The sequence below is a fragment of the Rhodococcus tibetensis genome (genome assembly GCF_024438035.1).
Taxonomy (GTDB): domain Bacteria; phylum Actinomycetota; class Actinomycetes; order Mycobacteriales; family Mycobacteriaceae; genus Rhodococcus_F; species Rhodococcus_F tibetensis.
Map to the genome: position 1 here is coordinate 1 of NZ_JANFQF010000004.1, position 57,671 is coordinate 57,671.

General features: G+C 65.9%; 49 protein-coding genes, 4 tRNA genes and 1 pseudogene (1 of these 54 running past the window's edge). 28 read left to right on the forward strand and 26 right to left on the reverse strand.

Annotated elements, in window-relative coordinates; translation table 11 throughout:
* The 3 genes and pseudogenes from NOF53_RS05640 to NOF53_RS05650 all read left to right on the forward strand — a co-directional run.
* Positions 1-129: pseudogene (locus NOF53_RS05640) on the forward strand (acetyl-CoA C-acyltransferase); the annotation flags it as partial.
* A gap of 64 nt (positions 130-193) precedes the next feature.
* On the forward strand, positions 194-565 hold the full coding sequence (locus NOF53_RS05645; protein WP_255966276.1) for a DUF3817 domain-containing protein: 372 nt from the start codon (positions 194-196) through the stop codon (positions 563-565).
* Between the two features lie 129 nt (positions 566-694).
* A complete protein-coding gene (locus NOF53_RS05650) occupies positions 695-1,603 on the forward strand; it encodes a tetratricopeptide repeat protein (protein ID WP_255966691.1) in 909 nt (302 codons plus the stop codon).
* 18 nt (positions 1,604-1,621) lie between these two features.
* Here the strand turns inward: NOF53_RS05650 and NOF53_RS05655 are convergent, their stop codons facing one another.
* From NOF53_RS05655 to NOF53_RS05665, 3 genes are read right to left on the reverse strand one after another with little or no spacing between them, the layout of a single operon-like run.
* Complete coding sequence (locus NOF53_RS05655; protein ID WP_255966278.1) at positions 1,622-3,037, reverse strand: neutral zinc metallopeptidase; 1,416 nt, start codon at positions 3,035-3,037, stop codon at positions 1,622-1,624.
* 46 nt (positions 3,038-3,083) lie between these two features.
* Positions 3,084-5,282 carry a 1,4-alpha-glucan branching protein GlgB gene (glgB, locus tag NOF53_RS05660; RefSeq protein WP_255966280.1) on the reverse strand — a complete coding sequence of 733 codons (2,199 nt, stop codon included), beginning with the start codon at positions 5,280-5,282 and terminating at the stop codon, positions 3,084-3,086.
* On the reverse strand, positions 5,282-7,300 hold the full coding sequence (locus NOF53_RS05665; RefSeq protein ID WP_255966282.1) for an alpha-1,4-glucan--maltose-1-phosphate maltosyltransferase: 2,019 nt from the start codon (positions 7,298-7,300) through the stop codon (positions 5,282-5,284). The genes glgB and NOF53_RS05665 overlap by 1 nt, the downstream gene beginning before the upstream one ends.
* A gap of 191 nt (positions 7,301-7,491) precedes the next feature.
* Here NOF53_RS05665 and glgP point away from each other — a divergent pair, with 191 nt between their 5' ends.
* The gene (gene glgP / locus NOF53_RS05670; protein ID WP_255966284.1) at positions 7,492-10,092 is read left to right on the forward strand and encodes an alpha-glucan family phosphorylase; all 2,601 of its coding nucleotides are present in this window, start codon (positions 7,492-7,494) and stop codon (positions 10,090-10,092) included.
* Between the two features lie 3 nt (positions 10,093-10,095).
* Here the strand turns inward: glgP and NOF53_RS05675 are convergent, their stop codons facing one another.
* Genes NOF53_RS05675 through NOF53_RS05690 form a run of 4 tightly spaced genes read right to left on the reverse strand, consistent with a single transcriptional unit; the run spans position 10,096 to position 14,729 of the window.
* Positions 10,096-10,662, reverse strand: a complete 567-nt coding sequence (locus tag NOF53_RS05675; protein WP_255966286.1) for an efflux permease Rv1217c-related protein — start codon at positions 10,660-10,662, stop codon at positions 10,096-10,098.
* A 54-nt stretch (positions 10,663-10,716) separates the two neighbouring features.
* Positions 10,717-12,765 carry an ATP-dependent DNA helicase gene (locus NOF53_RS05680; RefSeq protein WP_255966288.1) on the reverse strand — a complete coding sequence of 683 codons (2,049 nt, stop codon included), beginning with the start codon at positions 12,763-12,765 and terminating at the stop codon, positions 10,717-10,719.
* A gap of 9 nt (positions 12,766-12,774) precedes the next feature.
* The gene (locus NOF53_RS05685; RefSeq protein WP_255966290.1) at positions 12,775-13,407 is read right to left on the reverse strand and encodes an isochorismatase family protein; all 633 of its coding nucleotides are present in this window, start codon (positions 13,405-13,407) and stop codon (positions 12,775-12,777) included.
* Positions 13,404-14,729: a nicotinate phosphoribosyltransferase gene (locus NOF53_RS05690; protein ID WP_255966292.1), complete on the reverse strand. Its 1,326-nt coding sequence runs from the start codon at positions 14,727-14,729 to the stop codon at positions 13,404-13,406. The genes NOF53_RS05685 and NOF53_RS05690 overlap by 4 nt, the downstream gene beginning before the upstream one ends.
* 55 nt (positions 14,730-14,784) lie before the next feature.
* Between NOF53_RS05690 and clpS the strand changes: the two genes are divergently transcribed.
* The 10 genes from clpS (at position 14,785) to rdgB (ending at position 21,653) form a co-directional block, all read left to right on the forward strand.
* Entirely contained in the window at positions 14,785-15,123 is a 339-nt protein-coding gene (gene clpS / locus NOF53_RS05695; RefSeq protein ID WP_255966294.1) for an ATP-dependent Clp protease adapter ClpS, read from the forward strand.
* Positions 15,124-15,159: 36 nt separating this feature from the next.
* Positions 15,160-15,747, forward strand: a complete 588-nt coding sequence (aosR, locus tag NOF53_RS05700; protein ID WP_255966700.1) for an oxidative stress transcriptional regulator AosR — start codon at positions 15,160-15,162, stop codon at positions 15,745-15,747.
* On the forward strand, positions 15,744-16,814 hold the full coding sequence (locus NOF53_RS05705) for a P1 family peptidase (RefSeq protein ID WP_255966296.1): 1,071 nt from the start codon (positions 15,744-15,746) through the stop codon (positions 16,812-16,814). Before aosR ends, NOF53_RS05705 begins: the two co-directional genes overlap by 4 nt.
* Before the next feature lie 33 nt (positions 16,815-16,847).
* Positions 16,848-17,324: a M67 family metallopeptidase gene (locus tag NOF53_RS05710; RefSeq protein ID WP_255966297.1), complete on the forward strand. Its 477-nt coding sequence runs from the start codon at positions 16,848-16,850 to the stop codon at positions 17,322-17,324.
* Positions 17,325-17,386: 62 nt separating this feature from the next.
* A complete protein-coding gene (locus NOF53_RS05715; protein ID WP_255966299.1) occupies positions 17,387-17,659 on the forward strand; it encodes a MoaD family protein in 273 nt (90 codons plus the stop codon).
* A gap of 9 nt (positions 17,660-17,668) precedes the next feature.
* Positions 17,669-18,631, forward strand: coding sequence for a PLP-dependent cysteine synthase family protein (locus tag NOF53_RS05720; RefSeq protein WP_255966301.1), 963 nt, complete (start codon positions 17,669-17,671; stop codon positions 18,629-18,631).
* Positions 18,632-18,650: 19 nt separating this feature from the next.
* Positions 18,651-19,283, forward strand: a complete 633-nt coding sequence (locus NOF53_RS05725) for a rhomboid family intramembrane serine protease (RefSeq protein ID WP_255966303.1) — start codon at positions 18,651-18,653, stop codon at positions 19,281-19,283.
* A gap of 161 nt (positions 19,284-19,444) precedes the next feature.
* A complete protein-coding gene (locus NOF53_RS05730) occupies positions 19,445-20,203 on the forward strand; it encodes a cyclic nucleotide-degrading phosphodiesterase (protein WP_255966305.1) in 759 nt (252 codons plus the stop codon).
* A 45-nt stretch (positions 20,204-20,248) separates the two neighbouring features.
* The gene (gene rph, locus NOF53_RS05735; protein WP_255966307.1) at positions 20,249-21,034 is read left to right on the forward strand and encodes a ribonuclease PH; all 786 of its coding nucleotides are present in this window, start codon (positions 20,249-20,251) and stop codon (positions 21,032-21,034) included.
* A 4-nt stretch (positions 21,035-21,038) separates the two neighbouring features.
* The gene (gene rdgB / locus NOF53_RS05740) at positions 21,039-21,653 is read left to right on the forward strand and encodes an RdgB/HAM1 family non-canonical purine NTP pyrophosphatase (protein ID WP_255966309.1); all 615 of its coding nucleotides are present in this window, start codon (positions 21,039-21,041) and stop codon (positions 21,651-21,653) included.
* Between the two features lie 156 nt (positions 21,654-21,809).
* On the opposite strand, the gene NOF53_RS05745 is transcribed toward rdgB, so the two are convergent.
* From NOF53_RS05745 to NOF53_RS05765, 5 genes are all read right to left on the reverse strand, one after another.
* A complete protein-coding gene (locus NOF53_RS05745; RefSeq protein ID WP_255966311.1) occupies positions 21,810-22,175 on the reverse strand; it encodes a DUF3817 domain-containing protein in 366 nt (121 codons plus the stop codon).
* Entirely contained in the window at positions 22,172-22,573 is a 402-nt protein-coding gene (locus NOF53_RS05750; RefSeq protein WP_255966313.1) for a transcriptional regulator, read from the reverse strand. The genes NOF53_RS05745 and NOF53_RS05750 overlap by 4 nt, the downstream gene beginning before the upstream one ends.
* An 86-nt stretch (positions 22,574-22,659) precedes the next feature.
* Positions 22,660-22,747, reverse strand: a tRNA-Leu gene (locus NOF53_RS05755).
* Positions 22,748-22,793: 46 nt separating this feature from the next.
* The gene (locus tag NOF53_RS05760) at positions 22,794-23,276 is read right to left on the reverse strand and encodes an HNH endonuclease signature motif containing protein (RefSeq protein WP_255966315.1); all 483 of its coding nucleotides are present in this window, start codon (positions 23,274-23,276) and stop codon (positions 22,794-22,796) included.
* Entirely contained in the window at positions 23,273-23,932 is a 660-nt protein-coding gene (locus NOF53_RS05765; protein ID WP_255966317.1) for a DUF8548 family protein, read from the reverse strand. Before NOF53_RS05765 ends, NOF53_RS05760 begins: the two co-directional genes overlap by 4 nt.
* 453 nt (positions 23,933-24,385) lie before the next feature.
* Here NOF53_RS05765 and NOF53_RS05770 point away from each other — a divergent pair, with 453 nt between their 5' ends.
* Together NOF53_RS05770 and acpS are read left to right on the forward strand one after the other, a co-directional pair.
* Positions 24,386-33,709 carry a polyketide synthase gene (locus tag NOF53_RS05770; protein ID WP_308213784.1) on the forward strand — a complete coding sequence of 3,108 codons (9,324 nt, stop codon included), beginning with the start codon at positions 24,386-24,388 and terminating at the stop codon, positions 33,707-33,709.
* A gap of 11 nt (positions 33,710-33,720) precedes the next feature.
* On the forward strand, positions 33,721-34,113 hold the full coding sequence (gene acpS / locus NOF53_RS05775; RefSeq protein WP_255966318.1) for a holo-ACP synthase AcpS: 393 nt from the start codon (positions 33,721-33,723) through the stop codon (positions 34,111-34,113).
* Between the two features lie 66 nt (positions 34,114-34,179).
* Here acpS and NOF53_RS05780 read toward each other — a convergent pair whose 3' ends face one another.
* Complete coding sequence (locus NOF53_RS05780) at positions 34,180-34,881, reverse strand: TetR family transcriptional regulator (RefSeq protein WP_255966320.1); 702 nt, start codon at positions 34,879-34,881, stop codon at positions 34,180-34,182.
* Positions 34,882-35,175: 294 nt separating this feature from the next.
* A complete protein-coding gene (gene bcp, locus NOF53_RS05785; RefSeq protein ID WP_255966321.1) occupies positions 35,176-35,649 on the reverse strand; it encodes a thioredoxin-dependent thiol peroxidase in 474 nt (157 codons plus the stop codon).
* Between the two features lie 176 nt (positions 35,650-35,825).
* Between bcp and NOF53_RS05790 the strand changes: the two genes are divergently transcribed.
* Positions 35,826-36,047 carry a DUF3618 domain-containing protein gene (locus NOF53_RS05790; protein ID WP_255966322.1) on the forward strand — a complete coding sequence of 74 codons (222 nt, stop codon included), beginning with the start codon at positions 35,826-35,828 and terminating at the stop codon, positions 36,045-36,047.
* A gap of 136 nt (positions 36,048-36,183) precedes the next feature.
* Here the strand turns inward: NOF53_RS05790 and NOF53_RS05795 are convergent.
* A tRNA-Lys gene (locus tag NOF53_RS05795) sits at positions 36,184-36,256 on the reverse strand.
* Positions 36,257-36,545: 289 nt separating this feature from the next.
* On the opposite strand from NOF53_RS05795, the gene NOF53_RS05800 reads away from it, so the two are divergent.
* Positions 36,546-37,784: a L,D-transpeptidase gene (locus NOF53_RS05800; RefSeq protein WP_255966709.1), complete on the forward strand. Its 1,239-nt coding sequence runs from the start codon at positions 36,546-36,548 to the stop codon at positions 37,782-37,784.
* A gap of 60 nt (positions 37,785-37,844) precedes the next feature.
* Here NOF53_RS05800 and NOF53_RS05805 read toward each other — a convergent pair.
* Positions 37,845-37,917, reverse strand: a tRNA-His gene (locus NOF53_RS05805).
* 86 nt (positions 37,918-38,003) lie between these two features.
* Positions 38,004-38,603 (reverse strand): oligoribonuclease, encoded by a 600-nt coding sequence (gene orn / locus NOF53_RS05810; protein WP_255966711.1) that lies wholly within the window; start codon positions 38,601-38,603, stop codon positions 38,004-38,006.
* 85 nt (positions 38,604-38,688) lie between these two features.
* On the opposite strand from orn, the gene NOF53_RS05815 reads away from it, so the two are divergent.
* Complete coding sequence (locus tag NOF53_RS05815) at positions 38,689-40,353, forward strand: helicase HerA-like domain-containing protein (RefSeq protein ID WP_255966323.1); 1,665 nt, start codon at positions 38,689-38,691, stop codon at positions 40,351-40,353.
* Between the two features lie 9 nt (positions 40,354-40,362).
* Here NOF53_RS05815 and cmrA read toward each other — a convergent pair whose 3' ends face one another.
* Genes cmrA through NOF53_RS05830 form a run of 3 tightly spaced genes read right to left on the reverse strand, consistent with a single transcriptional unit; the run spans position 40,363 to position 43,755 of the window.
* On the reverse strand, positions 40,363-41,166 hold the full coding sequence (gene cmrA, locus NOF53_RS05820) for a mycolate reductase (protein ID WP_255966324.1): 804 nt from the start codon (positions 41,164-41,166) through the stop codon (positions 40,363-40,365).
* A gap of 19 nt (positions 41,167-41,185) precedes the next feature.
* On the reverse strand, positions 41,186-43,210 hold the full coding sequence (locus NOF53_RS05825) for an NADPH-dependent 2,4-dienoyl-CoA reductase (protein WP_255966325.1): 2,025 nt from the start codon (positions 43,208-43,210) through the stop codon (positions 41,186-41,188).
* A gap of 11 nt (positions 43,211-43,221) precedes the next feature.
* Entirely contained in the window at positions 43,222-43,755 is a 534-nt protein-coding gene (locus NOF53_RS05830; RefSeq protein WP_255966326.1) for a PadR family transcriptional regulator, read from the reverse strand.
* Between the two features lie 123 nt (positions 43,756-43,878).
* Here NOF53_RS05830 and NOF53_RS05835 point away from each other — a divergent pair, with 123 nt between their 5' ends.
* The gene (locus NOF53_RS05835; protein WP_255966327.1) at positions 43,879-45,204 is read left to right on the forward strand and encodes an MFS transporter; all 1,326 of its coding nucleotides are present in this window, start codon (positions 43,879-43,881) and stop codon (positions 45,202-45,204) included.
* A gap of 31 nt (positions 45,205-45,235) precedes the next feature.
* Here the strand turns inward: NOF53_RS05835 and NOF53_RS05840 are convergent, their stop codons facing one another.
* Together NOF53_RS05840 and NOF53_RS05845 are read right to left on the reverse strand one after the other, a co-directional pair.
* Positions 45,236-46,087 (reverse strand): alpha/beta fold hydrolase, encoded by an 852-nt coding sequence (locus NOF53_RS05840; RefSeq protein WP_255966328.1) that lies wholly within the window; start codon positions 46,085-46,087, stop codon positions 45,236-45,238.
* A gap of 23 nt (positions 46,088-46,110) precedes the next feature.
* Positions 46,111-46,791 carry a TetR family transcriptional regulator gene (locus NOF53_RS05845; protein ID WP_255966713.1) on the reverse strand — a complete coding sequence of 227 codons (681 nt, stop codon included), beginning with the start codon at positions 46,789-46,791 and terminating at the stop codon, positions 46,111-46,113.
* Between the two features lie 190 nt (positions 46,792-46,981).
* On the opposite strand from NOF53_RS05845, the gene NOF53_RS05850 reads away from it, so the two are divergent.
* The 3 genes from NOF53_RS05850 to NOF53_RS05860 are packed head-to-tail and all read left to right on the forward strand — an operon-like array spanning position 46,982 to position 49,519.
* Positions 46,982-48,091: a ferredoxin reductase gene (locus tag NOF53_RS05850; RefSeq protein ID WP_255966330.1), complete on the forward strand. Its 1,110-nt coding sequence runs from the start codon at positions 46,982-46,984 to the stop codon at positions 48,089-48,091.
* A gap of 31 nt (positions 48,092-48,122) precedes the next feature.
* Positions 48,123-49,295 carry a fatty acid desaturase family protein gene (locus NOF53_RS05855; RefSeq protein WP_255966332.1) on the forward strand — a complete coding sequence of 391 codons (1,173 nt, stop codon included), beginning with the start codon at positions 48,123-48,125 and terminating at the stop codon, positions 49,293-49,295.
* Between the two features lie 11 nt (positions 49,296-49,306).
* Positions 49,307-49,519, forward strand: coding sequence for a hypothetical protein (locus NOF53_RS05860; protein ID WP_255966334.1), 213 nt, complete (start codon positions 49,307-49,309; stop codon positions 49,517-49,519).
* Positions 49,520-49,585: 66 nt separating this feature from the next.
* On the opposite strand, the gene gdhA is transcribed toward NOF53_RS05860, so the two are convergent.
* Together gdhA and NOF53_RS05870 are read right to left on the reverse strand one after the other, a co-directional pair.
* A complete protein-coding gene (gene gdhA / locus NOF53_RS05865; protein ID WP_255966336.1) occupies positions 49,586-50,929 on the reverse strand; it encodes an NADP-specific glutamate dehydrogenase in 1,344 nt (447 codons plus the stop codon).
* A gap of 97 nt (positions 50,930-51,026) precedes the next feature.
* Positions 51,027-51,518: a winged helix-turn-helix transcriptional regulator gene (locus NOF53_RS05870; RefSeq protein ID WP_255966337.1), complete on the reverse strand. Its 492-nt coding sequence runs from the start codon at positions 51,516-51,518 to the stop codon at positions 51,027-51,029.
* A gap of 95 nt (positions 51,519-51,613) precedes the next feature.
* Here NOF53_RS05870 and NOF53_RS05875 point away from each other — a divergent pair, with 95 nt between their 5' ends.
* Positions 51,614-52,330 carry an SDR family oxidoreductase gene (locus NOF53_RS05875; protein ID WP_255966339.1) on the forward strand — a complete coding sequence of 239 codons (717 nt, stop codon included), beginning with the start codon at positions 51,614-51,616 and terminating at the stop codon, positions 52,328-52,330.
* Positions 52,331-52,742: 412 nt separating this feature from the next.
* Here the strand turns inward: NOF53_RS05875 and NOF53_RS05880 are convergent.
* Both NOF53_RS05880 and NOF53_RS05885 read right to left on the reverse strand, forming a co-directional pair.
* Positions 52,743-52,815, reverse strand: a tRNA-Arg gene (locus NOF53_RS05880).
* A 61-nt stretch (positions 52,816-52,876) separates the two neighbouring features.
* A complete protein-coding gene (locus tag NOF53_RS05885; protein WP_255966341.1) occupies positions 52,877-53,251 on the reverse strand; it encodes a DUF4345 family protein in 375 nt (124 codons plus the stop codon).
* Between the two features lie 101 nt (positions 53,252-53,352).
* Here NOF53_RS05885 and NOF53_RS05890 point away from each other — a divergent pair, with 101 nt between their 5' ends.
* From NOF53_RS05890 to NOF53_RS27895, 4 genes are all read left to right on the forward strand, one after another.
* Positions 53,353-55,383 (forward strand): bifunctional copper resistance protein CopD/cytochrome c oxidase assembly protein, encoded by a 2,031-nt coding sequence (locus tag NOF53_RS05890; protein WP_255966343.1) that lies wholly within the window; start codon positions 53,353-53,355, stop codon positions 55,381-55,383.
* Between the two features lie 165 nt (positions 55,384-55,548).
* On the forward strand, positions 55,549-55,998 hold the full coding sequence (locus NOF53_RS05895; RefSeq protein ID WP_255966345.1) for a single-stranded DNA-binding protein: 450 nt from the start codon (positions 55,549-55,551) through the stop codon (positions 55,996-55,998).
* Positions 55,999-56,312: 314 nt separating this feature from the next.
* Positions 56,313-57,392, forward strand: a complete 1,080-nt coding sequence (locus NOF53_RS05900) for a tyrosine-type recombinase/integrase (protein ID WP_255966347.1) — start codon at positions 56,313-56,315, stop codon at positions 57,390-57,392.
* 252 nt (positions 57,393-57,644) lie between these two features.
* Positions 57,645-57,671 carry the 5' end (the start) of a helix-turn-helix domain-containing protein gene (locus tag NOF53_RS27895; RefSeq protein WP_374212571.1) on the forward strand. The gene runs 162 nt beyond the window's last position, so 27 of the gene's 189 nt are visible here — the first part of the coding sequence; the start codon lies at positions 57,645-57,647; its stop codon lies beyond the right edge, outside the window.

Consider the following 57,671-nt stretch of genomic DNA (forward strand, 5'->3'; position numbering starts at 1 on the left):
TCGGGGGCGCGGATCACTTTGCATCTGGCGCTCGAGTTGGCGCGTCGCGGCGGCGGTGTGGGTGTGGCTGCGTTGTGTGGCGGTGGTGGTCAGGGTGATGCCCTGATCGTCCGCGTCCCCAAGAAGTAGGTGTACGACAGTTCGTGGTGGTGTATCTCACACCACTACGGACTGTCGTAGATGGTCGGGCACAATGGTCGCCATGGCGAACGTCTTCGATCTCAGCACCACGGCCAAGCGCTTCCGATTTGTCGCAATTCTGGAAGCGCTCACCTGGCTCGGCCTTCTCATCGGCATGGCCTTCAAATACCTGCCTGCCGACGGGAACGAGATCGGCGTGAAGATCTTCGGACCTCTCCACGGAGGGGTGTTCGTCCTGTACGTCCTGATAGCACTGTGGACAGCACGCAAGCTGAGCTGGAATCTGCTCACCACGTTCTGGGCCCTCGTTGCCAGCATTCCCCCCTTCGGCACCGTCGTGTTCGAGGTCTGGGCCGTCCGGTCCGGTCGCATGGCCGAGCTGTCCGACGAGAGCGCTGCGAAGAACACGCCTTCGCTCGTCTGAGGTCGGAGACGGCCGTCCTCCCTGGGTGGTGCGCCCACTTTCCGGTAGTCCTACAGATCGTGACAAACTGGTGGCGTGACTCGACCAGGTTCTCGTCCTCCCGCGCGTTCCTCTGCAGTGGCCGCTGCCATGACCGGCGCAGTCGATCTCTCCGCACTCAAGGAACGCGCCGCCGCCCCGCCCTCGACCCCCTCCGGCAACGGCGCCGCACCGCCAGCTGCCGGTGGTTCCGGACTTGCCCCGGTCGTCGAGGTCACCGAAGCTACCTTCGAAGCCGAGGTTCTCGTCCGGTCCCAGCAAGTCCCGGTCGTCGTCGACCTCTGGGCCACCTGGTGCGAGCCGTGTAAGCAGCTCTCGCCGCTGCTCGAGAAGTTGGCGATCGAGGCGGGCGGCGCCTGGGTGCTGGCCAAGGTCGACGTCGACGCCAACCCGCGCATCGCGCAGGCATTCGGGGTCCAGTCCGTCCCGACGGTGGTCGCCATCGCGGCCGGGCAGCCGCTGGCGGACTTCCAGGGTGCGCAGCCCGAACCGCAACTGCGTCAGTGGCTGGCCGCTATCGCGCAGGCGGTCGAAGGAAAGCTCAGCGGCCCCCCGGCGGATGGCACAGACCCCGACCAGCCCGAACCCGAGGACCCCCGTTTCGTCGCTGCCGAGGCAGCGCTGGACGAAGGCGACCTCGCCGGCGCAGAGGCCGCATTCCAGACGATTCTCGACGAGGAACCCGCCAACGCCGAGGCGCAGGGCGCACTCCGCCAGGTCCGTTTCCTCGCCCGCGTGCAATCCGTCGATTCCGCTGCCGTCGCGGCGGCAGATGCTGCGCCGGACGACATCGATGCTCAACTGCAGGCCGCCGACGTGGAGCTCTATTCGCAGGCGCCGGAAGCTGCGTTCGCCCGGCTGATCGGCGTGATCGCTCGGACCGCCGGCGAAGACAGGACCAAGGTCCGTACCCGCCTGGTCGAGCTCTTCGAATTGTTCGATCCTGCGGAACCGGTTGTTATGGCGGCCCGTAGGAAACTCGCAGCCGCGCTGTACTGAGCGGGCGGTTCGCGGCGTTCAGCGGTAGCGGCCCTCGCAAGCCTGCTCGCCGCCCAGTACGCCGGTGCGGAATGCGTCGACCCGGGAGAACCCGCTCGGGACGGTCTCGCCGTTGACGTCACTGGCGGCGAGCCCGTCGGTGAGCAGCCCCGACACCGCCTCGTCGAGGTCGCCGGGGGAGAGCCACACACTGCCCGCCTCCAGGGTGGCCGGGTTGTCGGGGCTCAGCGCCGTCGTGATGACGCCGGACAAGCAGGCGGCCCGCAGAGCCGTCTGCGGTGAGTGCAGGTCGTCTCCGCGATCCTTCTGCAGGGCCAGGGTGTACCGCGACGCCAACAGGACGTACGCGTTGTAGTCGCCGGTCAGGTCGGTCTGGAACAGCTCGCGACGGCCCAGCCGCCCCGGTGTACCACGGTCGGCAAGAGTATCGACACTGACGCCGATGGTGTTGCTCGCCGGACAGTACGACACCGGCTCGGTGACCTCGGCGTCCCTGCAGGCGAGATCCGCGCCGCCGAAATTCAGCTCCGGCGGATCGCTGAGGTCGAAGATCTGCTGGAACGACGTGAAGAACGCCTCCAGTGATTCCTCGGTGACGGGTAGTTCACCGTCGTCGGTTTCGTCTGCGAAACGCTGCGGGAGGTCGGCACGACGAGAATCGATTTCCTTTTCGTCGATACGGATACAGGGTGCGGGGCCGTCGGTGAAGCCGATCTGCGTGGCAGTGACCCTCTCGAAAGCCGATCCGTGGACGTTGCCGGGGTCGCTTGGATCGGTGTCACCGATCGCTACCGCCGAAGCCAGCACCTTGTTCAACCCGTCTGACGTGTTCAGCGTGAAATGGGGTGACTTGTCCTCCGCGATGTGTCGCATGAACGCGCCGCCGAAGCAGTCGGCCTGCTGCTCGCGAACGATGCCTCCACCCACCTCGACCTCCGCAATTCCCGCTTTGGTCTGAACGGCGTGCCCGTATTCGTGGGCGAGGACGAACACCGCGGCCACCACACCGAACTTCTCGACGACCTCGGGAAGGAGAAGCGCGCGGTCCCAGCCGATGGTGTGGTCGGTGCTGCAGTACCCGGCGTTGAGCAACTCCTCGGTGCTGTCCCCGCAGAACCGCGGACTGTCCGAATCCCGGGGATCCCACGAGATCAGTTCTTCGACGGGTTCGAAGGCGCGATGAAACAGCGCCGGGAACTGCGTGCGCCAGTAGGCCTCGATGTCGCTGACGGCATTGGCGACCATCGTGTCGATCTCGCCGCCGTCGGTGCCGGTGACTGGAAGGTCGGCGTCCGGCACGCCTTTCCGGGCGCCGCTCGGCCCCGACGTGGCGTCGAGGCCGGCGACCTTGAACGGGTCGTCGTAGATGGAGGCGGCGTCACCGTCGATCGATCGTGCGCAGCCGCACAGGACGACGAGGGCGAGAATGCCCATACCTACAGCCCACTGCCGACGTCTCGTCAACAACGCCGTGCTTTCATCAACGCTCCAGACTCATCCAGATCGCACCGTTGGCCGGCAACGCCACCTCGGCAGACGCAGGCCGCCCGTGCCACGGCTGCGAAGTTGCCGTCACTGCACCGAGATTTCCCCAACCCGACCCCCCATAGATCTCGGCGTCTGTATTGAGAATTTCACGCCATTTCCCCAATTCGGGCAAGCCCACCCTATAACTGCCGTGGGGCGTACCCGAGAAATTGAACAGACACGCCACGATCGATCCGTCGGTGCCGTACCGGAGGAAGCTCAGGACGTTGTTCGCGGTGTCGTTGGCATCGATCCAGGAATAGCCGCCCGGGGACGTGTCGAGCGTCCACAGCGCCGGATGCCCTCGATAGGTGGCGTTGAGATCGCCGATCAACTTCAGGAGACCGCCGTGCAGGCGCCCCGTGTAGGGATCGTCCATCTCGTACCAGTCGAGGCTGTGCTCTTCCGACCACTCTCGCGTCTGGCCGAATTCCTGCCCCATGAACAGCAACTGCTTGCCCGGGTGCGCCCACATGTACGCCAGCAGAGCGCGGACACCGGCAGCCTTCGCGTAGTCGTCACCGGGCATCCGGGTCCACAGCGTGCCCTTGCCGTGCACCACCTCGTCGTGACTGATGGGGAGCAGATAATTTTCACTCCACGCATAGACGAGCGAGAAAGTGATCTCATGGTGGTGATAGCTCCGATGGACGGGATCGTGACCGAGATACCCGAGGGTGTCGTGCATCCACCCCATGTTCCACTTCATGCTGAACCCGAGACCGCCGATGTTCGTCGGGCGCGTGACACCGGGCCACGCCGTCGACTCCTCGGCGATCGTGACGACCCCACGATGGTGTTTGTGGACGGTCGCGTTCATTTCCTGGAGAAAGTCGACCGCTTCGAGATTCTCCCGGCCGCCGTGGATGTTGGGCGTCCAGCCGCCCTCCGGTCGCGAGTAGTCGAGGTAGAGCATCGACGCGACCGCGTCGACGCGAAGCCCGTCCACATGGAACTCGTCGAGCCAGAACAGGGCGTTGGCGACCAGGAAGTTGCGGACCTCGCGCCTGCCGAAGTCGAAGACGTAGGTTCCCCAGTCGAGCTGCTCACCGCGTCGGGGATCGCCGTGTTCGTACAGCGGGGTGCCGTCGAAGCGGGCGAGAGCCCACTCGTCCTTCGGGAAATGGGCAGGCACCCAGTCGACGATCACGCCGATCCCGGACTTGTGCAGGCGATCTACGAACCACCGGAAGTCGTCGGGCGAGCCGAATCGCGACGTCGGCGCGTAGTACGACGTCACCTGGTAGCCCCAGGATCCGCCGAACGGGTGCTCGGCGACCGGCAGCAACTCCACGTGTGTGAAGCCGCACTCGGTGACATAGGTGGCCAATTCCTCGGCCATTTCGCGGTAATTCAGCCCAGGGCGCCACGAAGCGAGGTGCACTTCGTAGACACTCATCGGGGACTGCGTCGGGTCGGTGCTCGCCCGCTGCTCGAGCCACTCGGCGTCATCCCATTCGTGGGAACTGACCGCCACGCGCGACGCCGTCGCCGGCGGCACCTCGGTGGCGAACGCCATGGGGTCGGCCTTGTCGCGCACGCTTCCGTCCCGGCCGTGGACCCGGAACTTGTACAACTCCCCGACCTCGATACCGGGGATGAACAGCTCCCAGACACCGGTGGAGCCGAGCGCCCGCATGGGGAACGTCTCGCCGCCCCAGCCGTCGAAACTGCCGATCACACTGACCCCACGGGCAGCGGGCGCCCAAACGGCGAACGACGTGCCCGTCACCGTTCCGTCCGGGGTGTCGTACGAGCGCCGGTGCGCTCCCAGAATCTCCCACAGGCGCTCGTGCCTGCCTTCCCCGAACAGGTGCAAATCGAGCTCACCGAGGGTCGGCAAGAAGCGGTAGCCGTCCGCCGCGAGGTCGGTATGGCCGCCCGGCCACGTCGTCGACAACCGATAGTCGATCGGGTCGCGGTAGGGGACCAACGTTCCCCACAGGCCGCGTGCGATGTGCTCGAGCGGGAGGCATTTCCCGCCGATCACGGCTTCGACCGACTCGGCCCCAGGGCGCAGAGCACGGATGACGGTGCCGTCGGGGTGCGGGTGTGCCCCGAGGACCGAATGCGGGTTGTGGTGGACGCACCGCGCCAGCAGATCGAGATCTGCGTCGTCGGGTGCGATTGCAGTGGGCGGTTGGACGGCCACTATGTACCTCCGCGGTATGCCAGCTTCGTCCTGGCCTGATAAGGAATGGACGGCAGAGCCAGAATATGGGCCACCGACCGCCAGGGCTCGAGACGAACGAAGTTCGCCTGCCCCCAGTGGTATTGCTCCCCGGTGACCTCGTCGAGGACGGGTAAGTGATCGTGCCAGTCGCGTCCGAGTGCCGGCATGTCGAGCCAGACCGTGCCCTGCTCGGCGCCGAAAGGGTTGAGGTTGATCACCGTCAGCACCGCATCACCCGTAGTCGCGTCGAACTTCGAGTATGCGATGAGTGCATCGTTGTCGACGTGATGGAAATGCAGGTTGCGCAGCTGCTGCAAGGCGGGGTGCTGACGCCGGATGCGGTTGAGCGCCGTGAGCCACGGTTCGAGGGACTCACCGCGGGCGGCGGCACCTTCGAAATCGCGGGGGCGCAGCTGGTACTTCTCCGAGTCGAGATACTCCTCACTGCCCGGACGCACCGGAAGATGTTCGTACAGTTCGTATCCCGAGTAGACGCCCCAAGTCGGTGACAGAGTCGCGGCCAGTGCGGCGCGCACCGCGAACATGCCCGGACCTCCGGTCTGCAGGCTTTCGTGCAGGATGTCCGGAGTGTTGACGAAGAGGTTGGGCCGCGCCTCGTCGGCTTTCGCCGCTATCTCGCTACCGAATTCGGTCAATTCCCATTTGGCTGTTCGCCACGTGAAGTACGTGTAGGACTGGGTGAATCCGCGCCGGGCCAGTCCGTACAGGCGCGCCGGCCGGGTGAACGCCTCGGACAGAAACAGCACGTCCGGATCCGACTCCTTCACCTCCGCGATCAGCCACTCCCAGAAGTCCGGTGGCTTGGTGTGCGGGTTGTCGACCCGGAAGATCTTGACCCCCGCGGCGATCCAGTGCCTCACGACGCGCAGGACCTCCGCGTAGATGCCGTCCTTGTCGTTGTCGAAGTTGACCGGATAGATGTCCTGATACTTCTTCGGCGGATTCTCCGCATAGGCGATCGTGCCGTCCGGAAGGACGGTGAACCATTCCGGATGGACCCGTGCCCACGGATGGTCGGGCGCGCACTGCAACGCGAGGTCGATGGCGACCTCGAGGTCGAGTTTGCGCGCGGCAGCGACAAACGCTGTGAAATCCTTCATCGTTCCGAGCTGCGGATGTATCGCGTCGTGACCGCCCTCGGCCGATCCGATCGCCCACGGCGAGCCCACGTCGTCCGGCCCGGGAGTCAGCGTGTTGTTGGGGCCCTTGCGGTTGATCACACCGATCGGGTGGATGGGCGGCAGATACACCACGTCGAAGCCCATTGCCGCGATCCGGGGCAGCGCGGCCGCGGAAGTGGCAAAGGTGCCGTGCCGGGGCGTCCCGTCCTCGTGCCAGCCTCCCGTCGACCGGGGAAAGAACTCGTACCACGACCCGAAAAGCGCCCGGTTGCGGTCGACGAGGACACTGTGTGCTTCACTCCGCGTGACGAGGTCACGTAATGGATGCGCCCGCAGGAGTTCGGTGACGTCCGAGCCGAATGCGGATGCCACCCGCTCGCCGAGCGCGTGCTCGGACCGCAACGATGCCGCGACACCGATCAGACGCGACCGGTCGTTCCGCGGGACACCCTTGGCGGCACGCTCGAACAGGCGGGCACCGTATTCCAGATCGTTGGCCAGTTCGGCAGCGCCCTGCCCGACCGCGAGCTTGGCCTCCACGGCATGCTTCCACGTGGTGATCGGATCGCTCCACGCCTCGATCCGGAAGGTCCACATCCCCTCACCGGTGGGTGTGAAGGAACCGTCGACGGTGTCGGGAACCGGTCCTTCGTTCATGGGAATACGAAACGTCGCCGACCCACCGGAGGATGCTGTACGCGGCCCTCGCACCGCGAGAGTGGCGGCCACCGCATCGTGCCCCTCGCGCCACACGGTTGCCCGCACGGGAAACACCTCACCGACAACAGCCTTGGCAGGGTAACGCCCGCCCGAGATGTCGGGCGTCACGTCGTCGATGCCGAGTCGACCTGTCACACTGGGCTCCGTTCCATAGTCGGAAGTTGCCGACGACGCTTCACTCCGCCGCCAGTTTCAACCGTAATGGAGCAGACCGGTCCCTGTCCTTGTTGACGATACGAGGCCGCGTCCCGCGTCAGGGTCGGCGATACCGGCCCGCGTCCTGCGACACGACACGATAGCGCCGAAAGTGCATTATTGTTCGCGAAGTGAAAGCCTTGCGTCGGTTCACTGTCCGAGCCCACCTTCCCGAGCGTCTTGCCGCCCTCGGTCCGCTGTCGACGAATCTTCGCTGGTCGTGGCATACGGCCACACAGGAACTCTTTTCGTTGCTTGATGAGGACTTGTGGCGGCACGTGCAGTACGACCCCGTTCGAATGCTTGGTGAAGTCGAGCCGGCCCGCTTGGACGAGCTGGCCGAGGACGTTTCTTTCCTCGCGCGCCTCGACGCTGCCGCCGCCGATCTGGACCAGTACCTGTCGCGGCCACGCTGGTACCAGAACCAGCAGACGAAAGGTGTCTCCCTCGGAGGTGGGATCGCCTATTTCTCAATGGAGTTCGGCGTCAGCGAAGTACTCCCCAATTACTCGGGTGGACTGGGCATTCTTGCCGGTGACCACCTGAAGGCAGCATCGGATCTGGGGCTTCCCCTGATCGGTGTGGGCCTGCTGTACCGCTCGGGGTACTTCCGGCAGTCGCTGACCGCGGACGGCTGGCAGGCCGAGCACTACCCGGCGTACGACCCCCAGGGATTGCCGTTGCGTTTGCTGACGGAATCGGGTCCGGACGCCGGCTCTGCGGCTCCCATTCTCGTCCACGTCGCGGTGCCAGGCGGCCGAGTATTGCGTGCCCGCGTATGGATCGCTCAGGTGGGCCGTGTCCCGCTGTTGCTGCTCGACTCCGACATCGCCGAGAACGACGCCGAGATGCGGGGTGTCACGGACCGGCTGTACGGCGGCGACCAGGATCACCGGATCAAGCAGGAAATCCTCGCCGGCATCGGAGGTGTCCGCGCGGTGCGCGCATACACGCAGGCGCACGGCCTGCCCGATCCTGTGGTCTTCCACATGAACGAGGGACACGCCGGGTTCCTCGGACTCGAGCGGATCCGCGAGTTGGTCACCGGCGAGGGACTCGCTTTCGACGAAGCGCTGGCCACCGTGCGCGCGGGCACTGTCTTCACCACGCATACGCCCGTCCCGGCCGGAATCGACAGGTTTCCCGCCGATCTGGTCCGGCACTACTTCGGCGGGGACAACGCCGAGAACGAATCTTCTTTGCTTCCCGGGTTGACGATGGACCGGATTATCGGGCTCGGCAGTGAGCCGGATCCGTCGGTGTTCAACATGGCGCACATGGGTCTGCGCCTCGGCCAGCGCGCCAACGGCGTGTCCGCACTACACGGGATCGTGAGCCGCGACATGTTCCGGCCCCTGTGGCCGGGCTTCGACGCAGACGAGGTTCCGATCGGTTCGGTGACCAACGGTGTGCACGCGCCCACGTGGGCGGCGCCGGAATGGCTCGACCTCGCCACCCGCATCCTCGGACCGGAGCTGGTCGAAGAAGCCAAGGGCTGGGAGCGGTTGCAGGAACTGTCCGCCGACGAGCTGTGGTCCACCCGCAACGCGCTGCGCGCCAAACTGGTCGAGGAGGTGCGCCGACGCGTACGGGCGTCCTGGATCGAGCGCGGCGCCACGTCCGCCGAACTGGGATGGACCGACGAAGTGTTCGACCCGGGTGTGCTCACCGTCGGTTTTGCGCGCCGGGTCCCCACCTACAAGCGGCTGACTCTGATGCTGCGCGATCCCGACCGGCTGCGCGCACTGCTACTCGACGAGAACCGGCCGGTGCAGCTGGTCGTCGCAGGGAAGAGTCACCCCGCTGACGACGGCGGCAAGGCTCTCATCCAGCAGATCGTGCGGTTCGCCGACGCAGCGGACGTGCGACATCGGATCGTGTTCCTGCCGGACTACGACATGTCGATGGCCCGCTACCTGTACTGGGGGTGCGACGTGTGGCTCAACAATCCGCTGCGCCCATTGGAGGCCTGCGGGACGTCGGGGATGAAATCGGCGCTGAACGGCGGCCTGAACCTGTCGATCCGGGACGGTTGGTGGGACGAGATGTTCGACGGCGAGAACGGCTGGGCCATCCCGACGGCGGACGGGGTCGTCGAGGAGACGCGTCGAGACGACTTGGAGGCCAGCGCACTGTACGAACTGCTCGAGCGGGCAGTGCTGCCGAGGTTCTACGACCGCGGTCCGGACGGTTTGCCCGTGCGCTGGGTAGAGATGGTCCGCCACACCCTGCAGAACCTGGGACCTAAGGTGCTCGCCTCGCGGATGGTGCGTGACTACGCCGTCCAGTACTATGCGCCCGCCGCCGAATCGGCGCGTACGGTGGCGGCCGACAGTTACGCGGGGGCCCGCGAGCTGGCCGAGTTCCGGCACCGCGTCGAGGCAGCCTGGCCGTCGGTCGCGGTGTTGCAGGTGGACGGCGAGGGACTGCCCGACACCCCGGAGATCGGTGCCAACCTGGTGTTGCGCGCCCACATTCGACTCGGTGCGTTGTCCGTCGAGGATGTCACAGTGCAGGCTGTCATCGGAAAGACGGATCTGGACGAGGAACTCAGCGACATCGTCACGGTTCCGATGACGCACGACGGGTCGGACGGTGCTACGGAATTGTTCGTCGCAGACACCGCCCTCCCGCTGTCTGGTTCCGTCGGCTACACGGTGCGAGTACTCCCGAGGCACCGGCTGCTCGTCGACCCCTCCGAATTGGGTCTGGTGGCCGTTCCGGGCGTGTAGCGGTCAGCGGCCGATGTCGCGGCGGCGGAAACCGGCGGCGCCGCTGAAAACCAGGACGGTCGCGAGTACTGGAAGCATGAACTGTGGGGCGAAGGAGTCGGCCGGCAGGTTCGGGGTGTGGTGGAACGGTGACAGCACCCCGAACCTCTCCGGAAGCACGTCGGAGAACAGTGCGGCGACGAGAACGTAACCGAGATAACCCCACAACAGGGGCAACTCTCGCGGGACGAGCCCGTACACGGCGGCGCCCAGCCCGAGCATCAGAAAAAGTGCGGGAAGGACGTTGAGGGCCGCCCCGACTCCGTCGACGAGCAGTGCCGGTTCGAACAGCGGGAATGCCGCGGTGAGGCCCGATCCGATGCCCGCGGCCACTGTTATCGCGGCGGCCGCGCTCGCTATGACGAGCACCTGGCTCGCGAACCATGAGGTACGCGACCCCGACGCGGCCACGGCTGCGTCGGCCCTGCCAGAAATTTCCTCCGCGCGCACCGAGGTGAACGCAGCCCCGTCGAGGGCGAGGACATCGCCGAACTTCTTGGTCAGTGCTCGGACGGAGATCGCTGAGGCCATCGGACGAGCATAGGTGCGGACGTAACCGGTGTCCGCGCCAGTCCGGGCTGCCGATCAGGTACGAGAGTCCCGAATCCTGCCCAGCGCCTTGCGCACCACCTCGGGGTCGGATGTCTCCCAGAACGGCGGCAGCGACGCGCGGAGATACCCCGCATAGCGGGCGGTCGCGAGTCGTGGATCCAGCACGGCAACAACACCTTTGTCGTCGACGCTGCGCAGCAACCGCCCCACACCCTGAGCGAGGAGCAGTGCGGCGTGATTGGCCGCCACCGAGAGAAACCCATTTCCTCCGCGCGACTCCACAGCCTTCTGCCTGGCCACCAGGAGTGGGTCGTCCGGGCGCGGGAAGGGAATCCGGTCGAGGATGACCAGGCTGAGTGACGGGCCCGGAACGTCGACGCCCTGCCACAGTGACAGCGTGCCGAACAGGGACGTCGGTTCGTCGCCGGCGAAGGCCCGGACGAGGGCGCCGGTGGAGTCGTCGCCCTGGCAGAGGACCGGGGTGTCGAGACGCTCACGCATGGCCTCGGCGGCGGCCTTGGCGGCGCGCATCGACGAGAACAGACCGAGCGTGCGTCCGCCGGCGGCCGCGACGAGTTCGGCGATCTCGTCGAGGTAGGAAGGAGCCAGACCGTCGCGACCCGGTGGCGGAAGGTGCTTGGCGATGTAGAGGATCCCGGCGCGTGCGTGATCGAACGGCGAACCGACGTCCAGCGCGTTCCACTTGAGCGTGCCCGCGTCCGACGGCGCCTCCGTGCCGGTCGCCAATGCCGGATCGATCACCACGGAGGATTCGGCCGGAAGTCCCCAGTTGACGGCCAGACCGTCGAAGGAGCCGCCGACCGTCAGCGTGGCGGAAGTGAGGACCACCGTCGATTCGGCGAAAAGCCGCGACCGGAGCAAGCCGCCCACAGACAACGGAGCCATCCGCACCACCCGACGGATCGAACCCCGATTGTCGTCGGCGGCCAGCCACACGACATCCCGGCGCTGGGCCGGATCCGGCTCGTCGAAGGCGCTGAGCACTCGGACGGCGCTGTCGTGCACTTCCTCAACTGACGCGAGTGCGGTATTGCGCGCCGCGGCTGCCTCGGGGTCGCTCAGCGCCATGCCGGGACGCGAGGGGCCGATGGCCGTGCGCAGTGCCCAGGCCGCGTCACGGACAGCAGCGAGCGCAGGGGCCGCACCGGGTGGCAACGCCTCCCACCGCTCCGGTCGCAATTCCTCGAGCAGCGCCGCCCAGCCTTCGCCCGCTGCCTCGAGGCGATCCGCCTCCTGCTCCTCGACCAGCTTGGTGCAGCGGCGGGCTGCGGCGCTGATCGTCGACGCGGCCAGTTCGGCAGTGGCGACATTGGTGACGCGGTCCACCAACTCGTGGGCCTCGTCGATGACGACGACGTCGTGCTCGGGGAGTATGGCAATGCCGGTGATGGCGTCGATGGCGAGCAATGCGTGATTGGTGACGACGACGTCTACCTGGGACGCCTCCGAACGGGCACGCTCGGCGAAGCAGTCCTCACCGACCGGGCATCGGGACTTTCCGAGGCATTCTCGCGCGGTGACGCTGACCTGCCGCCACGCCTTGTCACTCACGCCGGGGGCAAGATCGTCCCGGTCGCCGGTCTCGGTCTCCGACGACCACTCGGTGAGACGCTGCACTTCCCGGCCGAGGCGCGACACCGCGAAGGGGTCGAACAGCTCGTCCGTCGGCGGTTCGTCGGCGGCTCCCGTATGAATTTTGTTCATGCACAGATAGTTGTTGCGGCCCTTGAGGATCGCGAAGTGCGGGCGCCTGCCGAGAGAGTCCTCGAGGGCGTCGGCGAGACGCGGCATGTCGCGATCGATCAGCTGGCGTTGCAGTGCGATCGTGGCCGTCGAGACGACGACTGTCTTCCCGCTCCGGACCGCGTGTCGCACGCTCGGCACCAGGTAGGCCAGCGACTTGCCGGTGCCGGTCCCGGCCTGCACGGCCAGGTGCTCCCCGGTGTCGATCGAATGAGCAACGGCCGAAGCCATCGTGAGCTGGTTCGACCGTTCGGCACCGCCCAGCGACCGCACCGCCGTGCGCAACAGCTCGGGGACATTGGGGAGGTTTTCCGGCACCCGAGCAGGTTACTCGGGCCCTACGTCAGAAATCGCTCCGCCGTCGGGGGCGTCGTCTCCGTCACGGCCCTGCAGGTGCACGCCGGCCGCCCGCATCTCGGTCAGCGCCGACTCGACGGTCGCCGCGGAGACACCCGCGGTGAGGGGAAGGAGGACCCGGGTGACGAACCCGGCCTGCACGGCGTCCAGTGCTGTGGCCCGCACGCAGTGATCGGTGGCGATACCGACGATGTCGACGTCGCTGATCCCGGCTGCACGCAGCCACTTCTCCAACTCCTGACCCTCGGGGTTCTTGCCCTCGAAGCCCGAATAGGCAGCGGAGAACTCTCCCTTGGAGAACACCGTGTCGATGCGGCTCGTATCCAGGTCGGGGTGGAAGTCGACTCCGGACGTGCCCACTTTGCAGTGCACCGGCCAGGTGTCCACGAAGTCCGGTTCGTCGGCGAAGTGTTGTCCCGGATCGATGTGGTGATCGATGGTCGCCGCGATCACCTCGTACTCTGCGTCTCCGAGGAAGCGGCTGATCTCAGCCGCGACCGCGGAACCGCCCTCGACAGCGAGGGCCCCGCCCTCGCAGAAGTCGTTCTGGACGTCGACGACGAGCAGTGCGCGTAGTGGTCGGTCGCTCTCGGTGTCGGTCACAACGTCCTCCCTGTGGCATGGCTGTCGGCGAACCGGGTCGGGACGGCCGGGTCTCCGTGGGACAACTTCAACCCCTCCCAGGGCAGACTCACCAGGCCTGCCGCGAGAAGCGCCCGACTCTCTTCCAGGGTATCGGCGTCCGCGACGGCCTCGCCACCGCGCACGAGTGGAACGAGCAGGTCACTTGCCTCCAGGCCGTCCTGCTCGGGCCGGGGCCCACGCGCCGGGTAGATCACTTCCTCCACGACGGTCCCGGTGTCGCGGGCGAAACGTACCGCCCGCTTCGCACCACCCCGGGACGCCTTCAGGCTGCTTCGCTTCTCGACGGGGATCCCGTTCACCTCGACGAGTTTGTAGACCATTCCGGCGGTGGGGGCACCGGAGCCCACGACAACGGCGGTGCCGACCCCGTACACGTCGACCGGTTCGGCGCGCAGCGCCGCGACGGCGTACTCGTCGAGATCTCCGGAGACGACGATCTTGGTCTTGGTGGCGCCGAGGTCGTCGAGTTGACTGCGAACCTGACGGGCCAGGACACCGAGGTCGCCGGAGTCGATGCGGACGCCGCCGAGTTCGGTTCCCGCGACCTCGACGGCGGTCTGCACGCCCTTCGTGATGTCGTAGGTGTCGACGAGGAGCGTGGTTCCCGCACCTAGTGCCGCCACCTGACCGCGGAATGCGGCTGCCTCGTCCGGTCCGTCCGGGGTGGTGTGTAGGAGGGTGAAGGCGTGTGCGCTGGTACCAGCCCCGGGTACACCGTGCCGGCGAACGGCCTCCAGGTTGGAGGTGGCGGTGAAGCCCGCGAGGTACGCCGCGCGTGCCGCCGCGACGGCAGACTCCTCGTGCGTGCGCCGCGAGCCCATCTCGATCATGGGCCGCCCGTCAGCAGCGCTGACCATCCGCGCGGCCGCCGAGGCTATCGCGCTGTCGTGGTTGAGGATCGACAGGATCAGCGTCTCGAGCACCACGCACTCGGCGAACGTTCCGGTCACCGACAGGATCGGCGAGCCGGGGAAGTAGAGCTCACCCTCGCGGTAGCCGTCGATCTCACCGGTGAAGCGGTACTTGCGCAGCCACTGCAAGGTCGCGTCATCCAGGAAACGTGAGACCACGTCGATCTCGGCGTCCCCGAAACGAAAGCTCGCCAGGGCAGCGATCAGTCGAGGGGTACCGGCGACCACCCCGTACCGTCGACCGTCGGGGAGGCGTCGCGCAAAGACCTCGAAACTGCACCGACGATGCGCAGAGCCGTCGGCGAGGGCCGCCGACAGCATCGTCAACTCGTACTGATCTGTGAACAATGCGCTGCTGTCGAGGGACACCCGGCCACTCTAAGCCGCAGTGTCGCGAGATGTGAGCTCGTCGTACCCTGGTGTCATGGCTTCTCGCTCGACGACAGCACCATTCGTGGATGCCGTGCCGGCATCGCCGCAGGTCACTCCTGCAGAATCGGAAGTCGTCGAGGTCGAGGACGTCAGCGATCGACCCTGGGTGACCGTAGTGTGGGACGATCCCGTGAACCTCATGCACTACGTCACCTACATATTTCAGAAGCTGTTCGGCTACAGCAAGGCCACGGCCACGGAACTGATGATGCAGGTGCACTCTGAAGGCAAGGCCGTGGTGTCGAGCGGTTCCCGGGACAAGGTCGAGAACGACGTACGCAAGCTGCATGCGGCGGGCCTCTGGGCCACCATGCAGCGAGATGGCAGTTGACTATCCATTCCGACAGTGAGGAATTCGGTACCCGACGTGCGGATGTGGACCAGGAAGAACTCGCTCGGTGGCGTGAAGCTGCGTTCGGAGATGGATGCCCACGAGGCCACGGTGCTGCGATCGCTGGTCGCGTCCGTCCTCGGGCTCCTCGAGGAACGCGCCCGCTCTGCTCCCCAGGACGAACTCGCCGCCCTGACCGGGATGCGCACGGGTAACACCGCGCCGCCGGACGAGGAGGTTCTCGCGCGGCTGTTGCCGGACTTCCATCGGCCGAGCGCCGACGCGCCGGACGACGCAGACGGGCGGGCGGAGGCGAAGGCGGATATCAACGGTGCGCTACGCGGACTCCACGAGCCGGAGATCATCGACGCGAAATTGACCGCCGGCTCGGTCATCCTCCACACCGTCCCCGAGAACGGCGGCAAGGTGCTGCTGACGCCGGAACAGGCCGACGCCTGGTTGAGTGGGCTCAACGACGTCCGATTGGCGCTCGGAACCAACCTCGGCATCGACGCCGACACGCCGGACGAATTGGATCCCGACGATCCGCGGGCGCCCCATCTGGACATCTATCACTGGTTGACGTGGATGCAGGATTCGCTGGTGCAGGTACTCGCTCCGTGACATCGACGACGCCGGGCCGGACCGACTCGCTCGTCGACGTAGCGGGCCTGCGTGTCGGGCACCATCACGAACTCGATCCCGACGCCACGCTCGGTAGCGGCGCAGCGACCGGATGCACGGTGGTGCTCGCACCGCACGGCGTCACCGCGGCCGTCGACGTGCGTGGAGCGGGGCCGGGCACCCGAGAAACAGACCTCCTCGATCCCAGCCACAGCGTGCAGAAAATCCATGCGCTACTCCTGTCCGGCGGCAGCGCCTTCGGTCTCGCCGCTGCGGACGGCGTCATGCGATGGCTCGAGGAACACGGGCACGGAATCGCCATGGGGCAGCCGGGTCAGGTGGTTCCGATAGTCCCGGGGGCGGTCATCTTCGACCTTCCGGTGGGGGACTGGAACAAGCGTCCCACTGCCGAATTCGGTTACCTCGCATCGGAGTCCGCTTCCTCGTCCGTAGTCTGTGGATCGGTGGGGGCCGGCGTCGGAGCGCGCGCAGGGGCTGTGAAAGGTGGCGTCGGCACCGCCGGTGTGGTCATCACCGACGGGCCGGCGCAAGGCGTCGCGGTGTCGGCATTGATGATCGCAAACCCCGTCGGATCGGTTTTCGACCCTCGGACCGGACTCCCGTGGGGTGTTGGCACCGCCGGCGCCGCCGCCTTCGGGCTGCGAGTACCGGCCGCCGCCGAACTGTCGGCGGCCAACGATCTCGTGGCCAAAGGGACGGTCCTCAACACCACCATCGGTGTCGTCGCTACCGACGCCGCCCTCGGTAAGGCTGCCTGTCGTCGCGTCGCCGTCGCCGGCCACGACGGGCTCGCCCGCGCGATTCGCCCCGCGCATTCGCCCCTCGACGGAGACACGATCTTCGCCGTGTCCACGGGGTACCACCGGCTAGAACCACGCCAGGGCGTGCCGGACGCGTTCCCGCCGGACCTGCCCGTCGTCGACGCGGTATGCTCCGCCGCCGCCGACGTAGTGGAAAGAGCCATCGTCGACGCCGTTCTCAGTGCCACTGCCGTGGCGGGAATTCCCACCTACCGCGAACTGTTTCCTTCAGCATTGCGTTCCTGAGGCCGGTGGCCGACCGGCCCGTCCGCACTTAGGATGGCGCTCACGGAGGTGGCTGACGTGTTGGTGATTCGAGCGGATCTCGTTGACGCAATGGTGGCGCATGCCCGCGCGGACCATCCGGACGAGGCCTGCGGTGTCATCGCGGGGCCCGAGGGCTCCGATCGCCCCGAACGACACATTCCGATGATCAACGCAGAGCGGTCCCCGACGTTCTACCGTTTCGATTCGGGGGAGCAACTGAGGGTATGGCGGGCGATGGACGACGCCGACGAGGTTCCCGTGGTGATCTATCACTCGCATACGGCCACCGAGGCGTACCCGAGCAGGACTGATATCTCCTTCGCGTCCGAACCGGATGCCCACTATGTGCTGATCTCCACCCGGAACCCGAACACCCACGAACTACGCAGTTACCGCATCCTCGACGGTGCGGTCACCGAGGAACCCGTCGACGTGGTGCAGAGCTACAAATTCGCCCACACGTCCGTGGCAGACGTTCCCGACAAGTGACCCCGCCGCCCCCCGCGGACGGGTCCGTGCCGGAAAACATCCCACACTTCGAGGAGCCGACCATGGCTGTCACAGTTTCGATTCCCACCATCCTCCGCGCCCACACCGGCGGTGAAAAGCGAGTGGAGGCAACAGGTCCCACACTTTCCGCCGTCATCGACCATCTCGACGTCAACTACGGCGGCATCAAAGAGCGCCTGATCAACGACGGACGTCTGCACCGATTCGTGAACGTCTACGTCAACGACGAGGACGTCCGCTTCTCGGGCGGACTCGACACCGAAGTCGCCGATGGAGACTCGGTGACCATCCTGCCTGCTGTCGCAGGAGGCTGATCCCTGCCGATGGCCCGGTTCGATTCGCTGATCGAGACGCTCGGGAACACACCCCTCGTCGGACTGCCCCGGTTGTCTCCGCGCTGGACCGGGGCTGCCCCCGTCCGCTTGTGGGCGAAGCTCGAAGACCGCAATCCCACGGGCTCGGTGAAGGATCGACCCGCCCTGCGCATGATCGAGCAGGCCGAACGGGACGGGGTGCTGACTCCAGGCGCCACGATCCTCGAACCCACCAGCGGCAACACCGGGATCTCCCTCGCCATGGCCGCGAAACTCAAGGGTTACCGGCTGACCTGCGTGATGCCCGAGAACACGTCCGTGGAGCGCCGTCAGCTTCTGACCATGTTCGGGGCGCAGATCATCGACTCACCCGCACGTGGCGGCTCCAACCAGGCCGTCGCGGTCGCCAAGGAGCTGGCCGCCGAGCATCCCGAGTGGGTGATGCTCTACCAGTACGGCAACCCCGCCAACGCACAGGCGCACTACGACACCACCGGCCCCGAGATCCTGCGTGACCTGCCCGAGATCACCCACTTCGTGGCCGGTCTCGGCACCACGGGCACGCTCATGGGTACGGGACGCTTCCTGCGCGAACACGTCGACGGCATCGAAATCGTGGCCGCGGAACCGCGGTACGGAGAACTGGTGTACGGGCTCCGCAACATCGACGAGGGCTTCGTTCCCGAACTGTACGACGAGTCGGTTCTCACCTCGCGATTCTCGGTGGGCCCCGCCGACGCGGTGCGCCGGACCCGTCAGCTGATCGAGGAGGAAGGGATCTTCGCCGGTATCTCGACGGGGGCCATCCTGCACGCAGCCCTCGGAGTCGCGCGCAAGGCTGTGCAGGCCGAACGAGCGGCGGACATCGCGATCATCGTGGCCGACGGCGGATGGAAATATCTCTCCACCGGCGCCTACGGCGGTACGGTCGAAGAAGCCGAGGAAGCACTGGAAGGGCAGCTGTGGGCATGACGAGAACGGTGCGTGGAGCATGACGTCGTCGATCGATCCGGTGCAGCCGCAGCGGAAGCGGCCGCTGTGGTTGCAGGCGGCCGTCGTGATCGGCGTCTTCACGATCTTGCTGTACGTGATCGAGGTCGCCGACGTCGTGTCGGGCGATGACCTCCAGAAGAACGGGGTAGCACCGCGATCTGTCGACGGACTGTGGGGGATTCTCTTCGCTCCCGTGCTCCACGACGACTGGAACCATCTGATCGGCAACACCATTCCCCTGGTCGTCCTCGGTTTCCTCGTGCTGCTGTCCGGAATAGCCAGGGGACTCGCGGCAACCGGGATCATCTGGGTGATCGGAGGCCTCGGCACCTGGCTGACAGGTGGTGCCGTCGACAACCACATCGGGTCCTCCATTCTGATCTTCGGATGGTTGGCGTACCTCCTGGTACGTGGCCTGTTCACCCGGCATTTCGGCCAGATTCTTCTCGGCGTGGTGGTGTTCGTCTTCTACGGCGGCATGTTGTGGGGTGTGCTGCCCAGCCAGCCGCACGTCTCCTGGCAGGGCCACCTCTTCGGCGCGATCGGTGGCGTCGTAGCCGCCTGGGCACTCTCCGCGGATGCACGTAGAGGGCGCGCCCAGAAGTCGGTCGGCCCGCGTTCGCTCACCTGACTGTTGCTCGCCGAGACGTCGAGCGCCTCTCGAGGCCCTTCGTGGACGTAGATATCCCGAATCCCGCGGCCAGATCACAGTCGGTCATCAGTTGTGAGGTCGACGCGCCAATTCCGCCGGAAGCTTTTTCGACGACGGGTCGTCATGGCAGCATGGCGGGTATGCGCATTACCGTCCTGGGGTGTTCAGGCAGCGTCTCCGGACCAGACTCACCTGCATCGGGCTACTTGTTGACGGCGCCGGACACTCCGCCGCTGGTACTGGACTTCGGGCCCGGTGTCCTCGGCGCCCTCCAAAAATTTGCTGACCCGGGTCAGGTATCCGTATGTCTCACCCACCTGCACGCCGATCACTGCCTGGACCTCCCCGGATTACTCGTATGGCGCCGCTACCATCCCCACCCGCCGGAAGGTCGGGCCCTCGTCTACGGACCCTCCGACACTGCTCGCCGGATCGGAGTGGCCTCCGCAGAATGCGGTGGCGACATCGACGACATTTCCGACACGATCGAACTGCGACAGTGGGCGGACGGGGTTCCCGTCACCTTCGGTGACCTCACCATCACCGCCCGCCGTGTGAACCATCCGCCGGAGGCGTACGGACTCCGAGTGACCGACGGCGCCGGCCGCACCCTGGTGTACAGCGGGGACACCGGCATGTGCGAAGAGGTCATCGAACTCGCCCGCGGGGCTGACGTCCTACTCGCCGAGGCGTCGTGGACCCACAGCCCGGACCGGCCGAAGGGCGTGCACCTCTCCGGCACCGAAGCCGGCCAGGTCGCCCGTCTCGCCGAGGTCGGCGAACTGCTTCTCACTCACATTCCACCGTGGACGTCGCGGGAAGATGTGATTGCCGAGGCGAAAGCGGAGTTCGCCGGTCCGGTTCACGCCGTGACGGCGAGCGGCGTCTACGACGTCTGAAGCCGTGTGCCCGGACTCCTGCACCAGACGACTAGGCTCTCGGCTGTGACAACACGAGATGACGGTAGGGCGGACGACGAACTCCGCGAGGTCAAGATCACCCGCGGTTTCACCACACACCCCGCGGGATCGGTGCTGGTGGAATTCGGCAACACCAGGGTGATGTGCACTGCTAGCGTCGAGGACGGCGTGCCCCGCTGGCGTCAAGGTTCGGGGCTGGGTTGGCTGACCGCCGAATACGCGATGCTTCCCGCTGCCACACACACCCGCAGTGGACGCGAATCCGTGAAGGGGAAGGTCGGTGGCCGGACCCAGGAGATCAGCCGCTTGATCGGCCGTTCACTGCGGGCGTGCATCGACCTCGCCGCCATCGGCGAGAACACCATCGCCCTCGACTGCGATGTCCTCCAGGCCGACGGCGGGACTCGCACCGCCGCCGTCACCGGCGCCTATGTCGCGCTGGTCGACGCAGTCACTTATCTGCGTGCGGCGGGGCGTCTCGCCGATCCGCAACCGATTTCCTGTGGAATCGCTGCAGTGAGCGTCGGCGTGGTCGACGGTCGTGTTCGCCTGGATCTGCCCTACGAGGAGGACTCCAGGGCCGAGGTCGACATGAACGTGGTGGCTACCGACACGGGCACTCTGGTCGAAATCCAGGGCACCGGTGAAGGCGCCACCTTCCCCCGCAGCACGCTCGACAGGCTCCTCGATTCGGCGCTGGCGGGTTGCGAGCAGCTGTTCGAAATCCAGAAGGCCGCACTCGAGTTGCCGTATCCCGGTGTTTTGCCCGAGCCGAAGGTCGTGGTCCCGAAGAAGAAGTTCGGGAGCTAGTCCGGTGCCGGGAACACGGGTGCTCGTGGCCAGTCGCAATGCGAAGAAGCTGCGCGAGCTACATCGAGTACTCGACGCCGCGGGGGTAAACGGCATCGAACTTGTCGGCCTCGATGCGGTGCCGCCTTATCCCGAAGCCCCGGAGACCGGGGCGACCTTCGAGGACAATGCGCTGGCGAAGGCACGCGACGGGGCCCGGGCGACTGGATTGGCATGTGTGGCAGACGATTCCGGCCTCGAAGTGGATGCGCTGAACGGGATGCCCGGCATCTTGTCGGCGCGGTGGTCCGGCAGGCACGGCAACGACGGCGCCAACACGGCACTGGTCCTGGCGCAGCTCGGCGACGTTCCCGACGATCGTAGGGGGGCGGCGTTCGTCTCGGCGTGCGCGCTGGTTGTGCCCGGCGGGGAAGAGGCGGTGGTCCGCGGCGAGTGGCGGGGGACTATTGCCCGCGAGCCGGTCGGTGACGGAGGATTCGGTTACGACCCGGTGTTCGTGCCAGAAGGAAGCAGCCGCTCGGCAGCACAGTTGTCTCCGGAAGAGAAGGACGCGGCCTCCCACCGGGGGCGTGCACTGACCCAGCTCGTTCCCGCGCTGGCCAAGCTCGCCGAGAGCTGACGTCGCCGGTCGCGACGGATGTCGCGAAGGGAGGTTCTCATGTCTCCGATGATGGTGCCGCAGACACCGCTCGGATGGTTGGTCTACGTGATCGCTCTGATCACCGGTCAACCGGTCATCATGTGACCGGTTGGCCAGGACCACAATCCGTACCGATCAGACCCCGAAGTCGCGGCGGACCTGCTTGGTGCGCTGGTGCTCCACGTAGAACGACAGAAACGGGATGGTGCCGGCGAGGAGGGTTCCGACGGTACGACCCGCAGGCCAGCGGACTTTGACTGCCAGGTCAAGCGTGACCAACAGGTACACGAAATAAACCCAACCGTGCACCACCGCAATCCACGTGGGCAAATTGTCGACCTTGAAGATGTACTTGGCGACCATTTCCGCGGTGAGGACGAGCAGCCACACACCTGTCGCGTAGGCGAGAACCCGGTAGCGCAGCAGCGCGGGAGCGACCTTCTTCCGTTTCTCGGTGTCGACAACCGCGCCGGATGTGGTCTCGTATTGACCCGTGCTCACGTAGTGCTCCTATCGGTCTCGCATGCTGCCAGCTCGGCGAGATATTCGTTGTACTGCTGAACTTGGAGGGTTTCGAGATCGTTCGAACCGTCTTCGGGGGTGACTACGTCGACCGTGGGACGAGGGGGAAGTACGTCGGCCGGAATCTCCTTCACCTCGTCGGCCGCCTTCTCCGCCTCCGCCGGATCGGCGTCCTCGAGCTGCACGAAACGCCGGTACGCGTAGATGAAGAACGCCGCGAACAATGGCCATTGGAACGCATACCCGAGGTTCTGGCCGTTGCCGCCGACCGCCTCGAAGCGCTCCCACTGCCACCAACCCAGCGCGAGGCACGTCGCAGCCCCGGCAACCACCAGCAGGACGAGTGCAGGTCGGCTTCGTTTACGGTTTCCGGACACGACAACGACGGTACCCGAAACGCTGATTGCGCTGCTAGGAGAGGTGCGCGGTATGGGCGCAGTCACACGCCCATACCGCTCTCGATTGGTGCGCGAGGGGGGATTCGAACCCCCACGCCCTTTCGGACATCAGGACCTAAACCTGACGCGGCTGCCTGATTACGCCACTCGCGCGCGTTGACAGACTACGCCATGAACAAGGCACTCCGGCACACACACGTCAACCGGCGCGCTCGCCCCTGTCGCGCCTCTTTCGCCCCGCCCACGACGCAGTCTGGCTGTGGCAGTTGGGGCACAGGAATCGCACTTCCCGCAAGCGGGAGTCCAGCGGGTCTCCCCGTATGTGGTCCACGTGCAGGATCAGCGGGAGTCCGCACCACTCACCTTGCACACCGCATATGACGCATTTGTACGCCACTCCTGCCTCGATCAGGGCCCGTCGCAGTAGGTGGGGTTGAACGCGTCCGCTGCCTGGTGGGCGACGGATCAGTATCTCCTGCCATGTCATTCGATTGCGGGCGGGCTTTCCCCTGGTATGCGCCCGCCCTGTGAAGTGCGACGTGTCTATTCGGAGCGCTTTAATCCGGCGACTCAGGTGAGCGTGTGTCCCGCCCGCGGGTTTCAATCCGAGGTAGCGCATAACGCCTGCGTAACTCCTCGATTCTGCGACCGCCCGCTCGAGAACCTCCCGCGTGTACTTCACCGTGCACCTGCGAGACGTCGTTGAGCGCGCTGGTACCGCCAGATCGCGTGGGTGAGGGTGGCCGGAGAGACGTCGAGACGGGTAGCGGCGGCAGCAAGAAGTTCGTCGGCCGTCGTGCTCGTCACCTCGACCTCCGGTGCGAGAGCGTCGATGACGAAATCCTTTAGGAGCTCCCGACTTTCGGGGATGCAGACCCCGAGTTGCATTGTGAAGCACTCCCAGGTGGCGTTCCCGAAACCGGCGATCTGGACGAGCGCATTGCGGCGCACTTCCTCGTCGCGCAGTTCGGAGGATTGCCGGCATCCGGCGGCGACCAGGGAGCGGGCGGCGAGCGCGACGGCCTCCGCCTTGGTGGTGTAGTTGCCCGGGACCCGTTGCCGGTTGTCGAGGACGGCGATCAGCGCCGCCGGTTCGTCGGCGTACTCGGCCAGCGCGGCGAGGTCGTCGAGTGGCTCGCCCCGGTGGGCACGCCAACGCGCTATGACGGCACGGACACCGGACGTGGGTGTGCCGTAGGTGGCGCGGGCGGAGAACGCCGCGTCGAGGAGACCTGCCTCTATCTCGCGTGGCCAGCCTTCCGTCCAGTGTGGCCACACCCCCTGCGGCAGTTCCGCCTCGATGTAGTCGATCAGGTGACGAACGTGCGCCGTGCTCATAATTTCCCCCCGGAAGAACGAATGGTCGTGCAGTCTGTTCGAACGTTAGTTCGAGGGTCCGACAGGTTTCGAGATCGAGTGGATGGACACGGCCACGTCACGGCCGACGGGCACGACCTCGGGAATTCGTCAAGTGGTAACGAATTGATAACGATTAATATGAGGCTTTCCTCAGGTTCTTGGACGTCCTTGCACCGCCACGTCCAGCGACGACGTGACCTACTGAAGAGTCACCTTCCGGGCGGGTTGTGATCGACATCACGCGTTCGAGACGTTCGTCCGGGCTGAGGGAGCCGCGCTCGTCGTGAACGTGAGGAATTCCTCATGATTCTGTGTCAACCTAGTACAGCCCGGAAGTGCTGATCAGAGCCGATGCAGCAGGCACACGATGCCGAGGGCGGCAGACCAGCAATCCCCACCTCCCCGTTGGGGTGACCAGGAGAGGACTTACGCGTGACGATTGACGACACGACACCCGCAGGAAATGGAAGAAACTCGAAGGGTTCGCGGCGCATCGGCGTAGACCGGGACGACACTCGGTCGTCGAGCAAGACCACACTCGTCGACCGTTTGGTCGGCGGCGAGACGTACGCCCTCGCGTTCGGTGGTCAGGGTGCACCCTGGCTGAGCTCGCTCGAGGAGCTGAGCCGGGACAACGGTCTCGAGCCGGCCCTGACCAAGCTCGTGAACGAGGCCGCCGAATACCTCACACCGGTGGCGCAGGAGCTGCTCGTCGTGCGTCCGGTCGGATTCGACCCCATCGCCTGGATTCTCGAACAGGAACTCGCCGATGAAGAAGACGATGCGGCCGCGGCCGGACCTTCTGCAGCTGCTCTCACGTCTGCGGCAGTGTCCCTTCCGGGTGTCTTCCTGACACAGATCGCTGCGCTGCGTGCGCTGGCTGCCCAGGGCCTCGATCCCACCGTGACTGCACCCGTGTCGGTGATCGGCCACTCCCAGGGACTTCTCGCTGCGGAGGCCGTCGCGACCTCCGGAAACAAGGACGGCGAACTCCTCGCCCTCGCTCAGCTGATCGGTGCTGCTGCCGGTCTGGTCGGCCGTCGTCGCGGAGTGATCTCCGCCGCCGACTCCACCCCGATGCTGGCTGTCTCCAACGTCGATCCCGAACGACTCCGTCGGATCGTCGACGAGCTCGCCGAGGGCCTCGAGCCCGAACGCGCCGCTGTTCTCGGTATCCGCAACGCCCGTCGCCGCGTCGTGCTGTCCGGCCCGCCCGCCCAGCTGGCGCGGGTGCAGCAGCGGTGCGAGCAGATCGAGGCCGACGAGGCCCGTGAGCGGGACACCAAGAAGCGTGGCGGCTCCATCTTCGCGCCCGTCTTCGAGCCCCTCGCGGTCGAGATCGGCTTCCACCACCCCGCACTCGCCGAGACGATCGACATCGTCGGCCAGTGGGCCGTCCGTTGCGGCCTCGATGAGGGGAAGGCCCGCGCCCTCACCAGCGCATGCCTCGTCGATCCCGTCGACTGGGTCGACGCCGTCGACCGCACCATCGACGCCGGTGCTTCCTGGATTCTCGACCTCGGACCGGGTGACCTCCTCACCCGCATGACGTCGGCCAGTGTTCGCGGGCAGGGCGTCGGCATCGTCGCTGCTGCTACCCGCGGTGGCCACCGCAATCTCCTTACTCCGGGTGCGGCACCCGAGGTTCCCGCTGCCTGGACCGAGTTCCTTCCGAAGCCGGTCGCGCTGCCCGGCGGCCGTATCGGAGTCGAGACCGCATTCACCAAGCTGACCGGCCGTTCGCCGATCCTGCTCGCCGGCATGACTCCGACCACGGTCGACCCGCAGATCGTCGCCGCAGCTGCCAACGCAGGCCACTGGGCCGAGCTCGCGGGCGGTGGCCAGGTCACCGAGCAGATCTTCGCCGACAACGTCGAGAAGCTCACCGGGCTGCTCGAGCCGGGCCGCGCCGTGCAGTTCAACTCGATGTTCCTCGACCCCTACCTGTGGAAGCTCCACGTCGGTGGCAAGCGCCTCGTGCCCAAGGCCCGCGCCGCTGGTGCCCCGTTCGACGGTGTCGTCGTCACCGCCGGTATCCCCGAGCTCGAGGACGCCGTCTCGATCATCGGAGATCTCACCGACGCCGGCTTCAGCTACGTCGCGTTCAAGCCGGGTACGGTCGCGCAGATCCGCTCGGTCATCCGCATCGCGAACGAGGTCCCCTCGTTCCCCGTCATCGCCCACATCGAAGGCGGCCGCGCCGGCGGTCACCACTCGTGGGAAGACCTGGACGACCTGCTTCTCGACACATATGCCGAGCTGCGCACCCGGCCGAATCTGGTCCTGTGCGTCGGTGGCGGCATCGGCACGCCCGAGCAGGCTGCCGACTACCTGACCGGCCGCTGGTCGGTGGCGCACGGCTTCCCGGCCATGCCGCTGGACGGCATCCTGGTCGGCACCGCCGCCATGGCCACCCTCGAGGCGACCACGTCTGCCGAGGTGAAGCAGCTCCTCGTCGACACCCCCGGTACTCCGGCCTGGGTCGGTGCGGGCACCGCCGAGGGCGGCATGGCCTCCGGACGTAGCCAGCTCGGCGCCGACATCCACGAGATCGACAACGCCGCGTCCCGCACCGGCCGCCTGCTCGACGAGGTCGCCGGTGACGCCGACGCCGTAGCCGAGCGTCGCGACGAGATCATCGAAGCACTGAACATCACCGCCAAGCCGTACTTCGGCGACGTCGAGACGATGACGTACGAGCAGTGGCTGCGCCGCTACCTCGAGCTGGCCGTAGGCATCGACGCCGCGAAGGCTTTCGACTGCGGCTCCGACCTCCAGGACGCCATCACCGAGGCCGCCTCGAGCCCGTGGCTCGACATCACCTGGCGTGCGCGCTTCGGTGAGATGCTGCAGCGCGCCGAGTCGCGTCTACACCCGGTCGACCGCGGACCGATCCCCACCCTGTTCGCCGACGAGGCGATCCTCGAGCGTCCCGAGGCGGCCATCTGCGCCCTGCAGGCGCAGTACCCCGACTACGCGACCACGGTTCTGCACCCCGCGGACGTCTCGTTCTTCGTCTCGCTGTGCAAGACCCCCGGCAAGCCGGTCAACTTCGTGCCCGTCGTCGACGGTGACGTCCGCCGCTGGTGGCGTTCCGACTCGCTGTGGCAGGCGCACGATCCTCGTTACACCGCCGACCAGGTCTGCGTCATCCCCGGCACCGTCGCCGTCGCCGGCATCACGCGCGTCGACGAGCCGGTCGGTGAGCTGCTCGACCGCTTCGAGAAGGCCACCTACGACGAGCTGGTCACCGCCGGTGCCGCGCCGCTGTCGCTGCTCGCACGCCGTCACGCGGACATCGCCCGCGGCCTCCTCGACACCGTCCTGTCGGCTCCGGACATCCAGTGGGCCTCGCGCCTGACCCTGAACCCGGTTCGCCGGCTCGGTGACCTCGACAAGTGGTCGGTGGAGTCCGACATCCTCGCGGTGCACGAGACCACGGGTGCCGAGCTCTCCGTGATCGACGACCAACAGGTGCTCCTCACCGTCCCGCTCGTGGCAGGTAAGTCCGTCCAGATCACCATCACCGTTCCCTCCTCCGTGGCGGACGGTGGCGCCCCCGTGGTCACCGAGGCCGACGCCGAGAAGTCGATGACCGCACTCCTCGCGGTCGCGGCCGGTCAGGAACTGCCCGCTGTCAAGAACGGTGTCGCTCGCCTCAACCTGGCTTGGACACCGGACCTGATCGCCGACCACGCCGGTGTCACCGGTTCGGGTCTGCCCAGCGCTCTGAGCGTCAGCGGCAAGGCGGTCCCGGACGTGGTCGTCGGCGCCTGCTGGCCGGCCGTGTTCGCCGTGCTCGGCGGCGCCAAGACCGAGGATTCGCTCTCGGTGATCGAGGGCATGCTCGACCTGGTCCACCTCGACCACAGCGTGGACTTCGTGGGTGAACTGCCCTCGGAGACCAGCATTCTCGTGGTGAAGGCCGAGGTCGCCTCGGTCCTCGACACAGACCTGGGCCGTGTCGTCGAGGTCAAGGTCGAGGTAGGCGCGATGCTCGGTGAGGGCCTCGACGCCCCTGCCGTCGTCACCCTGTCGGAGCGCTTCGCGATCCGCGGTCGCACCGGCAAGGGCGAACTGTCCGATCCGGCCCGCGCCGGAGGTTCGCTCAGTGACGAGGCCGTCGACACTCCGCGTCGTCGTCGCCGCGACACCACGATCGTCGCTCCCCGCAACATGGGCTCCTTCGCCCAGGTGTCGGGCGACCACAACCCGATCCACACTTCCGACAACGCTGCGCTCCTCGCCGGACTCGGTAGCCCGATCGTGCACGGCATGTGGCTCTCGGCCGCAGCCCAGCAGGTCGTTACCGCCGTGGACCCGGCCGAGACCAAGACGCCGCCGCGTCGCCTCACCGCCTGGACCGCACGTTTCCTGGGCATGGTTCGCCCCGGCGCCGAGATCGACGTCCGCGTCGACCGCGTCGCCGTGGACCGTGGCGCTGAGATCGTCGAGGTCGGGTGCCGCATCGACGGTGAACTGGTGATGGTCGCGACGGGTCGCACCGCCGCCCCGAAGACCGTCTACGCGTTCCCCGGACAGGGCATCCAGCGTCCCGGCATGGGTCTCGACGCCCGCGCCCGCTCTAAGGCCGCCCGCGAGATTTGGGACCGCGCCGACAAGCACACCCGCAAGGCTCTCGGCTTCTCCATCCTCGCCGTGGTCCGCGACAACCCGACGGTCGTCAAGGCCCGTGGTGTCGAGCACAAGCACCCGGACGGTGTCCTGCACCTGACTCAGTTCACCCAGGTCGCGATGGCGACTCTCGGTGTCGCGCAGGTTGCCGAACTCCGCGAGTCCGGTGCCTTCGTCGAGGGCGCCCTGCTCGCAGGCCACTCGGTCGGTGAGTACAACGCTCTCGCCGCCGTCGCCGGTGTGCTGCCGCTCGAAGCCGTTCTCGAGGTGGTCTTCCAGCGCGGTTCCGCCATGCACGCCCTGGTGCCGCGCGACGAGGCCGGCCGTTCCGACTACCGGATGGCCGCTATCCGTCCGTCGCAGATCGGTCTCGCGGACGAGGACGTCGAGTCGTTCATCGGTGATATCGCCTCGGCCACAGGTGAATTCCTGCAGGTCGTGAACCTGAACCTGCGGGGCTCGCAGTACGCCATCGCGGGCACGGTCGCCGGACTCGACGCGCTCGAGAAGGAAATCGACATTCGCCGTGAGGCTTTCGGTGGCAAGCGCGCCTACATCATGGTCCCGGGCATCGATGTTCCGTTCCACTCGACTGTTCTGCGCGGCGGTGTCGACGACTTCCGTGGTCGCCTCGAAGAACTGCTTCCGCAGGACATCGACCCGGCCATCCTCATCGGGCGTTACATCCCGAACCTGGTTCCCAAGCCGTTCTCGCTGAAGCGTGAGTTCGTGCAGGAGATCGCGGACCTCGTGCCGTCGAAGCCGCTGCAGAAGGTCTTGAAGGACTTCGACTCGTGGGTGGCGCAGCCGTCCCAGCTCACTCGCGTCGTGCTCACCGAGCTTCTGGCCTGGCAGTTCGCAAGCCCGGTCCGGTGGATCGAGACGCAGGACCTGCTGTTCGCCGACGAATCCGAGGGAGGACTGGGTGTAGAGCGGTTCGTGGAGATCGGTCTGGGCTCCGTCCCGACCGTCGCGAACCTCGCTGCGCAGACTCTCAAGTTGCCGGGACGCCTCGGTTACCCGGTCGAGGTCCTCAACATCGAGCGTGAAGCGTCCATCGTGTACTCCACCGACGTCGATCCGGCGCCGGTCGAGGACGACGAGCCTGCAGCACCGGCAGCCGAGGCGCCCGCCGCATCGGCAGCCCCCGCCGCCGCTCCGGCACCCGCGGCAGCCCCTTCGGGCGGCCCGCGTCCCGACGACATCGCGTTCAAGGCAGCCGACGCCACCAAGGTTCTGATCAGCCTGTGGACCAAGCTCCGTCCCGATCAGGTCGGCCCCGTCGACACGATCGAGGCGCTGTGCGACGGTGTGTCCTCGCGGCGTAACCAGCTGCTCGTAGACCTCGGCTCCGAGCTCTCGCTCGGCGCGATCGACGGTGCCGCGGACGCCGACATGGGCTCGCTGGCCACCACGGTCGACTCGCTGGCCCGCACGTACAAGCCGTTCGGCCCGGTGCTGTCCGACTCGATCAACGATCACCTCCGCAAGGTCTTCGGCCCCTCGGGTCGTCGTCCCGCGGCCATCGCGGACCGGGTGAAGAAGGTCTGGGAACTCGGCGACGGCTGGGCGTACCACGTCACCGCCGAGGTGGCGCTCGGAACCCGCGACGGTTCCAGCATCCGTGGCGGTGACCTCGGTGGTCTCGCCGGGGGCGGTCTCGCCGACGGCGCTGCAGTGGACGCCGTCATCGACAGCGCCGTGGCAGCAGTGGCCTCGCGCCGTGGGATCAGCGTCTCGCTCCCGTCCACGGGTGGCGGAGCCGGTGGCACCGTCGACGCCGCGGCACTGGGTGAATTCACCGAGCACATCACGGGCCGCGACGGCGTGCTGGCCTCGGCCGCCCGCCTCGTGCTCGAACAGCTCGGCTTCGCCGGTGACACGGCAACCGCAGCGGCGCCGTCCGACACCGAACTCGTCGACCTCGTGTCGGCGGAACTCGGTTCCGACTGGCCGCGACTGGTGGCTCCCGCGTTCGACGCCAAGCGGGCGGTCCTGCTCGACGACCGTTGGGCGAGCGCACGTGAGGATCTGGCCCGTCTGTGGATCGACGCGGCCGGCTCGGGATCCCTCGAGATCGAAGGCTTCGCCGGTGCAGGCAAGTCCGTTGCGGCGCAGGCCGCATGGTGGCAGGCCCGCGCAACCGACGAGGGTCGCACGGCTCTGGCCGAGAAGTACGGGCGCATCGCGGAGGCGGCAGCCGTCGTCACCGACGAGACCCCGGAATGGGCAGACCAGGTCGCCGTCGTCACCGGTGCCAGCAAGGGCTCCATCGCGGCCTCGGTCGCAGGCAAGCTCCTCGCCGGCGGCGCGACGGTCTTCGTCACCACCTCGCGTCTCGACGACAAGCGTCTCGGCTTCTACCGCGACCTCTACCGCCGCAATGCTCGCGCCGGTGCCGCTCTGTGGGTGGTCCCCGCGAACATGGCGTCGTACACCGACATCGACGCGCTCATCGAGTGGATCGGTGAAGCCCAGTACGAGACGGCCGGTGGATCGAAGAAGCTCGTCAAGGAAGCGGTTACCCCGACGCTGCTGTTCCCGTTCGCCGCGCCCCGCGTGGCAGGCGACCTGGCTGACGCCGGTGCCCGCGCCGAAATGGAGATGCGCGTTCTCCTGTGGTCGGTGGAGCGCCTGATCGGCGGACTGTCGAAGATCGGTTACGACCGTGACGTCGACACCCACCTGCACGTCGTTCTACCCGGGTCCCCGAACCGCGGTCTGTTCGGTGGCGACGGTGCGTACGGCGAGGCCAAGGCCGCGCTCGACGCAGTGGTCGGCCGCTGGAAGGCCGAGCGCAACTGGGCCGAGCGCGTCACCCTGGTGCACGCTCTCATCGGCTGGGTCCGCGGAACCGGTCTGATGGGCGGCAACGACCCGCTGGTCGAGGCTGTCGAAGGTGCCGGAGTCCGTACCTGGTCCACCCAGGAAATGGCCACCGAGCTGCTGCAGTGGTGCGAGCCCGAGGCGCGTCGCCTCGCCTCCACCGAGCCGCTCGCGGCCGATCTCACCGGTGGGCTCGCCCAGGCGAACCTGGACCTGCCCGCCCTGGCGAAGCAGGCTCAGGAAGCTGCGACCGCTGCGGCCGAGGCCGACGAGGACGCTGCCGAGCTCGACACCATCGCTGCCCTGCCCGCCCCGCCGCGGGTCTCCGCGTCGGTGGCACCGGCCTGGTCCGGCGTCACTGCCGCTCCGGAGGACCTCGTCGTCATCGTCGGCGCCGGTGAGCTCGGACCGTTCGGATCCTCGCGCACCCGCTTCGAGATGGAGGTCGACGAAAAGCTCTCGGCAGCAGGTGTCCTCGAACTCGCCTGGAACACCGGACTGATCGTCTGGGAGACCACACCGTCCGCAGGCTGGTACGACGCCGAGACCGGGGAACTGGTTCCGGAGGCCGAGATCGCGGAGAAGTACCACGACACGGTCGTCGAGCGCTGCGGCATCCGCCGCTACGCGGACGACGGCGCCATGGTCGAGAACACCGCACCGCTCCTCACGTCGGTCTTCCTGGACAAGGACCTGAGCTTCGTCGTCAGCACCGAGGCGGAGGCACGGGCCTTCGTCGAGGCCGACCCGGACAACACGGTTGCGGCCCCGGTCCCGGACAGCGCTGACTGGCAGGTCACCCGCCGCGCGGGAACCGAGATCCGCGTGCCGCGCAAGATGAAGCTCACGCGCAGCGTGGGTGGTCAGATCCCGACCGGATTCGACGTCACCAAGTGGGGCATCCCCGCCGACATGGCCGACTCCGTGGACCGCGTGGGCCTGTGGAACATCGTCGCCACGGTGGATGCGTTCCTCACCGGTGGGTTCACGCCCAGCGAACTGCTGCGGTGGGTGCACCCCTCGCTGGTCGCCAACACCCAGGGCACCGGCATGGGCGGCATGTCCTCCATGAGGTCGCTGTACATCGACACGCTGCTCGGCGAGAACCGGCCGAACGACATCCTGCAGGAAGCTCTGCCGAATGTGATTGCGGCGCACGTGGTCCAGTCCTACGTCGGCGGTTACGGCGCCATGGTCCACCCGGTTGCGGCATGCGCCACGGCCGCGGTGTCCGTCGAAGAGGGCGTCGACAAGATCAAGCTCGGCAAGGCTCAGCTGGTCGTTGCCGGTGGCTTCGACGACCTGAGCACGGAAGGCATCATCGGCTTCGGTGACATGTCGGCCACCGCGAAGACCGAGGACATGCATGCCAAGGGCATCGAGGATCGCCGCTTCTCGCGGGCCAACGATCGTCGACGCGGCGGATTCGTCGAATCGGCCGGCGGCGGCACGATCCTCCTCGCTCGCGGTGACCTGGCACTCGAGATGGGCCTGCCCGTCCTCGGTGTCGTCGCCTACGCCGGCTCGTTCGCGGACGGCGTCCACACCTCGATCCCCGCTCCCGGAATCGGTGCGCTCGGTGCGGGGCGTGGGGGAGCGAATTCGCAGCTCGCCCAGTCCCTCGGCAAGCTCGGTGTCAGTGCCGACGACATCTCGGTGATCTCCAAGCACGACACGTCCACCGCGGCCAACGATCCCAACGAGGCGGAGCTGCACGAGCGCCTCGCCGGGGCCCTCGGCCGGAGCGAAGGTGCGCCGCTGTTCGTGGTTTCGCAGAAGAGCCTCACCGGACACGCCAAGGGTGGTGCCGCAGCATTCCAGCTGATCGGTCTCTGCCAGGTGCTGGATCAGGGTGTCGTCCCGCCGAACCGCAGCCTCGACTGCGTCGACGAGAAGATGGCCGAGTTCGAACACCTCGTGTGGGCTCGGGAGCCGCTCCGATTCGGTGAGCAGTTCCCGCTGAAGGCCGGTCTGCTGACCAGCCTCGGCTTCGGGCACGTGTCGGGCATGGTCGCCGTGGTGCACCCGCAGGCATTCGTCGAGGCACTCCCGGCAGACAAGCGGGATGCGTACCTCGAGGAGGCACGAGGGCGCACCGTCGAGGGTCAGCGTCGTCTGGCGAAGGCCATGGTCGGTGGCGGCAGCCTGTACGAGCGTCCGGCGGATCGACGCTTCGGTGGCGACAGTGTCCCGGCCGCAGCATCTCGTCAGCTGGAGGCGGACGTCCTGCTCAGCGAGGGCGCGCGCCTGGGAGCCGACGACGTGTACAGCTCGGGTCTGCCCGGCTGCAAGTAGGAACAGAAGCGATGGGAGTTCTGGGAATCGGCTTCGACCTCGTCACGGTGTCGGAGTTCGCCGAGCAGCTGGACCGGCCCGGTACGGCGATGCTCGACAACTTCACACCGGGCGAACGTCGGGACGCCGTGACCCGGAGCTCCGATCCGGCTAGGCATTTCGCGGCCCGGTGGGCGGCGAAGGAGGCAGTGATCAAAGCATGGTCCACAGCCCTCTTCGCCAGCCCGCCGGTGCTGCCGGAAATGATCCACCACCTGATCGAGGTGGTGACCGATGCGTGGGGACGCCCGAGTATCCGCCTACGCGGAGACGTCGCCAAGCATCTGACGGACGTCAAGATCCATATCTCGCTCACGCACGACGGCGACACCGCCGGCGCATTCGCGGTGATCGAAGCGGCATAGGCGCTCCGCGCCCGTGCGTCATTCTGGTAGCAGGAACAACCAGAGGGGCGCACGAGCCCGGAGGGCCTAGCCGGCGGGCGTAGTGGTGCGCGATTCCTTCTCGGCGACGAGCAAATACGCCACCATCAGCCGTTTCAGTTCGGCGACGGCATCGGCGTGGCTCTGGTTGTCCTGCACCGAGAAGTTCAGCATCGAGTACACGACGTGAACGAGTACCTCGGCCATCATCGTGCGCCGCTCCCGCGTGGTTTGCGGGGTGAGCGGTGCGAGCATGCGCGAGACCTGCTCCGCGAACGCCTTCTCGTGGATGGCCCCCGTGGCGCGGGTCGACGGGGTCGACTGCATCGCGAGCCAGACCTCGCGCCTAGATGGGTCCGACGTCCACAAACCGGACATGTGGTCGACGAAAGCGTTGAGGAAGCGTAACCAGTCGAGAGACGGAACCTCACCGTTGAACTGCGCGAGCTCGTGTTGCACGCCGACGAGGTCCTGCCTGTTGAGCTCGCACACGATCACATACTTGTTCGCGAAGAACTGGTAGAGAGTGCCGATCGGCACGTCGGCCCGAGCGGCGACCTCCTCGCAGGTGAACGACTCGAATCCCACGTCCACCAGCAGTTCCCGCGACGCTGCGAGTAGCGCATCGAACTTGCGGCGACTACGTTCCTGGGTCGGACGTCGGCGTGGCAGGAGCTCCTGCGGGTCCGACTGCAGCTCCAACGCCGGGTCCACACGGCGCGGTGCTTGCTTGCTGGCTGAAGACTCCACCGCCCCAGGCTATCGGTCTTTGCTCCGGATTCCGAAGATCCGTCCCGGTGACTCGTCGGGTTTTGCCAGGACGCGGCCACCTATCAAGCGGTTTCATCAGCGAGCAATGTGATGGCCCACAAGTAGCCGACGGTAGCGACTCCGTCACACCACAAGGTCCTGCCGATCAGAAGTAGGTCTGTCCGAGGGTGCGAAGGCGCAGATGTGGCGACGGCGTCGAAGGTTTCACGAAAGAACTGACCCGGCCCTCGTCCAGCGTGCGCTGCGCCGAAGGCCGGGTGGATGGAAATCGGGTCACACGGATAGGTCCCGGCGCAGCTTGGCCACATGGCCTGTCGCGCGAACGTTGTACTGTGCGACCGCGATCTTGCCCTCCTCGTCGACCACGAACGTGGAGCGGATGACGCCCTGAACGGTCTTGCCGTACATCTTCTTCTCACCGAATGCGCCCCACGCCTCGAGTGTGGACTTGTCCGGGTCCGAGAGGAGGGGGAACGTCAGCTCCTCGGTGTCGCGGAACTTGGCCAGCTTGGCCGGCTTGTCGGGGGAGATGCCGATCACGTCGATGCCGGATTCGTTGAGTTCCGCCAGATTGTCGCGGAAGTCGCAAGCCTGCTTGGTGCACCCTGGGGTGCTGGCCGCCGGGTAGAAGTACACGACGACTTTGCGTCCGCGGTAATCGGCGAGCGACACCTCGTTGCCGTCGGCGTCGGGCAGGGCGAAGGCGGGTGGAGTGTCTCCGGGGGACAGTCTGCTGTTGTCGGTCACGACAGGTCACGCTACCGGGGCGCCCGGACAGCGGCGCGAGGTCCAACGGCGCTAGGTCCAATGGGGGAGACGGAGTCGCAGGTGGCGTGTTCTCGTCTACGGTTGACGCAAGTGTGGGATCTTCGCGGTAGCGTCGCTCTCGCTGATCGAACCAGTCGAACAAGTTGGAGGATACGTTGCCCAGGGACACCGACAGCATCGAGCGTGAGATCGAGAAGGCGCGCAATGAGCTCGCAAGCACACTCGACGAATTGACGGTCCGCACCAACCCGAAGCGTCTCGTGGAGCACACGAAGCAGACGCTGATCGCGAAGTTCAACGAGCCGGCGGTCAAGTACGGGCTGATCGCCGCGAGTGCTGTGGTGGGACTCCTGGTGCTGCGCAAAGCGTTGCGCTGACCGATCGTGGCGTAGCCGCCGGGACGTGACGCCACATCTCGGCGGCTCTTCGCGTTTCCGGGGGCCGGGTGTGTACGAACCGAGGTAAGAAGAAAGGCCCTCACCTTCCGAAGAAGGTGAGGGCCTTTCCTGCAAGTGCGCCCACAGGGACTCGAACCCCGGACCCAGTGATTAAGAGTCACTTGCTCTACCAACTGAGCTATAGGCGCTCGCTCTTGCGAGACAGAACAGTAGCGGACCGCTTCTCGGGAATGCAAATCGCCTGGTCGGAGGGTCGCTTCGCAACCCGGCGCGGGACACGACACGTAACAACGGCACCGCTGGTCACGATTGATATTCGAACGTTACTGGCGCGAGCGGCGCTTGGTTGGAACCGGTCTCCGGCGGCTGGCATCATTGGAGACCACACGGTCTCGACGTGCTGATTCGTCTCGCGATGGCGAGGGGCGTGCCGGCTTGAACGTGAAATCAGAGCGAGGACGTGAAGTGGGGTTAACCATGGGTGTGGGGCGCGGTAGGCGCGTGCGTGCGCAATCGGTGCGATCGGTCTCGAAGACCGCGACGGTTGTGGCGGCATCACTCGTATTCGCATTGTCGATCGCGGGATGCACGGTGTCCGGCACCGGCACCGTCACCTCGGAGGGGGAGGCGCCGATCGACTCCAATCCGGTGACCGAGTTGATCAAGCCGAAGGTGACCGCTTCGGCGATCGACGGCGCAGTCGGTTTCTCGCCGGGTCAGCCCGTCACCGTGTCGGTGGCGGACGGGACGTTGGCAGAAGTCACCATGTACAACCCCGAGGGCGTGCCGGTGGACGGCGCTATCGCGCCCGACGGTCTGTCGTGGATCAACACCGAACCGCTAGGTTACGACAAGGAATACCGGCTCGAAGCCAAGGCGAACGGACTCGGTGGCGCCACCACGTCGACGTCGGTATTCACGACCAGCGCACCCGGTAACGTGACCAAGCCCTACGTGATGCCGGGCGATGGTGACGTGGTGGGCATCGGCCAACCTCTCGCCGTGCAGTTCGACGAGAACATTCCCGACCGGCGTGCTGCCGAGGCTGCCATCACGGTCACGACGAATCCGCCCGTCGAGGGCGCGTTCTACTGGGTGAACAACAGTGAGGTTCGGTGGCGGCCACAGAATTACTGGGCGCCCGGCACGTCCGTCGATGTGAAGGTTGCCGTGTACGGACGCGATCTCGGTGACGGACTGTTCGGCCAGGAAGACGTCCACACAACGTTCACCATCGGTGACGCCCTGATCGCGACGGCCGACGACAACACGAAACAGGTCACGTTCGAACGCAACGGTGAGGTCATCATGACGATGCCCACATCGATGGGCAAGGACGACACTCCCACGGACAACGGCGTCTACATCATCGGTGACCGGTTCGCGAACCTCGTGATGGACTCGTCCACCTATGGTGTGCCCGTCAACTCTCCGCAGGGCTACAAGACGCCCGTTGATTGGGCTACGCGAATGTCGTACAGCGGCATCTTCTTCCACTCGGCACCGTGGTCGGTGGGGCAGCAGGGGTACTCCAACGTCAGTCACGGTTGCCTGAATCTCAGCCCTGCCAACGCGAAATGGGTGTACGACAACACCAAGCGTGGTGACATCGTCGTCGTGAAGAACACGCTGGGCGGCACGCTGTCGGGCACCGACGGCCTCGGCGACTGGAACATCCCCTGGAACGTCTGGAAGGCGGGCAACGCCACCGACTGAGTCCCTGGACAGTCCGCAGATACAAGAAAGCCCCCGGCCGAGGCCGGGGGCTTTCTGTCGGGTGAGTGACGGGACTCGAACCCGCGACACCCAGGATCACAACCTGGTGCTCTACCAGCTGAACTACACCCACCATTGCGCTTCTGTCATTGCCCGGGGGCAGTAACTTCGGCGAGGAAGATATTAGCGCGTTCGATGCGCAAAACGCCAATCGGTATCTCAGGCGGGTCCGAGTTCCTCGACAACTGCGGCGATGTCGCTGGTAGAGGGCCCGGGTTCGGCCACGAACGCGGTTTTCCGGTAGTACCGCAGTTCGCGGATCGACTCCTTGATGTCGGCCAGGGCCCGGTGGGCGAGGCCCTTCTCCGGCTGCCCGAAGTAGATCCGGGGATACCACCGCCGGCACAGCTCCTTGATGGAACTCACGTCGATCATGCGGTAGTGCAGGTAGTTGTCGAGGTCGGGCATGTCGCGGGCGATGAATCCGCGATCCGTTGCGATGGAGTTCCCGGCGAGCGGGGCGGTGCCCGCCACGGGGACATGCTCGCGGATATAGGCGAGCACCTGTTGCTCGGCATCGGCGAGCGTGACCGTCGACTTACGAACTTCCTCGGTCAGCCCCGAAGTCTGATGCATCTTGGTCACGACGTCCGGCATTGCGGCGAGCGCTGCGTCGTCGGCGTGGATGACGATGTCGACACCCTCACCGAGCACGTTCAGCTCGCTGTCCGTGACCAGAGCGGCGATCTCGATCAGCTTGTCGGTACCGAGCCGGAGGCCCGTCATTTCACAGTCGATCCACACAAGTTTGTCCTGCACCAGGAACACAGTAGTCACGTGGGTCACGGGATAATGTCTGCGGTGGACACTTTCTCCCGACGTTCGTGATCCGAGGAGGGCTTCGATGACCCAGCAATCGCAGGACGGCGGTGCAGCTCCGACTCCCGCGCAGAAGGCGGAGGCTGCGGAGAAGGTAGCGCAGGATGCTGCGGCGACGCAGAGCGCGACTTCCGCGCAGTCCCCGTCGCGGCCTGCCGCGGAGATCGCGCTGGGTTATTCTTTCGGCGGTGCAGCTCTGGAGCTCGGCACCGTCGTCGTCGACGGCGCGGTCGACCCCGCGGCCAGGGTCCGGATACCGCTCGCGACGATCAACCGACACGGCTTGGTAGCGGGTGCCACCGGGACCGGAAAGACCAAGACCCTACAGGGAATTGCCGAGCAGCTTTCGGCTGCAGGGGTTCCCGTGGTGATGGCTGACGTGAAGGGCGACCTGTCCGGTCTGTCGAGGCCGGGAGAGGCGAACGAGAAGATCACCGCTCGCGCCGCCGAAACCGGAGACGGGGACTGGGCGCCGGCGGGTGCGCCGGTGGAGTTTCTCTCGCTGGGCACGGAGGGAATCGGCATCCCCGTCCGGGCCACCATCACCGCGTTCGGCCCGATCCTGCTCAGTAAGGTGCTCGGGCTCAACGCCACTCAGGAGTCGACGCTCGGGCTGATCTTCCACTGGGCCGATACGCAGGGGTTGGCGCTACTCGATCTGAAAGACCTGAGGTCTGTCATCGCGCATCTCACCAGCGACGGGGGCAAGCCCGATCTGCTGGGCATCGGGGGAGTGTCGCCCGCCACGGCCGGTGTGATCCTCAGGGCGCTGGTCAATCTCGAGGCGGAAGGGGGCGACACCTTCTTCGGCGAACCCGAGTTCGAGACCGAAGATCTGCTCCGCGTCGACGGTGACGGGCGAGGGATCATCACGTTGTTCGAACTGGGCGCGCAGGCCGCGCGTCCGGCCCTCTTCTCCACCTTTGTGATGTGGCTGCTGGCAGATCTGTTCCAAACGTTGCCCGAGGAAGGCGATCTGGACAAGCCGAAGCTCGTCTTCATCTTCGACGAGGCGCATGTGCTGTTCACCGACGCGTCGAAGGCGTTTCTGCAGCAAGTGGAGCAGACGGTCAAATTGATCCGCTCCAAGGGCGTCGGTGTCTTCTTCTGCACCCAGCTACCGACGGACGTCCCCAATGCGGTGCTGTCACAGCTGGGTGCCCGCATCCAGCATGCGTTGCGCGCGTTCACGCCGGACGACGAGAAGGCGCTGAACAAAACGGTACGCACGTACCCGAAGACGGAGAACTACGACCTGGAGAAGGCGCTCACGTCCCTCGGGACCGGCGAAGCGATCGTGACGGTGCTCTCCGAGAAGGGTGCACCGACGCCGGTGGCGTGGACCAGAATTCGACCACCACGTTCGCTGATGGACACCATCGGCAACGATGCCGTCCGGGCTGCGGCAGCGTCGAGCCCGCTGTCGCAGAAATACGGCCGGACCGTCGACCGCGAATCGGCGTACGAAAAACTCACCGCGAAGGTCGCCGGGGCCCCTGAGACCGATCAGGACATCGATCTGCCACCGCTGCCGGACCTGGACGTGCCGGCGCAACCCGAGGGGCCGAACATGGCAGAGCAAATTCTCGGGAACTCGGCGGTCAAGAGCTTCCTGCGGTCGGCTGCCTCGGCCGCAGGACGAGAGATTTCGCGCAGCATCTTCGGAACGGGGCGCCGCCGGAGGCGCTGAAGTCGGCCGCTAGCTGCCCAACTTCTTGTAGAACGTTCCCACAATCGGTGCGACGACGGCGCGTGGACTGTACTGCCCGGCAACGGACATCGCCTTGCTGATGATGCCCGGCACCACGCGCATCTTGTTCTCGGCCAGGCCGTCGAGCGACACCTTCGCGGTGTATTCGCTGGAGATCCACAGGAAGTCGGGTACGAGCCTGTCGACGATAGACGCGTCCGCGGGGTCGGGCTCCTCGGTGCGTACCGGTCCCGGGGCGAGCAGAGTCACGCTGACCCCCGAACCCTTGAGCTCGCCGCGCAGTGACTCGGAGAAGGTGTTGACGAAAGCTTTCGTGGCCGCGTAGGTGGCGTTGTGCGGGATGGGCATGTTGCCCGCCGCCGAGCCGACCATGAGGATCGCGCCGGACTTGCGTTTCAGCATGCCGGGCAGCACCGCGAGGGTGAGGTCGTGCACGGCGACGGCGTTCAGTTCGACCTGTGCACGTTCGTAGGCGGCGTCGAGGTCGGCAACCGGGCCGAACGTGGCGATGCCGGCGTTGTTGCACAGGACGCTGATCTCCCGACCGGTGATCTCGGTGACGAGGGCTGCGCGTGCGTCGCGATCGGACAGGTCGCACGCTCGCACCTCCACCTCGACGCCGTGTTCGGCGCGAAGCGTCTCGGCAAGTGACTCCATGACCTCGCCGCGCCGGGCGACGAGGATCAGGGAATGACCACGAGAGGCGAGATCCATGGCCAGCGCCTCGCCGATTCCGGACGAGGCGCCGGTGACGACGGCGCGGGCACTGGGGGTGGGGTTCGGCAAACTCACGGTCAGTCAGCGTAGTGCGTCAGATGCGTGCCGCGAGCCGGGTGCCCTGTTCGATGGCGCGTTTGGCATCGAGTTCGGCCGCGACGTCGGCGCCGCCGATGACGTGGGTGCTGACGCCGGCGACTGTCAGCTCGTCGACGAGGTCGCGCACAGACTCTTGACCTGCGCAGATGACGACGTTGTCGACGGCGAGGGTGCGAGGCTTCTCGCGTTTGTCGCCGAAGGTGATGTGGAGTCCCTCGTCGTCGATGCGCTCGTAGTTGACGCCGGACAGCTCGTGCACGCCCTTGTTCTTCAACGCGGCGCGGTGCACCCACCCCGTCGTTTTCGCGAGCCCCGCCCCGATCCGCCCACTCTTGCGCTGGAGGAGATACACCTCACGCAGCGACGGTTCGGGGATGGGTGTGGTGAGGGCGCCGGCCGCAGCCTCGGGCTCGGTGACTCCCCACTCCTGCTTCCACTCCTTCAGGTCGAGGGTCGGTGAATGCTCATGGGTGAGGAATTCGCTGACGTCGACGCCGATTCCGCCGGCACCGATTACCGCGACCGACTTCCCGACGGGCTTACCGCCGCGCACCACCTCGGGATAGGTGAGCACCGTGGGATGATCGATGCCGGGGATCGAGGGAAGTCGCGGAGTGACACCGGTGGCGATCACCACCTCGTCGTAGTGGCCGACGAGATCGACAGCTGCAACGCGGGTGTCGAGCCGGACATCCACACCGGCTAGATCGAGCTGGCGGTTGTAGTAGCGAATGGTCTCCGCGAACTCCTCCTTGCCGGGGATCTTGCGGGCGATGCCGAACTGGCCACCGATCTCCGAGTCCGCCTCGAACAGCGTGACCGAGTGGCCACGCTGAGCCATGCCCAGCGCGGCAGAGAGTCCCGCCGGACCCGCACCCACGACAGCGACGGTCTTCGCAGTCCTGGTGGGTGAAAGCGTCAGTTCGGTTTCGCGTCCCGCGCGAGGGTTGAGCAGGCAGGACACGTGCTTACGGACGAAGGCGTGGTCGAGGCAGGCCTGGTTGCACGCGATGCACGTGTTGATCTCGTCCGAATTGCCTGCTTCGGCTTTGCGAACCCAGTCGGGGTCGGCGAGCATCGGCCGGGCCATCGAGATCAGTTGAGCATCACCACGCGTCAGGATTTCCTCGGCGACCTCGGGCATGTTGATTCGGTTGGACGCGGCGACCGGGATGTTCACGTGCTTCTCGAGCTTGCCGGTGATGTCGGCGAACGCAGCGCGCGGTACCGACGTGACGATCGTGGGGACGCGGGATTCGTGCCAGCCGATGTCGGTGTTGATGATGGTCGCGCCCGCGGCCTCCACTTCCTGTGCCAGCGCGACGATCTCGTCCCAGGTCTGACCGCCTTCGACGAGGTCGGCCATGGACAGGCGGAAGATGATGATGAAGTTCGGGCCCACCGCCTTGCGAGTGCGGCGGACGATCTCGACGGCCATCCGCCGGCGATTCTCGGGAGCGCCGCCCCACTTGTCGGTGCGCTTGTTGGTGCGCTCGCACAGGAACTGGTTGATGAAGTAGCCTTCGCCGCCCATGATCTCGACGCCATCGTAATTCGCCTGCTGCGCGAGCCGTGCGCAGCGCACGAAGTTGCGGATCTGCCAGCGAACGCCCCGTCCGGTGAGTTTGCGGGGCCGGAACGGGTTGATCGGGGCCTTGATGGACGAAGCGGAGACGCTGAACGGCTGATAACTGTAGCGGCCGGCGTGGAGGATCTGCAGGGCGATCTTGCCGCCCTCGTCGTGCACTGCCTTGGTAATCGCACGGTGCCGTCGGGCCTCCACGCGGTTGGTGAGCTTCGCCCCGAACGGCAGCAGCCAGCCGGTGCGGTTGGGTGCATATCCACCGGTGACGATCAGCGCGACACCACCGCGGGCGCGCTCGGCGAAGTACGCGGCCAGCCGGGGGACATCCTTGGCGCGGTCTTCCAGACCGGTGTGGATCGAACCCATGATCACCCGGTTCTTCAACGTGGTGAATCCGAGGTCCAGCGGGGCGAGGAGCTGGGGGAACTGTGTCATGTGGCGTGTCCTTACTGCGAGAGCGCGTCGAGTACTTCTTGGCACCAGTTGGCGAATCCCTCTTCGACGCGGATGCCGCCGCGCAGGACGAGGTACTGGTGAAGGGCGGTGCCGGACAGCTGGTTCGGCGCCGGGAAGTCACGTTTTTCGATCATGCGGTAGATCTCGAGCCGGGTCGCGTGGCCGTCACGGTGTCGGGCCACTTCGGCGGCGAGTGCGGGCATGTCCCCTTGCTGGGCGGCGCGGATTTTGACCGCAAGTTCGTTGCGTAGGTGATTCGGCTCGGTGGGCTCGGCGATCCAGCGCTGTAACTCGGCGCGACCCGCCGCGCTGACCCGATACACCCTCTTGTCCGGTCTGCTGTCCTGGGTCACGATTTCGGCATCGATCCACCCGGCCTCGTCCATGCGCTTGAGTACCCGATAAATCTGCTGATGGGTCGCGCTCTGGAAGAAGCCGATCGATTTGTCGAACCGGCGCGCCAGTTCGTACCCCGAACCGGAGTGTTCGGTGAGGGAGACGAGGAGCGCATGTTCGAGTGCCACGGAGAAAGTATGTATGCAACGAGGTGCTTATGCAACTGGGTGCACTTACGTTTCGGTGTGTGAACGGGACGCCCGTTGCGTCAGACAGTACGAACGGCACGTTCGCTCACATAGGCTCGCGGCATGAGCACCGAGGTTCGTCCGCCCGCCGGGATAGGCGAGGCCGCGACGCGCAGGCAGATCGTCGCGTGGGGGCTGTGGGACTGGGGATCAGCAGCCTTCAACGCGGTGATTCTCACGTTCGTCTTCTCCGTCTACCTCACCGACGCGGTGGGGGAGAACCTCGGAGGATCGATCTCGGCGAGTACCTGGCTCGGGTGGTCGCTGGGGATCGCCGGATTCCTCATCGCGGTGCTGGCGCCGGTGACGGGGCAGCGGTTCGATGCCGCCGGACGGCGCAAGCGCGCGCTCGGGGTCCTCACTTTCGCGACCGTGGCCGCTATGGCGGCCATGTTCTTCGTCCGCGACTCGGTGGAGTACCTCTGGCTCGGCCTGGTGTTGCTCGCTGTCGGTTCGGTGATCTTCGAACTCGCCGGCGTGCCGTACAACGCCATGTTGCGGCAGGTGTCGACGCCGTCGAATATCGGGCGGGTGTCCGGGTTCGGTTGGGCAATGGGATATTTCGGCGGAATCGTGCTCCTCCTGTTGTGTTACTTCGGCTTCATCGCCGGTGACGGTGACACCCGCGGTGCTCTGGGGTTCCCCACGGACGGTGGCCTGAACATCCGGATGGTGGCGCTGCTCGCGGCGATCTGGTTCGCCGCCTTCGCGATACCTGTGCTGCTCAAGGTTCCCGAATTGCCGAGGCCACAGGCGGATCCAGGCGCCGACAAGGCCGGTTTCGCCGAGTCGTACCGCATCCTGTGGCGGGATCTGCGCAGTCTCTGGTCCGCCGACCGACGTACCGTGTACTTCCTCGGCGCCAGTGCGCTCTTCCGGGACGGGCTGGCCGGGGTTTTCACGTTCGGCGCGGTCCTCGCCGTCAATGTCTACGGCATCAGTGCCGGCGATGTGCTGCTGTTCGGTGTTGCGGCCAATGTCCTTTCAGCCGTCGGCGCGCTCACGGCGGGTCGCTTCGACGACCGGATCGGTCCCAAGACTGTCATCGCGTCGTCGCTGGCCGCGATGATCGTCGTCGGCGTCGTCTTGATGGCTGTGTCCGGGCCGGGGATGTTCTGGATCTTCGGCCTACTGCTATGTCTCTTCGTGGGACCGGCGCAGTCCTCGTCGCGCACCTTCCTGGCCAGAATCACGCCGCCAGGCCGCGAAGGTCAGATGTTCGGCCTGTACGCGACGACCGGACGCGCGGTGTCGTTTCTGTCACCGACCCTGTTCGGACTCTTCGCGTGGTGGTTCGGCGCCGACCGGGCCGGAATCCTCGGTCTGCTGATCGTGCTGGCCCTCGGACTCGCGGCCCTGACCGTGGTGCGCGCTCCCGAGCGGAGCTGACGCTTCCGCGTCAGCTCCCTCGAGGCGAAGATCAGCGGGAGGCTACTTCGGTGCGCTGGAGTATCGCTTTCGCGAGGTCCTCGGGACACTGCTCGGGAATCCAGTGCGTCGCGTCCTCGAGGACGACGAACTCGTACGGTGCGTCCACGAACTCGACGCACTTTTCGGCTCCGGCGCGGCCCAGCGCCATGTCGCCGGTACTCCACATGTAGGTGGTGGGCACCGTGACGGCGGGGGTCTGGTCGAGATCGCTTGTCATTGCCCGGTACCAGTTGAGGGCGCCGGTCAGCGCCTTCGGCTCGGTGAGTAGTGCAACATGCCGGTCGACGAGTTCCGGGGGAACCACATCGCCGAACATTCCACGCAGCGACTGGGCGTTCTCACGCAGGAGCACGTGCTCGGCCTTGCCCTCCATCCGCAGCAGACGAATGTACGACGACCGTTCCTTCTGGTCGGCGTCCTCCCGCAACGCCCATCCGAACGCGCCGGGATGAGGCACCGAGACGGTGGTGAGTGAGGTGATCCGGTCGGGGTGTCGCGCCGCTACGACCCATGCCACGATGGCGCCCCAGTCATGGCCCACGAGATGCGTCGTCTCGAGGTGGAGTGCGTCCAGAAGCCCGATCACGTCCCCGACGAGGTGGTCGATGCGGTAGGAGTCGACCCCTTCGGGGCGCGCACCTGCCGAATATCCCCGCTGGTTCGGTGCGTAGGTCCGCATACCGGACTGCGCGAGAAGTGCGGTGACAGGCGCCCACGACGCGGCGCTTTCCGGAAACCCGTGCAGGAGAACCACAGCTTCGCCGTCGGATGGTCCGCTGACGGTGACGTCGAAGGTCAGGTCGCCGACGGGGATGGTCTCGTGTTCGGAGGTTGGCAGCATGCCCCCACCGTACGGTGGAGTGGTCAGCTCCTCCGAGGTTTCCACGCCGCCATTCCGAGCATGATCAACCGCAGCTGGCGTTCGGCGCGAGCAACCACCTCGGCTTCGGATCGGACACCGGGACGGTCGGCCTCGAGCAGATCGACGACGACGGCGAACATCGTCGAGACGATCAGATCGGCTGCCATCTCCAGGTCGTCGGCGTCCCATGACTCCAGGCCGCCGATTCGCGTGAGATCCACTGTCAGCTCGCTGACGAACAGTCGCATCTCGGTAGCGATGGCGCGGCGGATCTCCGGGACACCGCCGTACCGCTCACGGCTGAGGAACCGGAATTGGGCTTCGTGGGTGCGGACCTGCCGGACGAGGATGTCGAGAGACGCACCTGCGCTCTTGGTACTCGGGTTGCGGCGGGCGTCGCGCAGCATTTGTCGCAGCATTCGCATGCTCTCCTCGACGAGAACGACGCCGAGTTCCTCGATGGACGCGAAGTGCCGATAGAACGCGGTGGGCACGATTCCGGCATGGCGGGTGATTTCTCGCAGGCTCACACCCGCGAAACTCCGGTCCGCCATGAGGTCGAGCGTGCCCTCCAGAAGTGCCTTCCGGGTGCGTTCCTTGCGTGCTGCCCTGCTCTCGGGTTCCGCACCGGTCGACTGACTCACGTCACCGAGTCTATTCGCGGCGAGGGGGACCTCGACCACGAGGACGTCCGGGTCCGCCACCGCGACCGCGTAGTGGCCTTGCTGCTCGTCCGTCACGCGTCTTCCGATCTGCGCAAGATGACGGCACTCGGTGGTGTGCCTGCCGTCACATTTCGATTGACAACTACCTGTCTGTACCTGTCACACTATTGTCAGTGTACAACCGTGCACTCAAATGGAGGAGGCTGCCGTGTCAGTTGCTCATACCAGTCGTCCGGCGGAGGGACGCAGGTTCTCGCTGCTGTCGTTGTTCGAGGCGATGGCCACTCCGCACCAGCTCGACCGTTACCTCGAACTCGTCACGCCAATGGTCACCGTGCGCGATCTGCGCGCCGAGGTGCTCGCCGTCCATCGGTCCACCGCAGACACCGTCACGCTCACACTGCGCCCCACCCGCCAGTGGCGCGGATTCCGCGCTGGACAGTTTGTGCAGGTAGGTGTGGTGATCGACGGCGTTCGTCACACGCGCTGCTACTCGCCGGCCAACGCGCAGTCCTCCGCGGACGGCACCATCGAGCTGACGATCAAGGCGCATCCCGACGGCCTCGTGTCGCAGTATCTGCACGAGCACGCCCGACCCGGACTGATCCTCGACCTCTCTCAGGCCGCGGGAGAATTCATCCTGCCGCCTGCCCGGCCCCGTCGGGTCCTCCTGGTGAGTGGCGGCAGCGGCATCACCCCGGTGCTCTCGATGCTCCGCACGCTCGTCGACGAGAAGTACGCGGGAAGCGTGACTTTTCTGCATTACGCGTACACCGAAAACGATGTCGCCTATCTCGACGAGCTTCGCGACCTCGCCGGGGCCAACCCGAACGTCAACCTGGTGCTGGCGTACACCGACCAGGAAACGGGCGGGCATCTGCACGGCTTCTTCGGGCAGAAGCACCTCGATGCAGTCGCACCCTGGTATGCCGAGGCCGAGACCTTCCTGTGCGGTCCGCCCGGCCTGATGCGCGGAGTCCGGGAGGTATACCGGGAGCTCGGCATCGAGGACCGGCTCCACACCGAGGAGTTCGCGCCCCCCGCCACGCCGGTCGGGGGCGAGGCCGGTGGTGAGCTCTCCTTCACTGCGAGCGGAGTCACGGCGGACAACTCGGGTGCGACTCTGCTCGAACAGGCCGAGGCCGCTGGACTTCATCCCGAGTACGGCTGCCGGATGGGCATCTGCTTCTCCTGCACCGCGGTGAAGAAATCGGGATGCACCAAGAACGTACGTACGGGCGACACGGACACCGATCAGGACAAGGCCATTCAGCTGTGCGTCTCGGTCCCGGTCGGCGACGTCGCCCTCGACATCTGACTCACTCGACACCACAAGTTTGGAGACCGACATGTTTGGACTCTCACTCTCGTTCCTTCCGTTTGTCGACGGCTCGGACGACACACGCACCACGGCCCCGGTTGTGCTCACCCACGACCAGGTCGAGGAAATCGGCCGGGAACTCGACGCACTTCGTGACCGCACGGTTGCCGATCTGGGCGCCGAGGATCGCGAGTACATCTACAAGATCATCAAGGCCCAGAGGGGCTTCGAGGTAGCCGGCCGCGGTCTGATGTACCTCGGCTTCTTTCCACCCGCCTGGCTCGCGGGGGTCGGTGCCCTCGGGATCTCGAAGATCCTCGACAACATGGAGATCGGCCACAACGTCATGCACGGCCAGTACGACTGGATGCGTGAACCGGGACTGAACTCGCGGGTCTTCGAGTGGGACACGGTGTGCCCCGCCGACCAGTGGAAGCACTCCCACAACTACATGCACCACACGTATACGAACATCCTGGGTCGTGACCGGGATATCGGCTACGGCATCCTGCGGATCGACGAAGCCCAGAAGTGGAATCCGTACTACCTCGGCAACCCCGTCTACGCCTTCCTGCTGATGATGCTGTTCGAGTGGGGCGTGATGTTGCACGACCTCGAGGCCGAAAACGTCATCCAGGGCAAGCGGAAGTGGCATGACATCAAGCCCCTTCTCGGGGGGTGGTGGAACAAGGCGGGGCGTCAGGTGCTCAAGGACTATGCAATCTTCCCCGCACTGACCGGACCGCTGTTCATCCCCACCCTGCTCGGCAATGTCACCGCCAACCTGATCCGCAACGTGTGGGCGTACTCGATCATCTTCTGCGGCCATTTCCCGAGCGGCGTGCAGAGTTTTACCGAGGACGAAACTGCCGAGGAAACCCGCGGTGAGTGGTACGTGCGGCAGATGCTCGGCAGCGCCAACATCGAGGGCAGCCCACTGTTCCACATCATGTCGGGCAACCTCTCCCACCAGATCGAGCATCACCTGTTCCCGGACCTGCCGGCACACCGATACCCCGAGCTGGCTCCCCAGGTGAAGGCGCTGTGCGAGAAACACGGACTTCCCTACAACACCGGTGGCTTCTTCAAACAGATCGGTTCCGTGTGGGGGAAGATCTTCAAGCTGGCGCTTCCGCCCGGCCTCCTCTCGTCGGAAACCCCTCCCGGTGTTATCGTCGAGCGGCAGAAGACTGCTGCCTGAGAGGCGAAACAATGGTGGGGAAGTTCGAACGGCGCAAGGACACAGTGCAGGAACTGACGGAGTCCGCGGCCACACACGTGGGACACATCGCGACCATCATCGCCGGCGCCGTTCGCGACGTCACCCGGGAAATCGGTGACTGGGTGTCGGACGGAATCGAGATGCGCGAGGCCGCGAAAAAGGCCCGCGAGGATGAAGGCTTGGACGACCAGCCGATCGATTGACAAAAACAAATGAGGGCACGGCCAATTTCGGCCGTGCCCTCATTTGTTGTGTGCGGGTGGTCTCGGTCAGATGACGCCGAGTGAGATCATCGCGTCGGCCACCTTCACGAAGCCGGCGATGTTCGCGCCGTGAACGTAGTCGCCCGGCATTCCGTACTCGTCGGCGGTGGCCACGGTGCGGTCGTGGATGCCGCGCATGATCCCGGCCAGTCGCTCGTCGGTGTACTCGAAGCTCCACGAGTCGCGGGATGCGTTCTGCTGCATCTCGAGTGCCGAGGTAGCGACCCCGCCCGCGTTGGCGGCCTTTCCCGGTGCGAACGCCACGTCGGCGTCGCGAAAGACCTGAACCCCCTGCGGAGTGGTGGGCATGTTCGCGCCTTCGGCAACAGCTTGGACGCCGTTGGCCACCAGTGTCTTGGCGGCCGCTTCGTCGAGTTCGTTCTGGGTAGCGCAGGGGAGTGCGACGTCACATCGGACGTCCCAGATGGATCCGTTCGGGACGAATCTCGCATGCGGCACGGTATCGGCGTATTCGCCGATGCGCCCTCGCCGCACCTCCTTGATGTCCTTTACAAGACCGACGTCGATGCCTTTTTCGTCGACGACATATCCGGACGAATCCGAACACGCCACGGCAATGCCGCCGAGTTGGTGAACCTTCTCGATGGCATGGATTGCGACGTTGCCGGAGCCGGACACCACCACTGTCTTTCCGTCCAACGACGTGTGTGCTGCATGCAACATCTCGGCAACGAAGTAGGCCACACCGTAGCCGGTGGCTTCACGCCGCACCTGTGAACCGCCCCAGGTGAGGCCCTTGCCCGTGAGCACACCCGACTCGTAGGAATTGGTCAGGCGTTTGTATTGTCCGAACAGGTAACCGATTTCGCGCCCGCCGACACCGATGTCGCCGGCAGGGACGTCGATGTACTCGCCTATGTGGCGGTGCAGTTCGGTCATGAACGACTGACAGAAGCGCATGATTTCGGCGTCCGAACGGCCCTTCGGGTCGAAATCGGAGCCGCCTTTGCCGCCACCGATGGGGAGGCCGGTGAGTGCGTTCTTGAAGATCTGTTCGAAACCGAGGAACTTCACGATTCCGAGATTCACACTCGGATGGAAGCGCAGACCGCCCTTGTAGGGGCCCAGGACGCTGTTGTACTGCACCCGGAATCCGCGATTGACGTGGACACTCCCGGCGTCGTCCACCCAGGGCACCCGGAAGATGATCTGGCGTTCGGGCTCACACAGGCGCTCGATCAGCCCTGAATCCGCATAGTGGGGGTGATGGTCGAGAACGATCTGGAGCGACTCGAACACTTCCGCCGCGGCCTGGTGGAACTCCGGTTCGCCGGCATTCCGCAGGCGGACCTGTTCATAGATTTCGGCTACCCGGTCGCGCGTTGACACACCTACACCCACTCGCCTGTCACTGTGATGATTTGTTTACCTGACATTTACGCGAACTATAGTCGCCGACGAAATCGTGCGGGTACAGGCACCGTTTTCAGGAGTTCCGGCTCTGTGGGCGCGCGTGCATCGCGACGGTGGCATCGTCGACCTCTCGGCCGCAGTGTCGGCAACGGTGTTCGAGTTCGAGCGTGTGACCACAGTCGTGCACGAGCTCCGACGCCGGTTCGTTCACTGCCCACCTGCTGCCCCACTGGAACAGCGACCGCAGCAAAGGACGAAGTTCTTCCCCTGCCGCGGTGAGGTGGTACTCGAATCGGGGGGGGCGCTCGGAATACTGCCGGCGTTCGATCACGCCGACCTCCTCGAGCTTGCGAAGGCGCGCGGTGAGGATGTCGCGCGAGACGCCGACGTATCCCGCGATCCTGTCGAAGCGATGAACTCCGTAACTCAACTCGCGAATGACGAGCATGGACCAGCGGTCGCCGATGAGTTCCATGGTTGCGGCAATCGCGCAGGGGCGCGGCGCCAGCGGCATGCGGTCCATGACGATCTTCGGCGTCGTTGGCTCTGCTCGACCGTTGCTCATGACTACATCATAGAGGGTTGTGTTTTCCAACTCATCGTGGTTACGTTCACCGAACCTAGTTAGTTGGAAATCCAGACTTACTCGAAGGGGTTGTTATGACCACGATTCAGGATCGAACTGTCCTCGTTACCGGATCAAATCGCGGCCTCGGCCGCGCTTTGGTCACCGAGGCGCTCGCGCGCGGGGCGCGAACTGTCTACGCGGCGGCACGCGACGCGTCGACGATCGCCGACCATCCGCGGGTGGTGCCGGTGACCATGGATGTGACCGATCCTGAATCCATCTATGCCGCAGCGGAGTATGTCGGCGATCTCGGTGTGCTGATCAACAATGCCGGTGTCTTCCTCGGCGAGTCTCCGCTCACCGGTGACCTCGGAAAGATGCGCCGCGAACTCGAAACCAACCTCTTCGGCCCCCTGAATGTGACCAGGACGTTCGCCCCCATCATCGCCGCCAACGGTGGGGGTGCGGTGCTCAACGTCCACTCGGTGCTGTCGTGGCTGGCGGTGGGTGGGTCGTACAGCGTCTCCAAGGCGGCGGTGTGGAGTGCGACCAACGCGATGCGCCTGGAGCTTGCGGAGCAGAACATTCAGGTGGTCGGGCTGCATCTGGGGTACATGGACACCGACATGACCGCGGGCCTCGACGTCCCCAAGATCTCGGCACTCGAGGTTGCCCGGTTGGCGTTCGACGGCATGGAGTCGGGCGCCAGGGAGGTGCTGGCCGACGATGTCAGCCGTACTGTGAAGGCGGCACTCGCCGGGGACCTCGAGGCCCTATATCCGCAGCTGACGGCTCAGGTCGTTGCGTAGGACGCGAAATCAGGGAAACCCGCCACTCGCGGAGGCAGGTGACGGGTTCCCGAGCATCCGTCCTGTCGGGTGGGACGGTGCAGACAACAGACTATACGGTCTGTTTGTTACGCGCGAGTACCGGGCGCCTGGTTCGGAAGCGGGACGGAATACCTACCAGGCGACTGCGCTGTACTGGCTCGGCCCGCCGCGCGGGGGATTGACGGCTGCGGTGCGCTGACGTCGTCGCATGAGCTGCGGGTTCTCGATCCGCACCTGTTCCGACGGCGTCGCGCCCCAGCTACATGGTGCGGCGCGCACGCAAACGCCGCGGATTGCGATACCGGCCCCTATCGCCCGCATGTGCGAACACCCGGTTTCCTGCTGGTGCAGGTAACCGGGTGCTTTGCCATGCGAGGCCACATGGGTGTCGTGCCCCCGGCAGGATTCGAACCTGCGACCAAGAGATTAGAAGGCTCTTGCTCTATCCCCTGAGCTACGGAGGCGCGGACGAAATATTACCTGCTGCCGCGAAGCCGACCGAGCACGGCTGCGTAGTCCGTGTCATCAGCTGATCGCAGCGGCCCAAGCGAGCAGCCCGGCGAGAACGAGCTCCACGACGAAGTAGAACCACACCGGGTAGAACCGCTGTGGTCGATCGACCATCCCCGAGACGACGCGACCCGCGGCCATGCCGACGAGTGCCACCCCGACCGCGACCGCGACTACGGATCTGACGCCCTGGGCGTCGAAGGCGGCGAATCCGAGCAACGCAGCCACCGCGACGCCGAATCCGCCATATACCGCGCGAACCTCGGCGCGGGCGGTCGGCGACGCGGCGGTCAACCCGAACGGTTCCACCAAGCGGGCAGGCATCACCAGGCCGTACAGACCCATTCCTGCAAAGAACAACGCCGCCACGATGATCAGGAATGCGGCCATGTGGGCTCCTCGTCTCCTCGTAACAGGTCCTAGCCGACGGTAGCGGAGCGTCCGCCGACCCTCGGTCTCCGACACGGCGTCGTAGGTCCTACCCTGGAGGTATGGCTACACCCCAGCTCACGGCGTCCGACTCGACGTCCCAGCGTCCGGCTCGAGCCGAATCCGCCGCCCTGTTCGTCGTGGCGGGGCTCGTCGCCGGGCTGGTCGCTGCACTCGTCGTCGCTTTGTCCGCCGCTCAGGCCCTCGTGCTCCTCGGGATTCCTGATCCCGGGCCGGTCACCACCTATGGGCTGCCGGCGCTGCGGGCGGTGTCGGAACTCGCGGCGGTGGTCACGATCGGATCGCTTCTTCTCGCCGCGTTCTTCGTGCCGCCGCAGAAGTCGGGGGTGCTGGACGTGGACGGATACCGTGCGGTCCGGACAGCGTCCTATGCGGCCATCGTGTGGGCGGCGTCCGCGCTGGTCCTCGTCCCGCTGACACTGTCGGACACCTCCGGGCAACCGTTCACGGAAGCGGTGAAACCGACAAACCTGTTCGCCGCCGTCGAGCAGGTGGAATTGGCCGGCGCCTGGCGCTGGACGGCGATCATCGCGATCGTCGTTGCGATCGTGTCCCGGCTGGTGCTGCGATGGTGGTGGGCACCGATCCTGCTCGTGGCCGGCATTCTGGGGCTGATGCCGCTGGCACTGACAGGTCACTCCTCCTCCGGCGGCTCCCACGACCTGGCGACCAACAGCCTGATCCTCCACCTGGTTGCGGCGTCGCTGTGGGCGGGCGGACTGTTCGCTCTGCTCGCGCACGCACGTCGGCGAGGTGCATTCACCGAAGTCGCGGCACGACGATTCTCCGCGGTGGCCACTGTATGTTTCGCCGTGATGGCAGCAAGTGGCGTGATCAACGCCCTGGTGCGCGTGCCGATCGGCGACCTCGTCGATACCACCTACGGACGTCTCGTAGTGGCAAAGACGGTCGCGCTCGTCATCCTCGGCGCGTTCGGCTGGGCGCAACGACGCCGGGCACTGCCCGCCCTGCAGAAGGACCCCTCGAACCGACGCAACCTGATCAAGTTCGCGGGTGCCGAAGCCATGGTCTTCGCGGCCACGATCGGTCTCGCCGTCGGACTGGGTCGGACGCCCCCGCCCGCACCGACAGCAGCACCGACACTCAGCGAGGTCGAACTCGGCTACAACCTCGCCGGACCGCCGACGTTCGCCCGGCTGATGTTGGACTGGCGATTCGACCTGCTCTACGGCACCGCCGCAATCGTGCTCGCCCTCGTCTACGTGCTCGGGTTGCGCAAGCTCCGCCGTCGCGGCGACAGCTGGCCGGTCGGACGGACCCTCGCCTGGATGTGCGGATGCGTGGTGCTGCTCCTGGCCACATCGTCCGGGGTGGGTCGCTACGCACCCGCGGTATTCAGCGTGCACATGGGCGCGCACATGGCGCTGTCCATGCTCGCCCCGGTACTCCTGGTTCTCGGCGCGCCGATCACCCTCGCGCTGCGAGCACTCGACCCGGCAGGCAAGGACGGCGTGCCGGGTCTGCGGGAATGGATCCTGGCCGCGCTGCACAGCCGGTTCTCTCACTTCATCACCCATCCGCTGGTCGCGGCAGCCCTGTTCGTCGGCGGTTTCTATGCGCTGTACCTGGGCGGCATCTTCGGTGCCACCGTCGACTCGCACTCGGCCCACCTCTTGATGAACCTCCACTTCCTGCTCAGCGGGTACCTCTTCTACTGGGTGGCGATCGGCGTCGACCCCTCTCCGCGCCAGCTGCAGCCCGTGACGAAACTCGCGATGGTGTTCGGGTCGCTGCCGTTCCACGCATTCTTCGGTGTCGCCTTGATGAGCATGGGCGCCGTCATGGGCGAGTGGTACTACCGCTCGCTGGGCCTCGGCTGGAACTCGGACCTGGTGGGTGACCAGAAACTCGGGGGCAGCATTGCGTGGGCAACAGGTGAGATTCCGCTCGTGCTCGTCATGATGGCGCTCCTCATCCAGTGGTCGCGCAGCGACGACCGCACCGCGCGACGGGTGGACCGCGCGGCCGACCGGGACGACGATGCCGACCTAGCCGCCCACAACGCCATGTTCGCCGAGCTCGCGAAACGCGACCGCGAAGCGGGACGCTGACCGCTAGCACTCATCCCTGACACGAACGGCCGCTCATTCCCCGTTCTAGACCGGTTGTCCACAGCGTGCCCGTTTCTCCACAGATTCTCCGAGGGCGAGGACTGTGCGCTTCACGGCGGGCACGCTGTGAACCAATGGCAACCACGAACGACACAGGGGAGTGCGATGTACGAAACACACGGCACGGTGGTCGGCACGGTCATCACTACACCGGTCACGCGATCCGGATCGGCCGGCGAGGAGTTTCTCGCCTTCCGGATGGCGAGCACGGTACGCCGCCGCGACTACACGACGGGGGAATGGCGCGACGGCAGCACGTTGTACCTCACGGTGACCTGCCGGCGCAGGCTGATGTCCGGTGTCGTGCGGTCGCTGGCGAAAGGGGATCCGGTGATCGTCACCGGTGAACTGCGCACCAACGAATACACGACGCGAGACGGCGTCGCTCGGACCGATCTCGAGTTGAGTGCCACCGCGATCGGACCCGATCTCGCCCGGTGCACTGTGGTCCTCGACCGGGAGCCACGAACGGTGGCACCCACCGAACCCACCGAATCTGCCTCCACCGAACCCGACCCCGCAGAACCCACCGCTGCCGAGACGCTCGTCGCCTGATCGGTGCCCGGCACCCGCACAGGCCGGGTGCCTGGCCCTCCCTGAAAAGCCTCCGTTCACGTTCCCCACGATCCGCAAATGTGGGTTCGACGCCCTACACCATTAGGCTGGCCACATGGCTGAGTTCATTTACACGATGTTGTAGTGGACCCTATACACAGCTGGTTTGCGTTGTCAACGGTCAATGCCCTTTTTACTGCATAGCAAGGGTTTCGTGTCGTCGTATCAAGCGGTATTTCCGGCACAAAGGGCAGGTGTGTTCGGCTTCGCACGGGGGATATGCGGGAGTCCCCCGCACCTATAGACTCACGAGAATGGGTTCCATCCAGCGTCGCACCTACACAGAGGGGAAAGCTCCCCGCTATGTGGCACGCGTGCGCGTTGGCGGCAAGGAAATGTCGAAGAGCTTCGCGAAACAGGGCGATGCACGCGAGTGGATACGTCAGCGTGAAGGGCTCAGCCCGACAGGCACCCGCATGGACAACCGCATGCTGTCCGTGGTGCTGAAGTCGCATATTGAGCAATCCGCTACGGCATCCACCCGCGGTGTCCGCACTCACTTGGCAGCGAACCTCGGGAACCTGGAATACAAGAAGCTGGCGGACGTGACCGCTGATGACGTGCGGGAGTGGCGCGCAACGCTAGCCGAGGGCAGACCGTGGGCGGACGGCAAGCCGCTATCCAACAGCAGCATCAGGACACTGCTAGGAACGCTGTCAGCGCTCTTCAACGATGCGGTGGCGCAGGGGCAGCTGGTCCGCAATCCGGTGTCGCACGTGAAGCGTAGGAACCCTCCAAACCAGGCGGTTGAGCCGCACCAGGTGTTAAGGGTTGAGCAAGTGCGAGCCTTGATTGACGCTTCTGAAGAGCCCTTCGCGACGATGATTGAATTCGGTGCTACGAGTGGTCTCCGCGCCGGCGAACTTGCGGGCTTGCGTGTTCGATCGATCGACTCTGATCGACGGGTTGTGGATGTCACGGAACAGGCGGATGGGCATCACACGGCATTCGGTTGGCGGGCGTTGAAGTCTGAGAAGTCGCGGCGCACGGTCCCGCTACCGGATTCCACGTTGGACGCTGTGAGGACGCATCTAGACCGGCATGACTACGAGGCCCATACGCCTCTGTTTAGGGCGGCGCAGGGCGGGCAATGGTCGAGCGCGCATGTCGCGAAGGTGTGGCGTGGGGTTGCAAGTGCTGCGGGTGTTGAGAATCACTCCTGGCATAGCTTGAGGCACTTCTACGCGTCGGCGCTAATCCAGTCGGGTGCATCAGTAACCACTGTTCAGCAACGGTTGGGGCATGCTTCACCGATGGTGACGTTGGCCGTGTATTCGCATCTGTGGCCCGGGGAGGATGCGAAGACGAGGGCGGTGTTCGACAACCTTCTGTAGCTATGTGAGGGGAAGGGGATACCGCAGTCTTCTTTCGGCACCGTTCAGTGCATGAGAGTTCTGTCGAGGATGTGGCGCGCGACACGCCGAAGTGGTGGGAAGCCCGCGATTCGGCCGGAACGCTCACCTGCAAGTTTCATCGAAGTGACTCACAACATCTCGGGTTAAGTGTTTCCATCGGCCACTAGGTGTAAAACTATGTGTGCATTACCGGCATTGACGGAATAGCGCAAGTAATGGAGAACACCGATAATGGCAACTATAGTGGCAGATTTCTGG

Coding starts and splice junctions, on each gene's coding strand:
- NOF53_RS05870 (WP_255966337.1), bottom strand. CDS start 51,518: ATGAGCAACGGTCGAGCAGAGCCAACGACGCCGAAGATCGTCATGGAC.
- NOF53_RS05800 (WP_255966709.1), top strand. CDS start 36,546: ATGGGTGTGGGGCGCGGTAGGCGCGTGCGTGCGCAATCGGTGCGATCG.
- NOF53_RS05710 (WP_255966297.1), top strand. CDS start 16,848: ATGGCGCTCACGGAGGTGGCTGACGTGTTGGTGATTCGAGCGGATCTC.
- NOF53_RS05895 (WP_255966345.1), top strand. CDS start 55,549: ATGTACGAAACACACGGCACGGTGGTCGGCACGGTCATCACTACACCG.
- NOF53_RS05650 (WP_255966691.1), top strand. CDS start 695: ATGACCGGCGCAGTCGATCTCTCCGCACTCAAGGAACGCGCCGCCGCC.
- NOF53_RS05815 (WP_255966323.1), top strand. CDS start 38,689: ATGACCCAGCAATCGCAGGACGGCGGTGCAGCTCCGACTCCCGCGCAG.
- NOF53_RS05675 (WP_255966286.1), bottom strand. CDS start 10,662: ATGGCCTCAGCGATCTCCGTCCGAGCACTGACCAAGAAGTTCGGCGAT.
- NOF53_RS05900 (WP_255966347.1), top strand. CDS start 56,313: ATGGGTTCCATCCAGCGTCGCACCTACACAGAGGGGAAAGCTCCCCGC.
- NOF53_RS05715 (WP_255966299.1), top strand. CDS start 17,387: ATGGCTGTCACAGTTTCGATTCCCACCATCCTCCGCGCCCACACCGGC.
- NOF53_RS05725 (WP_255966303.1), top strand. CDS start 18,651: ATGACGTCGTCGATCGATCCGGTGCAGCCGCAGCGGAAGCGGCCGCTG.
- clpS (WP_255966294.1), top strand. CDS start 14,785: ATGGCTTCTCGCTCGACGACAGCACCATTCGTGGATGCCGTGCCGGCA.
- acpS (WP_255966318.1), top strand. CDS start 33,721: ATGGGAGTTCTGGGAATCGGCTTCGACCTCGTCACGGTGTCGGAGTTC.
- NOF53_RS05730 (WP_255966305.1), top strand. CDS start 19,445: ATGCGCATTACCGTCCTGGGGTGTTCAGGCAGCGTCTCCGGACCAGAC.
- NOF53_RS05720 (WP_255966301.1), top strand. CDS start 17,669: ATGGCCCGGTTCGATTCGCTGATCGAGACGCTCGGGAACACACCCCTC.
- NOF53_RS05835 (WP_255966327.1), top strand. CDS start 43,879: ATGAGCACCGAGGTTCGTCCGCCCGCCGGGATAGGCGAGGCCGCGACG.
- NOF53_RS05655 (WP_255966278.1), bottom strand. CDS start 3,037: ATGGGCATTCTCGCCCTCGTCGTCCTGTGCGGCTGCGCACGATCGATC.
- NOF53_RS05890 (WP_255966343.1), top strand. CDS start 53,353: ATGGCTACACCCCAGCTCACGGCGTCCGACTCGACGTCCCAGCGTCCG.
- NOF53_RS05645 (WP_255966276.1), top strand. CDS start 194: ATGGTCGCCATGGCGAACGTCTTCGATCTCAGCACCACGGCCAAGCGC.
- NOF53_RS05765 (WP_255966317.1), bottom strand. CDS start 23,932: ATGAGCACGGCGCACGTTCGTCACCTGATCGACTACATCGAGGCGGAA.
- NOF53_RS05860 (WP_255966334.1), top strand. CDS start 49,307: ATGGTGGGGAAGTTCGAACGGCGCAAGGACACAGTGCAGGAACTGACG.
- NOF53_RS05875 (WP_255966339.1), top strand. CDS start 51,614: ATGACCACGATTCAGGATCGAACTGTCCTCGTTACCGGATCAAATCGC.
- NOF53_RS05855 (WP_255966332.1), top strand. CDS start 48,123: ATGTTTGGACTCTCACTCTCGTTCCTTCCGTTTGTCGACGGCTCGGAC.
- NOF53_RS05840 (WP_255966328.1), bottom strand. CDS start 46,087: ATGCTGCCAACCTCCGAACACGAGACCATCCCCGTCGGCGACCTGACC.
- NOF53_RS05885 (WP_255966341.1), bottom strand. CDS start 53,251: ATGGCCGCATTCCTGATCATCGTGGCGGCGTTGTTCTTTGCAGGAATG.
- NOF53_RS05825 (WP_255966325.1), bottom strand. CDS start 43,210: ATGACACAGTTCCCCCAGCTCCTCGCCCCGCTGGACCTCGGATTCACC.